The sequence below is a fragment of the Cupriavidus phytohabitans genome (assembly GCF_017815025.1).
Taxonomy (GTDB): domain Bacteria; phylum Pseudomonadota; class Gammaproteobacteria; order Burkholderiales; family Burkholderiaceae; genus Cupriavidus.
Genome location: NZ_JAGIQB010000006.1, coordinates 54,650 through 111,308 on the forward strand (window position 1 = coordinate 54,650; position 56,659 = coordinate 111,308).

The window sequence follows — 56,659 nt, forward strand, 5'->3', positions numbered from 1 at the left end:
CTGTATGCAGCCGCCGACTTCTGGCGGCGTGCACGCTGTATGTTCGAGCCTCAGTCGACGCCAATTACAGCGCCTGCAAATTGACAGCTAGGATTGATCTCAAATAATGCACCCCGAGCGTTCGAATCGTCGATCATGAATCCCACGAACAGCTCGAATGGCGCCGAGTCACAATCTGTGCTCATAATCGGCGAGTAACGTTTATCTTTATAACATTGATCGTAGTTGGTCGTGCAATTTCTACAAGTTTTCGGAATCGCCGTCCACTTCCACTGGTCGTCGTTTCCGCCAAGAGGTCTAGTGCCCGCCACCGTCAAACAATCACTACTTAGATTAATGACGGCGATTATATATGGGTTGGTCAATAAATTTACGTCAATTTCTGCATCGACAATTTCTTTTGGAATGCGAACGCTAAGATTTTGAAGTGTTTTTCTGGCAACGTTTTGCATTGCTAACTCCGGTAGAGTGACGGGTCTTCGATTTGCATGCCATTTTCTATGCGCATCCCAAATGGGGTGATATGAATGGAATGACGCGGAAAACTGTCGAATGGCAGCAATTTAGAATAGTTGGTCCTGCAGAAAAGCGACAAAGCAATGTGCGCTTCCGCACATAAGCGCGCGACCTATGTGCCAAAACCTTCCCGCGTACCGTCTTCGTTTGACGGCACTTACCTTTTTCGCTGCCCCCTCGATCGCATGGTGCTCAGGGGCACCTTTGTCTGGAGATTCTATGCCGCTCAAAAACGCGGCCGAGCGACTGGAGAAATGGCCGATTTCCCGCTTCAAACCCTTTGCGCGCAACCCTCGCACGCACTCCCCTGCGCAGATCTCGCAGCTCGCGGCGTCGATGCGCACCTGGGGCTGGACCATCCCTGTCCTGGCGAACGAAGACGGCACGGTGATCGCTGGTCATGGTCGGCTCCTCGCGGCGCCGCTGGTCGGCATCGAGGACGTGCCTGTCCTGGTGGCCGAGGGCTGGTCGCCGGAGATGATTCGCGCCTACGTCATCGCGGACAACAAGCTCACGGAAAACGGCGGCTGGAATCGCGAACTGCTCGCGGAAGAACTCGCCGAGCTGCAGGCGCTCGGCTTCGATACGCTGCTCACCGGCTTCTCTGACAAGGAGATCGGCGAGTTGCTGCTGAACGCACCAGGCGCGGATCCGGACGATGCGCCGCCGCTGCCGGCCGTGCCTCTCTCGCAGCCTGGTGAGATCTGGACGCTCGGCCAGCACCGCGTCGCTTGCGGAAGCGCGCACGACGCGGCGCTGTGGGCGCGGCTGATGGACGGCGTCTCTGCGGACGTGGTGTGGACCGATCCGCCCTACAACGTCGACTACGAGGGCACGGCTGGCAAGATCCAGAACGACGCGATGTCGGGCGAAGCCTTTGCCGAGTTCCTGGCGCAGGCGTTCGAGCGCCTGGTCACGGTGATGAAGCCTGGTGCCGCGATCTATGTCGCGCATGCCGACACGGAAGGCCTCGCGTTCCGGCGCGCGTTCACCGAGGCGGGGCTGAAGCTCGCGTCCTGCCTGATCTGGCGAAAGGATTCGCTGGTGCTCGGGCGCTCCGACTACCAGTGGATCCATGAGCCGATCTTGTACGGGTGGAAGCCTGGCGCCGCGCACCGCTTCTACGGTGGTCGCAAGCAGAGTACCGTCGAGGCCTGGGCGAAGGGGCGCGGCATCGACCAACTCGCGGACGGCCGGTGGGCGATCGCCTGGGGCGACTCGCTGCTGGTGGTCGACGGCAAGGCCGAGGTGGTCGAGCTGCCCACCACCGCGACCTTCGTTGAACGGCCGCGCCGCTCGGCCGAGCATCCGACCATGAAGCCGGTGTCCCTGGTGGAGCGGCACCTGGCGATGTCAGCGCGTCCTGGTGCGGTGGTGGTCGACGCGTTCGGCGGCTCCGGCTCGACGCTCATCGCCGCCGATCGCCAGGGCATGTGCGCGCGCCTGGTGGAGCTGGATCCGCGCTATGTCGACGTCATCGTCCGGCGCTGGCAAACCCTCACCGGCCTGGCGGCTGTCGACCAGGACGGCCAGCCGTTCGACGCTACCCAGGTCAAACCCGGGAAACCGGCAAAGGCAAAGTCGCGCACGCGGCCGGCGACGCGGCCCGTGGCTGCGTCAAAACGGGGCCGCATGGGGAACCGCCCCACCAAGGCCAGGAAAGCCGCCTGACGGCGCTCCTGGCGGGTTTGCCGCGGTGAGCCTGCCGCGTTACTTTTGCGCGAGAGCAGCGGTGTCACGCACCTGGACGAAAAAAAGCCGGCGCGCTGGCCGGCTGGTGGTCGCTGTGCCGCTCTGCGCCTCGCTCCTGGGGACTTACCACCAAGCGGCTTGATGGTAGGTCGCTTCCTGGTTTTGGGCGCCTGGTCAAACGGCGGCAAGGGTTTGCGTTCTCATGGTCGTGGTTCCTTTAAGCGAAGTCGACGGCGGCGCCGTCCTGCAGGAAATCGTTCCCGGTGTCGACGTACCAGATGTCGTCGCCGACCTGGGCGTAGGCGTAGTAGCGGGTGATCGCACCTCGTCCGGCGCCCCTGGTACAGAGGAACAGGTAGGGCTTGCCGTTCAGCGTGCCGGCGCGCTCCTGGTACCGCTTAGGCATGCTCGGCCACGTGCGCGCTTCATACCGGCCGCACTTGCCGGTGCGCGGATCCTCGATCGTGACGCTTCGGATTTTAGCCATCGCGCTCGCTCCTCAGTGCTTCTCGGTGAGGCGCGTGATCTGCCAATCGCCGCTGCTGGTTTTGCGAACTTCGCAGGTCACGCTCGCGCGGACCATCGCGCCGAGCTTGTTTGGCGCTCGGAACTCGCCTCGCACCTGGTACGTGCCATCGGCACCAGGCGTGACCTCCTGGCCGATCCACTCGACGCGGCTGGGGTCATTCGCCTGGCGCTTGACCGCCTCGCGGCATGCGGTGCCGGCGAGGTCGATCTGGGCGCCGGCCGTGTCGTACTGCTGCGGCCGGCTGTACTCCGGCGAGGTGTTCGTACTCGGGGACTTGCCTCCGAAGATGAAGAGAGAGGCCACCGCCGCGACGGCGATCAGGGTGAGAACTCGGTTGCTCGGTAGTTTCATCGTGTGCTCCTGGCTGGTGATCAAAACGGCAGGCCGCGCTGATAGCGCTCCTGCTTCTGGAGGGCATGCTCGGATTCGGCCGCTGCGAAGGTCGCCTGGCGCAGTAGCAGCGCGGCGTGGTCGACCTGGCGCAGCATGCGGTTGTAGGCATCCTCGGCCTGTGCGCAGCTGGTGGTCTTGCGCTCGACCAGGATGCGGCGGCGCATGCGGCCGAGCGCGGTGATCATCTGCTCGAACTCCCGCGTGAAGTCCTGCGCCGTCATCCCTTCGCTCCGGCTTCCAGGCCGGCCTCGAAGGCCGCGACCAGCGCGTCGCGAATGCACCAGACCGCCTGGTCGCTGAAGTCGAGCCGATCGCTGTTGCGCTCCTGGAGGGTTTCCAGGTGCAGGTGCTTGCGCGCGATCTCCTCGAGCTGGCGGAAGCGCGCGGCGCTGATGGTGGTATTGGTGTTGCTCATGGATGGTGCTCTCCTCACTCAACCAAAAAACCAGCAATCGGCCTGGCGCAGAACAGTCGACGCCAGCTCTCGCTGGTATCGCGTTTCCATCTCGGGGTTCGACTCGATCAACTCGGCAACCTGGGCGCAAAGGCGCACCACCTGTTGGCCGACCAGGCTGTCGGGTTCGATGTCGAGAATTTCCGGCGCCATGCCGACGTAGAGGTCGAGGTCGATAACGTTGCGGACTTTCATGGTGTGCTCCTGGCTCGCTGTCGCTGCTCAAGGCAGCAGCGCGTGGCCGAGGTCGATGTTGCCGTCGACGATGTCGACCAGCAGCTCGCTCGGCAGCATCGTGAGCACCTGGCGGGCGCGCTCGCGCAACAGCGCGGGCGCGAGCGCGCGGAAGTCATCGTCTGTCATCGCGAGCATTGCGGCGTCCGCATGCAAGGGCTGTAGGTAGTCGCGCAACTCGGCCTGGCGATCGGCCGGCGCTGCGGGTTTGGTGGTGTTGGTGTTGCTCATGGTTGCTTGCTCCTGGCTGGTTTTTGCTTCGCGCGTGCGCGCGAGCGGAGCACCACTATGGGCAAACGCGCAAGGGAACTCAAAAAGTTTTTTAGTACCACCACACGGTATTTCCAAGAGGTTTTTGCGCCTCTTACTTCCCGTTTTCGCTTGCCATTCGAGGTGCGTTATGCCTTCGCCCAAACCGAAGCCGACTGTGCTCAAGCTCCTGGAGGGGAACCCTGGTCGGCGTCCCTTGCCGCAGCATGAAATTCAACCTGCGCGCGGCCGGCTCCCCTCGCCGCCTGCGCACCTGGACGAACGCGCGAAGGCCGAATGGCGGCGCCTGGCTCGCGAGATGCATCGCCTGGGCACGCTGACGATGATCGATCGCGGCGCGTTCGCCGTGGTCTGCCAGGCCTACTCGCATTGGGTGGTCGCCGAGCAGGCGCTCGCGCAGATGGCCGGCCGCGATCCGCTCACGCATGGGCTGATCATCAAGACCACCAATGGCAACGTGATCCAGAACCCGCTGGTCGGTAACGCGCGCCGCGCGCAGCTCGCCTATCTGCGTGCTGCGGTGGAGTTCGGCATGACGCCATCGGCGCGTGCTGGCCTGGAAATCAAGCCGAGCGACGATGACGACGAAGAGGAAATCCGGCCAGCAGCGGCGAAGTCGAAGCGGGGCTATCTCTGATCCTGTGCTGCAGTTCGCGCTCGGCGTGAGCGAAGGCGAGATCGTCGCTGGTCCTGATGTCCGCGCCGCCTGCCAGCGGCACCTGGACGACCTGGAGAAAGGGCCAACGCGCGGCCTGGTGTGGGATCTCGATGCGGCGCTGCATGCGATCGAGTTCTATCCGACCATCCTGCGGCTGAATGGCGGCGAGTTCGAGAACCTGCCATTCCATCTCCTGCTATGGCAGAAGTTCATCGTCGGCTCGCTGTTCGGTTGGAAGCGCGCGGACACCGGGTTCCGTCGCTTTCGTGTCGCCTACATCGAGGCCGGCAAGGGTTCAGGCAAGTCGCCGCTGGTGGCCGGCATCGGCCTGTACATGATGACCTCGGATGCCGAGCCGCGCGCCGAGATCTACGCCGCCGCGACCAAGCGTGACCAGGCGATGGTCCTGTTCCGCGATGCCGTGGCGATGGTCGAGCTGTCGCCGCCGCTGCGCGCGAAGGTGAAGGTGCATGGCGTCGCCGAGCGCGCATACAACCTGTCGTTCCGCAAGTACGCATCGTTCTTTCGGCCGATCGCCTCGGATACGAAAACGCAGAGCGGGCCGCGTCCGCACTGTGGCCTCATCGATGAAGTCCATGAGCACAAGGACAACACGGTGGTCGAGATGATGCGGGCCGGTACCAAGGGCCGGCGCCAGGCGCTGATCGTGATGATCACGAACTCCGGCTTTGATCGGACCTCGGTGTGCTACGTCAACCATGAATACGCGCGCAAGGTCGCGGCCGGCGCGCTCATGGACGATTCGTTCTTTGGCTTTGTGTGCTCGCTCGACCAGGACGATGAACCGTTCGAGGACCGTGCGTGCTGGCCGAAGGCTAATCCCTCGCTCGGCATCACGATCCAGCCGCTCTACCTGGAGGAGCAGATCACCCAGGCGCGCGGCATGCCTGGCAAGGAGGCCGTGGTTCGCCGCTTGAATTTCTGCCAGTGGGTCGACGCGGCAAACCCTTGGATCGAATTCGATCTGTGGCAGGCCTGCGAGAACAAGACGCTGCGCGTCGCGGATTTCAATGGGCGCGATCTGTATGGCGGCCTGGATCTATCCGGGGTGCGCGATCTGACGGCGAATGCCTGGGCGGCGAAGGCCGACGATGGCGTGATCGAAGCCTTTGTCGAGTTCTGGACGCCGGCCGACACGATGGTCGAGCGCGGGCGCAAAGACAACGTCAACTACGACGAGTGGGCCAAGCAGGGGCACATCTACGCGAAGCCTGGCCGCGCTATCAATCTGGCCGCTGTGGCGATCCGCCTGTCGGAGATCCAGGCGCAGGCTAACGTCGTCGGCGTCGCCTATGACCCATACCGCATCAAGTACCTGGAGGATGAACTCACCAAGGAATCGATCGTGGTCGACCTGGTGCCGCATGGGCAGGGCTACTACAAGAGCCAGCAATCCGGCCTGTGGATGCCGCATTCGGTCGAGCTGCTTGAGCAGCTGGTGATGGCCGGCAAGCTGCGCGTGCTCTGGAACCCATGCCTGCGATGGAACTCGGGCAGCGCGGTGCTGGTGGCCGATGCGAAGAACAACCGCATTTTCGACAAGCGCAAAAGTACGGGCCGCATCGACGGCCTGGTCGCGCTGGCGATGGCTGTCGGCCTGGCGCTGCAGGAGAGCAATGAAAAGGACTTCAGTTCGTTCCTATCCAATCCGGTGATCGCATGAACGCTCTAATCAAACCCTTGCGCGGCGCATGGACTCGCATCAAGACCGCCGCTGTGGTCGTCGGCCGCGCGTTCTCGCTGCGTGACGCACGCCAATTGATGCTGTTCTTTGGCGGCGGCTCCTGGGCCGGAAAAAACGTCAACGTCGACACGGCCATGCAGCTGTCGACGGTGTGGGCCTGCGCGCGCCTGGTGTCGACCTCGATCGGCACCATGCCGCTGTTCCTGTACCGCGTGCAGGCCGATGGCGCACGCAAAAAGGCCAAGCGCCAGGCGCTCTATCGCATCCTGCATACCAAGCCAAACGCCTACATGAGCGCGGCCGAATACTGGACAGCGGTGGTGCTCGCGGTGCTGTTTTGGGGCAATTCGTTCTCGCGCATCTCGCGCAACAAGGACGGTGACATCGTCTCGCTCATGCCGCTGCGGCCGGACTGGATAACGCTGCGCGTGAATCCGGACTACTCGCTCACCTATGTGTTCCGTGATGAGACCGGAAAGCTCGAGGAGCTATCGCCGGCCGAGGTGTTCCATGTGAAGGGATTCTCGCTCGATGGCCTGGTCGGGATCTCCTGCCTGGCGCAAGCGCGGCATTCGATGGGCATCTCGCTGGCGCTGGAGGAGTCCGCTGGTCGGGTGTTCGTCAACGGCATGAAGCCTGGCGGCGTGCTGCAGGTGGACACGATCCTGAAGGAAGCCGACCGCGAGCGCATGCGCAGCCAGCTCACCGAGCAATTCGCTGGCGCCATCAATTCGGGCAAGACGATGATCCTGGAGGGCGGGCTGAAATTCCAGGCCGTGACCATGAACCCGGAGGACGCGCAGATGCTGCAATCGCGCTCCTACTCGGTGGAGGAACTATGCCGGTGGTTCAACGTGCCGCCATTCATGATCGGGCACACCGAGAAGTCGACCTCCTGGGGCAGCGGCATCGAGGAACAGAAGAACGGGTTTGTCACGTTCACGCTGCAGCCGACCGCGCGCCTGATCGAGCAGGCCATTGGTTGTCAGCTGATCCCTCCCGAGGACGGCGAGGACTTCGCTGCCGAATTCAATTTCGACGCGATGCTGCGCGGAAACTCGGTGCAGCGCGCGCAATACCTGTCGACCATGACGCAGAACGGCTTGATGACGCGCGACGAGGGTCGCGCGCACGAGAACCTGCCGCCGATGGGTGGCAATGCCGCGGTGCTGACTGTGCAGCGCGCACTCGTTCCGCTCAACCTGCTCGATGAAGTTTCCGGCGCGCAAGAGACGGTGCCTGGCGATCCGCAGAACCCACCGGACGCCAACGCACCACCGGATCCAGCCGCGCTGCCGCTGCAGCCAACCGCGCCACCGGCCAAGGCCGACGAGAGTTTCCGGAGCATGTTCAAGCGCCTATTTGCTGAAGATGGGGTGACGTCATGAAACAGAAAGACGCTGTCATGAAGCGACGCGATTTCGATTTCGAGGTGAAATCGATCAACTCCTCGGGCCTATTCACCGGCTATGCGTCGGTGTTCAACGTGCGCGACTCCTACGGCGAGATCGTTGTGCCTGGCGCGTTCGCGGACTCGTTGACGAAGCTCGAGGCCTCGGGGCGCAAGCTGCCGGCGCTGTGGCAGCACCGCTCGGGCGAGCCGATCGGCGTCTACGACAAGGTCTACGAGGACGGCAACGGTTTGTTTGTGGAGGGCCGGCTCCTGATCGGCAAGGTGCAGCGCGCCACCGAGGCGCATGCGCTGATGGAGGCCGGCGCCGTGACCGGCCTGTCGATCGGCTTCATGACCATCGATGAAGAGTTCGACGCGACGGCGCGCTCCTGGATGCTGCTCAAGCTCGATCTGATCGAGGTGTCGCCAGTGACGTTCCCTGCGAACGAGGAGGCGCGCATCGAGGAGATCAAGGGCAAGCTCCGAGCGCGCGTTCCCATCTCCATTCGTGAATTCGAGCGGTTCCTTCGGGATGAAGGGAATTACTCGCGTGCCGAGGCCGAGGCGATTGCCTCGCGCGGCTTCGGATCTGTGGCGTCTCGGGATGAGACGGCGGATGCAGTAACCAAAGGCATCGCGGATCTGCTCGCGCATTTCCGCAAGTAAATCCCAACCATCCGGAGGCACAACCATGCATGCCATCATCGAACGCGAGCTGTCGCGCGCTGACCGCGACCGCCGCATCAAGGAAGTCCAGGAGCGCGGCGAGAACGTTGCCAAGTTCACCGAGCTGATGGAAGCCATCAAGGCGCGCGACGAGGAAATCAAGGCCATGTGCGCAAAGGCCTTGGAGGAAATCGGCCAGGGCAAGACCGTCTCCGAGGAGGTGAAGCTCAAGCTCGAGCAGCTCTCCTCGGACGGCCTCAAACTGCAGGCTCGCTTGATCGAGGTCGAGCAGAAGCTCGCCGCTCGCACGTCCTACGCTGGCGCCGCTGGGCAGCGCAAGTCCTGGGGCGAGCAGGTCATCGAGTCTGATGGCTGGAAGCGGCTTGTGGAGGCCAAGGGTGGCCGCACCGGCAAGATCGAGCTGAAGGCCGTTACGACCATCTCGAGCGATCCGGCCTCGGCCGGCGCTGCGATCGAGCCGATGCGCGTGCCTGGCATCCAGTACCCACCGCAGCAGCAGCTCACCATCCGCGACCTGATCGCGCCTGGTCGCACGACCTCGAACGCGATCGACTACGTCCAGGAGCTGGCGTTCCAGAACATGGCCGCGCCGGTCGCCGAAGGCCAACCGAAGCCGCAGTCGGACATCTCGCTGCAAGAGAAAACGGCGAACGTCCGCACGCTGGCGCACTGGATGCTGGCAACGGTGCAGGTGCTGGACGACGCGCCGCAGCTCTCGAGCTATATCGATGCGCGCCTGCGCTACGGCCTGGCACTGGTCGAGGAGGATCAGCTGCTGAACGGCGATGGCCTCGGCCAGAACCTGCTCGGCATCATGCCGCAGGCGCAGGTCGCGACTGGCACCGCGACGTCGAACGTCGACCAGATTCGCGAGGCCATGCTGCAGATCCGGCTGGCGAACTACCGCGCAACCGGCATCGTCCTGCATCCGGCCGACTGGTGCGCGATCGAGCTGCTGAAGCTCACCGACAACTCGTACCTGTTCGCCAATCCGCAGTCGCTGTCGCCGCAGATCCTTTGGGGTTTGCCGGTGGTCGACACGGTGTCGATGGATCAGGGGGGGTTCCTGGTCGGTGCGTTCCGCATTGGCTCGCAGATCTTCGATCGGCAGGCGCCAACCGTGGAGGTGTCGACCGAGGATTCGGACAACTTCCGCAAGAACCTGGTCACGATCCGCGCCGAGGAGCGCCTGGCGCTGGCCGTCTACGCGCCTAACGCCTTTGTGAAGGGCACACTGGTGGTAGTGGGGCCGTAATCGCCGCGCTCTCTGCAGCAATTCCAAAACCATAAACATGAGGACGGCCAGGGAAACCTGGCCGTTTTGCTTATGCGCTTGATTGCTACCAAGGCCTACCAGTTCCGAGGCCAGAACCTGAAGGCAGGCGATTCGTTCGAGGCTTACGGATTCAACGCGCAGCAGCTCATCGCGCGGGGTTTGGCTCGCAAGGGCGAACCGGACCCAGCTCCTGCTCCAAAGAAGGCCGAGGCGCCTGCGCCAAAGCCAGCACCGAAGCCAGCGCCTGCGCCGGCCGAGGAATCGGAACCGCCCCCTGCGAAGCGCGGACCTGGCCGACCGCGCCGCGTGCGCATGGAGGAGGAGCCGCCAAACAAGATGCGCAAGAACAACCGGAGGAACAAGTAATGGCTACCACTCCTCCTGGACTGATTGTCGATCCGGCGCTGGTATTCGCGCTGCTCGGCATCACCAACCCGAGCCAGGCGCAGCTCGATTGGATGACGTCCAAGGAACTCGCGCTGATCGCGATCGCCGAGCGGTACTGCATGCGTTCGTTGCTGCCTGGCCGGTGGAGGGAATCGCGCGCCGATGGCCGCTGGCCGATCGTAGTGCAGAACCCTCCGATTCGCGCACTGGTGTCGCTCACGGACGTCGACGCGGCCGATCTGCCTGGTGTGCCGGTGTCGGAGTTCGACGGCGTGATCCGGCCGACCGAGCCGATCCTGGGCGAATGGTGGTTCGCCAACGTCGAGGTCGTCTATGACGGCGGCTTCGATCCGATGCCCGCCGACCTGGTCGATGCCTTTACCGACGCCTTGATCGGCCAGTGGAATGAGCAGCCGGCCAGCCAGGCCGAGGGCGCGGGTGGCGCCATGAACCTGTCGGCCGCAAAGAAGATCTCGGTGGTGGACGTAGGCGCGGTGGATTTCGGGGGTGCGTCCCTGGACGGCACATCGTTCGGTGGTGGTTCCGGTGCGATGCCGGAGCAGCTGCGGGCCTTCGGCCGTGGCGCCGCTGCAATCGATAGCTACCGCCTGCGCGATCGTCTGTTCGGCGGCGCGGTGGTGGCCGAGCGCCTGGAGGTGTCGCCATGAGCATGCTCGGTTCGTTGCCAGCGCAGCTCCTGCAGGCATTTGGCGCGCAGATGACCTGGCGGCGCGGGGCGCAGACAGTGGTCACGCGCGGCAAGTTCATCGGCCTCTCCTCCTCCGACCTGGTCAATGGCGCACAGCAGGGCGACGTCAAGATCGTCCTGCAGGCTGCGCCGTTCACGGCGGCTGGCGTCGACGGTCTGTTGCACCTGGACACGATTGAGGTCGGTGGCCGCGTCTATACGGTGCAGTGGTCGCGACCGTCATTCGACGGCGACACGGTGGTGTTCCACAAGCCGATCGTCAGGGGGTAGCGCCATGTCGTCAGAAACCGTGCGCGCGATCTTTCGCGAGATCGTGCCGGCCGCTGCTGCGCCGACGCCTTACATCGAGACGGTCGATACGCAGGTCGATCTCGGCAAGTGTCCGGATGCCTGGGTGACGCTGGAGTTCGTGCAATCGCAGCGCCAGCGCGTCTCGATCGGCTCGCCTGGGTGCTTTCGTGAAACGGGCCAGGTCGACGTGCATTGCATCACGCGCTCGGGCACCGGGGACGCCGCTGCAACGGCGCTGGCCGACCAGATCACGCAGGCGCTCCTGCAAACCCGCATTGCCCATTTCCGTTTCGTCACCATCGACTCTCCGACGCTCTCGCCTAGCGATAGCGGAAACTGGGCCGACCTGGTGGTGCCGTGTGAATACGCGTTCGATTCGATCGCTTCTACCTGATGAGGTGCTGCCATGCCGCTCTCCGCTGATCTGGTCCGCCTGGCCTTTGTTCCCGAGGACGCCTATGGCGTGACGCCTGCAAACCCTGAATTCCAGGTGATGCGCGTTACTGGCGAGTCTGTGAATTTCGCGCCGACCACCACCAACTCCAACGAGATGAACCCGAATCGGGGCGTGACCGACCTGATCCTGACCGGCGGCTCGGTGAGCGGCGATATCCCTTTCGAGCTGGCCTACGAGCACTGGCTTAACCTGTTCCTGGCGATGGCTATGTGCAACACCTGGGAGGCTGATTCGATCCAGGTCGGCAAGACGCTGCTGTCGGCCACGCTGGAGAAATATCTCCCGGTCGATCCTGGCACCACCGAGCTTTACCACCGCGTGCCTGGCACCATCGTCGACGGCTTCTCGCTCAACATCGCACCGAACGCCGTCATTACGGGGACATTCTCCGTGCTCGGCAAATCGATGGATCCCGACGAGGCGCCGCTCGTTGGTGCGACCTGCATCGATCCCGCCTACAACCCGGTGATGGCCGCGCCAACGGTGACCGATATCACGCTCGCTGGCGTAGTCGCGACCACCGAATGCTTTTCCAACATGGTCGTCAACCTGGCGAATAACAACCGGGCCGTCGAGTGCATCGGGTTCCTGGGCGCTAAGGAGATGGTGCTCGGCCGCGCCGAGGTGTCGCTGAACTTCTCGCTGTACTTCAGTGACAACGATCTCTTGCAGATGCTCCTCGACCAGGAAGCGATCGCGATCTCGTTCAAGCTGGTTGACACCGCAGAGCCGGCGAACTGGTACGAGTTCGAGTTCCCGCGCGTGAAGCTTTCGCAGGCGAACGCGGATGCCACCGGCACCGGCGCGGATGTTGTCTACGAGGCCGTGGGCCAGGCGCTGCTGGATCCGGTGACTGGCACGCAGATGATCATCACGCGCTCGCCGGAGCCGTTCGTGCCGGCTGTTACCACGATCGATGGGGCCGTCGTCACGAACAACGCGGCGGCCGATGGCGTCGCCATCAATACCGTCCGGTTCACCGCGCGCGACCAGAACGGCGATCCGATGCAGGGCGTGCCGCTGACGTTCTCCGTGGACAAGGGAACGGCGCTGCCGGCTCCGGTGAGTGCCAATACCGCAGCCGATGGCACGGCAACGGTCAACGTCACCGATACCGCCGCCGAGGTCGTCAATGTGACCGCCACCTACAACCTGGTGCAAAAGTCGCAGGCCGTGTCTTTCGTCTGATCAAACAACGATTTGTGCTCGCGCGCCGCGCCGCAAGGCCTGGCGCGCTTTTCTTTTGGGAGACTCGTATGGAACTGCGCAAGATCACTGGCAACCGCCAGAAGGAAGCCGACGGTGTCGAGGTAAATATCGCAGACGATTTCTTCGTCACGGTGCGTCGCGCCGGTCCTACCAATCGTCCCTATCTGGAGGCCGTGCGCCGCGAGGCAGCGCGCAGCCAAGAGGCGCAGCGGTTCAACGGCAAGCGGCCGGTGGAACAGGGTCAGGAGGCCGCCTACCGCGTCTACGCGGAGACCATCGTGGTCGCCTGGCGTGGCTGCGAACTGGACGGACAGACCATTGCCTTCACACCGGAGAACTTCGTCATGGTGATGAAGGAAGTTCCGGAGCTGTTCCCGGTCATCGAGGCCGAGGCGCAGGACGTGCGCAACTTCCAGGACGCCGAGACGGAGCAAGCGGGAAACGCCTGACGGCCGCGCTGATCTGGCTGGCGAAGTATGGGCCGCACCTGGAGCAGCTCCAGGCGCTGCAGGCGCGCGGCCGGCGCATCGATGCGCTGGACAACCAGCCGGAGCTGCAACCGGCCGATCTTTCACTGCTGGCCTGCTATCGCGATTGCGCCACCGATCGCAACGCGCGCGGCCGCATTCCGTTTTCCTCAGTCGCCACCTGGTGCGCCGCCTTTAGCGCGCCGCTGGACCTTTATTGGGACGTCATCGTGCGCCTCGATCGGGAGCTGGAGACATGGCAACGCTTGAACTCAAAAACGCCGGCACGGTCACCAACCTCGAAAAATGGGCCGTCGTCGCGCTCCCGGAAGATCTCCGCACCATCCTCCGCCAGGTAGCGGTACAGGAGCACCAGGAGCTGGAGTCGATCAAGCGAGCGCCTACCGTGGTGTTCGTGGACTCGCGCGAGTCGACGTTCCTGGACGCGGCCTCCGGTGCCATGCGCAACTGGAAGTTCAACCTCTACGACGCTGCGGACGTCGAGCGCGCGGTGGTGGCCGCGTACTCCGCGCTGCAGGCTGCCGTGCGCGCGCGCTCCGGTACCGCTCGCGCCAGCATCGAGGTATGGGGCCGGTATCTGGAAGGCGGCCGGCATGACGTTCGGATCTCGCCGGCCAGCATCGGTGAGTTTCTCCGCGCGCACCCTGGGCCAGGTACCTACGTCCGCCTGCTCGGTCCGATAACTCCCTATCGGCGCGCGGTTTTTTATTCGCCGGTCGGCGCCGATTGGGTGGACCTGCGGACAGTCGATCGCACTAATCAGCTGGTGAAGGAAGAGGCAAAGATGCGCAAGGCCATGCGAAAGCGCGGCGTGAAACCGCCCAGGCGCAGCCATACCCGTGCGCTGGTCAAGCAACGCCAAACCATCCACGCGACGGTTAAGAAGGCGCTCTCGCCGTTTAAGCGCAACGTCTATATGTCGTTCCGCTGGATCACGATCCCTGGGGCCATCCCTGGTCAGAAAGGCTACAGCGGTGCGGGCGCTAACGCCGTGCCGGCCGTTGCCATCGGTTTCAAAGGTAGGGGGCTGTAATGGCAGACGTGCGTCGCGTTATCAGCATCGAGGCCAAGATCGCGCAGAGTGCCATCTCGCAAATCAAGGAGATGGAGAAGTCCCTGGGCGGCCTGGAGAAGAGCGCCAGCTCCGCGCTCACCGCCATGAAGGGGTTTGTCGGCGGCCTGGCCGGGGCGATCACCGTGGGCACAGTGATCACCGCGTTTAAGTCCCTGGTCGATACCCTGGACAACCTGAACGATACGAGCGAGCGCCTGGGCGTGTCGACCGACAACCTGCAGGCCTGGGGGTTTGCTGCGCAGATGAGCGGTACCGACGCCGAGACGCTTAACAAGGCGATCGGCAAGCTCTCCGTCGCGATGGATAGCTTTGACGAAAAGTCGGCCAAGTCCACCAGGGCGCTGCAGGCCTTCGGAGTGACCGCCGAGGACGTCTCGCAAGGCACCGACGCGGTGTTTACGAAGCTCGCCGAGGGCTTTTCGAAGATGCCGGACGGCGCGCAGAAAACCGCCAAGGCGATCGAGCTGTTCGGGAAGGAAGGCGCGAAGCTGATCCCGCTTCTGAACTCCGGGGCCGATGGCCTGGAGGAGTTTAAGAAGCAGGCCGAGGCGATGGGTCTGGTTATCGACGGCCACACCATCAAGGCGGCGGCGGCTCTGAACGACCAGATCGACCTGATGGGCAAGCGCGTGCAGAGCGCGGGTTTGCACATCGTTCAGGGGCTGCTCCCGGCGCTCAATCAGCTGTTCGATTCCCTGGGCGACGCGAACTCGCAAGCAGAGGCGTTCCGCGAAACCGGCAAGCAGATCGGCGAGATCATCCTTTGGATAGCCGGCACCACCATCAAGGGGGTCGCAACGCTGAAGGCGTTCGGCCGCACGCTGACCATGATCGGCGACGCCGCGTCCGCGATCGTGCATGGCAACTTCGGAGATCTGAGCGGGATCTTCAGCACCTACGTCGCCGACGTGGACAAGCTCGGCCAAGCGGCGAACCTATCCCTTATCACCCTGGCAAACCCGGCGCGCGATGTGTCGGACATCATCGGTAAAGGCCTGGCCGACGCGAGCAAAAAAGGCGGCGGCGCCGTCGACGATTTCGGCGGCAAGGCCAGCGGCGCAGCGCAAAAGGTTTCTGATTTCGATCGGCGCTTGAAGTCCTTGAACGAGGAACTGTTTAAAGCAAGCCAGCCGGAGACCGCGGAGACGGCTGTCGGCAAGCTGACCTACGACATCGAGCAGGGAATCATCAAGGTCACGAAGGCCGAGGCCGACCAGCTCATGATGACGGCCGAGCTGATCGATGCGATCAACCGCGATGTCGAAGCCGAGAAGGCGCGCAAGCAGGCGCTGGAGGACTCGACCAAGGCCTACCAGGACCAGATCACCGCCCAGGCGCAATTCCTGGAACAGGCGAAGAGTGGGACGCAAGCCGGCCAGCTCGAGGCCGCGATCGACAACTGGTACCGCCTGGAGCAGATCATCGCGCAGACCGGCGATACGTCCCTGGCGGCGGCGCAGGCCTTGGCCGGCGCCAAACAAAAGGTTGACGAGCTGATCAACGGAAAGACCACTGACGGCTTCGAGCAGCTGCTCTCCGCGATCGATGGCTATGGCAAACAGGTAGCCGGCACGCTGATTAATGCGGTGGATAGCACGAAGTCCTTTGGCGATGCGTTCGGGGACATGGTGACCGGCGTGCTTAGGGATCTCGCGCAGATGACGCTGCAGATCCTTATCGTTCAGCCGCTGATCGATAGCATGAAGGCCTCGCTCAAGTCGATGCAGGCCGGTGGTGGTGGCGGCTTCGGTGGTTTCCTTTCCGCGCTGTTTTCGGTTGATGGCAACGCCTTTGTCGGGGGTGTCCATGCGTTCGCCGCTGGCGGGATCCTGGGGCCGCATGGTGGCCTCACGCCTGGGCCGATCCTGTTCCCGTTCGCAAAGGGCATCGGCCTGGCCGGCGAGGCCGGTACCGAGGCCATCATGCCGCTCGCGCGCGGGCCAGATGGAAAGCTCGGCGTGACAAACAACGGCGATAAAGGTCCGTCCGTGCAGGTCAATGTCATCAATAACTCGGACTCCCAGGCCTCCGTGACCGAGCGGCAATCGGCGAACGGCGATCGCGTCATCGATGTGCTCATCGACAAGCGCGTCCGCTCAGGGCTTTCCTCGGGCGCATATGACAACGCGCTGCAGCAGTCGTTTGGCCTCACGCGCAAAGGGAGGTAGCCATGTCCGTACCTGTCACGCTTTCGTGGCCGGCGACCTTGCCATCCTGCGTGCAAAACTGGCAGGAAGAGAACGAGCCGGTGGTCATTCGCACGGAGATGGATGGCGGGCCGCCCAAGGTCCGGCGCCGCTACTCCGCGCCGATCCGCAGCATCACCGCGACCATGTTCCTGAGCAACGAGCAATACGAGATCCTGCGCGATTTCTTCGACCAGGCGCTCGCTGGTGGCGTGAACTACTTTGAGTTCATCCATCCGTGGAGCGGCGAGGATCTGGTGCTCAGGTTCGGGGCGCCGCCCAAGTTCGACACGCTCGGGCCGCTGAATGTCAGCGTGGAGTTGGCCTGGCAAAGGATCCCGACATGAGGTCGCTCTCTACCGCAACGCTTGCGGAGCTGTTCGCGAGCGAGACGCCGCAGGCCTGGCTGTGGCTGCTCTCGATCTATACGCCGGAGGTCGAGGGCGGCGTCATCCGGCTCGTTAACAACATGCAGAACGTCGTTTCGCGCGGCATGACGTTCACTGCGTATCCGTTCCGCGTGCTGCTCCCCTCCGATAGCGAGGAAAATCAGCCGGGTTTGCAGGTGCAGATCGACAACGTCGAGTTGATGCTGGTTTCGATCCTGCGCCAGATGCTGGTGCCTCCAACCTGCGTCCTGGAGTTGATCGCGATGACGCGCGCGGACTCGCCCGAGTTCGCCGTGCAGGACTTGGTGCTGCGCACGGTCGAGTGGGACGCAAAGGTGGTCACGTTCAACCTTACCCATGAGGACGTGATGCACGCGAAGTTTCCCGCCCACACCTATAACCCCGAGGAATTCCCTGGGATCTTCTGATGGACTTCGCCTGGTACATGCGCCTGCCGTTCGCCGACAAAGGGCGCGATCTAAACGGCGTGGATTGTTGGGGCTTGGTGCGCCTGGTGCTGCTGCGCGAGTACGGGCTACGGGTGCCGAGCTACGCCGACGCCTATCTCGATGCCGAGGACGAAAGTGCCCAGGCCGCGATCGGTCTGTTCTCCCGCGATTGGCTACGGGTGCCGGCCGAGCGTACGCGCAACGGGGACGTCATCGTCTTTCATGTTTTCGGAGCGCCCACCCACTGCGGCGTGATCGTGTCGCCTGGCACGTTCATGCATATTTTTAACAGGCGCGGCGTCGCCTGCGAGGAGTACGTTCGCGAACCGTGGCGCAGCCGCATCGAGGGGTTCTACAGATGGCCGATCTAATCGTTCGCCCCCATGTGCTGTCATCCCGCGACCAGGTCGAAGCGCAGATCCCGGAGGGTTTGACCATCGCCGAGCTGGTCGATCGCTTCGCTTCCGAGCAGGCAGACCTGTCGACCGTCTGGATTGGCGACGCGATCGTCCCACGCGAGCACTGGCGCTACGTGCGTCCGAAGGATGGCACGCGCGTGATGATCGCCGTGGTCCCGCGCGGTGGTGGCAAGAAGGGAAAGGGAATCCTGGGCATGATTGCGATGGTGGCCGTGGCCGTCGTCGCCTGGTACGCCGCGCCGGTCATTTCGGTGGGCATGGGCTTTTCGGCCGGTGGCATCGCGGCCAGCGCGATCGCAATGGGCATCACCGCCATCGGCTCGCTTGCCATCTCCGCGATCTTTAAGCCGCCGATGCCGAGCAGCGCCGTGACCGGCGTCGCCGACAACCCGGCGTATTCGATGTCGGGCCAGTCAAACCAGGCGACGCCATACGGCAGCGTACAGCGTGTCTATGGGCGCCATCGCATCTACCCGCGCGTCGCGGCGCAGCCGCTGGTGTTCGTGCGTGGTGGTGTCTCCTGGCTGCGCGCAGTCTACGACCTGGGCTATGGTCCGCTCGATACCGAGGACTGGCGCATTGGGGATACGCCGATCGGCGCTTACCAGGGCGCGCGTCTGAACATCTATCCGAGTTTTAGGGCCGGGGATGCGCTCGCCGCGTACACCAACGATGCGTTCTATGCATCCGTGGGTGCCTCGCTGAATCGATATGAGGAACGCACGTATTTCACCGCCGAAGATACCGATGCGGTGGTGATCAACCTGCAGTTTCCGGCCGGCATCTATGCCATCGGCGGGAATGGCTCTCTGTGGCCGGATCGCGTGCCGTTCCGCGTCCGCATGCAGAACGAGGCCGGTGGCGGTTGGATTGACCTGACCGGCGATCGCCTGGTGAATGCCTCGATCATGCGCGGGTGGGGAACTTTCGACGTCGGTACTGCCTCCGTGATGTTCGGCACCAACAAGAGCGAACAGAAGCCGCTGCAGGCCTCATTCGAGTTCGTATTGCCGTCGCGGGGCCGGTGGGCGATCGCGATCTACCACGGCACGGTCTACGATCCCGCGCCGGACGATAAGCGGATCCAGGAGTGCTTTTGGGAGGGCTTGCAATCCATCACCTACCGGGCGCCGGTCGCACCCAAGGTACCGCACACGATCGCGGAGCTGGAGATCCAGGCGACCGACCAGATCAACGGCCAAATCCAGAACATGAACTGCATCGCGACCTCGCGTCTCACCGATTGGTGGGGCGGTGTTGGTCCCTATCGTTCGCCGGCCGTCATCTATTGGGACATCCTGACCGGCACGGCCAACTCGCGCGCTGTTTCTGCCGGTCGCGTCGATATCGATGGATTGCAGCGGTGGCACGACTACTGCATGCGCACCGCGCAAGATGGGCAGTCCTACTCGCTGTGCGATACCGTGATCGATGGCACTTCGACCGTGTGGGATCTGCTCTCGAATGTCGCGGCCTGCGGCCGTGCCACGCCAACCATGCGCGACGGCAAGTTCTCCGTCCTGATCGACGAAGAGCGGACTGTGCCGGTGCAGATGTTCACGTCTCGCAATACCACATCGTTCTCCGTTTCGAAGAGCTACGCCGACCTGCCGCACGCGCTGCGCGTGAAGTTCATTGATCCGGACTCGAATTGGCAGCAGCGCGACATGGTCGTCTATGACGACGGATACGACGCCAGCAACGCGACGCGCTTCGAGGATGTGTCGAGCTTTGGCGTGACGCGCGCCGGCCAGGCCTGGCGAGATGGGCGGTACTTCCTCGCGCAGGCGAAGCTGCGCCGCGAGAATCTGACCATTGGCGTCGATATCGAGAACCTGGTTTGCACGCGCGGCGACCTGGTCAGTTTCGCGCACGACGTGCTGCGCTCGGGGGGCGTTCCCGCGCGCGTGCTCGAGGTCATCGCCGCGAACCATATCCGCGTCGACGAGGCGCTCCTGGTCGAAGCCGGTGCTACGGGCTATGGCGTGCGGGTGCGCAACGAAAATTACCCAGGCGGCTCGCAGGTGGTGCCGGCGACGCCGGTCTTTACCGATGGCGACGAAGTCTTCCTGGGCGGCTCTCCTCCGGCGATCAATCCTGGCGACCTGGTGGTGTTCGGGATCGTCGATTCGGTGACCGCCTACTACCTGGTCAAGGCGATTACGCCGGGGGACGACCTGACCGCGTCGATCGAGCTGGTCGAGCAGGCCCCGGGTGTCTACCACGCCGACACCGGGCCGATTCCCGCCTACAAGCCGAGCGCGGACGGACGGCCGCCTGGGGACGTCCTGCTCTCGCCGGTGCAAGGCCTGGTGTACGCCGTTGACTATGCGTTCGCCGATCGCACGCCGATCGTGACCGTCACGCTGTCCTGGCAGCGGCCGGCGCAGACGTCGGTCCTGTGGTACTCCGTCGATCGCTTCGCCGAGGACGGTTCCTGGGTGAATGTCGGCACGCCGACCGCGACCGAGCTGGCGGTGATCCTACGCATGTCGCAGCTCGAGATTCCGAAGGATGGAGGCCTGCTGCTGAAGTACCGCGTCATCGCCATCACCACCTCGGGCCGGCAAACCCAAGCGGCCGAGATCAGTTTCACGCTCGCGCGCAATAGCACGCCGCCCTATGACGTTACCGGGTTTGTCTATGCCATCGAGGACTACTCGATTCGCCTGGAATGGAATCCGGTTTCGAACCTGGATCTCGACGGTTACCTGGTCGAGTATCTCAGCGAGGGAGAGGCACCACAGGCTGCTGCTGTTCTGGCGATTCAGGAGGGCGGCTTGCCGGTGTTCCTGAACGCCACGGCCTATCGGTGGGAGATGCGCGAAGCCGGCGTCTGGAAGGTCGGCATTCGCGCGCACAACGTCCTGGACTTCTACAGCGCGGTGCGCGCGGAGATCGATGTCATTGTGCTTGCGCCCAATGCGCCGGCCAACCTGGCCGCAGTGGTCGCTGGTCCCGATATCGTTCTCACCTGGGATGAATCGAAGGGATCGTTTGCGACCGATCGCTACGACATCTATCGCGACGGCGCGTTTGTTGGCAGCGCCTATACGACGGTGTTCTCCGAGAAGCTCATCGCCTTGGGCCAGATCACCTACAGCGTGGTAGCCGTCGACGTTGCGACGAACCGCTCGCAGGCGTCAGCGGTTTCGCTGCAGGTGCGCCCACCTGATTCCGTGTCATTACAGGCGCAGGTGCTGGGGAACAACGTTCTGCTGCGCTGGCTGAACGCGGCGACCACGCTGCCAATCGAGTACTACGAGATCCGCCTGGGCGCGACCTGGGAGTCGTCGATCGCCAAGGCCAACGTCGGCAACGGTCGCGCGATCACGTTCTTTGAAGAAGCGGCCGGCATCTACACCTATTGGGTGCGCGCACGCGACACGGCCGGCAATGTGGGCGAGCCGCGCAGCGTGACGGTTCAGATGACGCAGCCGCCTGACTACGTCCTGCGCTATGACTGGAATTCGCTGTTCGTAGATATCGAGACGACCAATGTCTACCAGGAGGGCACGAAGCTGTGGGCGCCGATCCTGCGTCCGCAGACCTGGCAGGAACACTTCGTTGCGAACGGATGGAACTCGCCGCAGGACCAGGTTGATGCAGGCCATCCGCTGTACTTCCAGCCGAGCGCGACCGGCGCGACCTTCGACCAGGTGTTCGACTATGGCGCGGTGCAGCCACCGACCACGGTCACGGCAACGCTTACTTATCAAACGGTGGTCCCTTCGGTCGAGGCCGTGCCGATGCTCTCCTATCGCGCAGACGAGGTCGATCCCTGGACTGATCTGCCAGGTGTGGGCCAGGCTTATATCACCGGCTTCCGCTACATCAAAGTCCACTACGACTTCGCGCCGGCAGACAGCAATAGCCTGCTGCTGATCACCGGCTTGAACATCAAGCTCGCCGTGCAGCGGAAAACGGATGAAGGTCGCGCGGACTGCTTCGCCGCAGATGTGAACGGCACCGAGATCTTCTTCAATACCGATTTCGTAGACGTCATGAGCATCGTGGTCACGCCGAACGGATCCGCGCCGGTGCTTTACGCCGTGGAATTTGAAGACTTGCCGTATCCCACATCGTTTTTCGTCTACCTGTTCGACCTTGATGGAAATCGGGGCGATGGCAATGTCTCCTGGACAGCGCGAGGAATCTAATCATGGCAGCCGATTTTGGAAAGCCGATCCTGACGGATGACTATGCGAGCGTGCTCGCAATGATTCGCGACAACGATGCCGCGCTCGCGACCTGGCTCGACGATGCAACGCCGGACGGCACGCCGCTCGGCGCGAAGCGATGGAGCACGGCAAACGCGCGCTTCGAGAAGTTCGACGGCTCCGCATGGCAGGAACTGGCCGCGCTGTTTGAGATCAACGTGCGCAAGCTGCAGGGGTACGAACCTGGCAACGGTGATGGGCAGATTCCGATCAGCAACGGCACGGTCTGCGTGAACCTGAATGCCGCGATGCTTGAGGGCCATCCGGCCGACTATTTCGCAACGGTGCAGGCGCTTAACGATCTAAAGACCTATGTCGACAACCTGGTCAAGGGTTCGCAGTCCGTTGGGCAGATCGCCTACTTTCCCGCGAAGAACTACAACCCGGCAAAGTTTCTACCGCTCAACGGCGCGATGCTCAGTCGCACTTCCTATCCGGAGCTGTTCCAGTACGCGCAGCTCTCGAACCTTGTCACCACTGAGGCAACGTGGGCTGATACTGCCTGGCAGGGCTGGTTCACCTGGGGATCGGACGGCACGAACTTCCGCATTCCCGATCTTCGTGGCCTGTTCCTGCGCGCGTGGACGTTCGGAGCGCAGCGCTACGATCCGGACAACTGGTCGCGTGATTCGGGCTGGACGCAAGGCTCGAACAACATCTGGCACCAGCATGGCGGGCGAACGGATGACCAAGGCTGGCACGGGCACCACGGCTGGACAGGTGCAAACGGCCAGCACTCGCACGGTGTCGGCGGCGACCAGCCGATGCAGCCAGTCGGTGCCTGGTCCTATCGCGATTCGGGCGGCTCCTGGTCGCGCGGGAGTACGGCTGACGGCAACCACCAGCACGAATTCAATACCGATGGGGCCGGCACGCACTTCCACTGGTACACGACCGATGGCGCTGGCGCCAATGAATCCAAACCCTACAACGTTGCCTATCCCCTCTACATTCGCTACGCGGCCTGATCATGAAAACCGTCTATCAACTCACCGAGTCCGGCTTCTTTGGTGGCATGACGCAGGCCATCGAGAGTCCGCGCGAACCTGGCGTCTACCTGCTCCCGGCTGGCAGCATCGAGGTCGCTCCACCGCCAGAGACGCCGGCCGAGGGGTTTGCCTGGTTTTGGACCGGCGAGGCCTGGGAGCAACGGGAATTGCCGAAGTCGCCGGCTGAACTCGCGAAGCTGAACGAGCCGATACCGCAGCTGCGGCCTATCCAGCAGGTGCGGGAGGAAGCGATCGCACGGATGAACGAGAGCGCGGCGCATCGCCGCCAGCAGGGCTTCATCTCGCATGCGCTCGGCGAGAATCACTACTACCTGGCCGCGCCAGCGGACTTCGACGTGCTGATGATGGCCGCTGCGGCTTCGTCGTTTGCGCCGGAGGGATGGATCGCGACGCTACGCGTGGTCGACGATGACGGCAAACCCCTGTTCATGCCGCATACCGCTGCCCAGGTGCAGACCGCATTCCTGGCGTTCCAGGGCAACCTGGAGCGCATCGCCGTCGCCTATTCGCTGGCGCTGGACGCGATCGCCGCCGCGCAGACGATGGAGGAGTTGGACGCCATGATCGGCCTGCCGTCGCCGCCGATTACAACGCCTGGTCAAGCCGACACGCCTCCGGCCTCGGATCCTCCGGTCGACCAGTCTCCGGAGGCCTGACATGCCGATCTCTGCTGAAGTCCTGGCCGCCGCGCTGCGCGTGCCGACGCCGCGCGCTGGCCGCTTCGTCGGGGCGCTGATCCAGGCTACCAACGAGTACGGCATCGATACGCCAGTGCGCCAGGCCGGGTTTGTCGCGCAGGTCGGCCATGAATCGCAGCGCCTGGGCACGCTCGAGGAGCCGCTGGACTTGCCGGCCGAGCGCCTGCCGTCGCTCTACCCGCATGCGTTCCGGAACCAGCGCGAGGCGCTCCCCTACGCGCGGAATCCGGAGGCGCTTGCCAACCGCATCTATGCCGGCCAGCGCGGCAACGGCGACGAATCGAGCGGTGATGGCTGGCGGTACCGGCCGCGCGGCCTGGTGCGCGTATGGGGCCGACAGGAGTACTTGCGCTATGGCGACGCGCTCGGCATGGACCTGGTCGCGCGGCCGGATCTGCTCGCCACGCCGGTCGTCGCATCCGATGCCGCGGCTTGGCTTTGGAAGCAGCGCCAATGCAATCGCTTTTGCGACGTCGATGATCTCAATGGCATGACGCGCGCCTTTGTCGACCACCTGACTGGCATGGCCGAGCGTTACGCGGCGTGGATCCTGTGCTGTCATGCGCTCGACGTGCCGGCACGCGACGCGGGGTACTGACCATGCGATACCTGCTCCTGGTGCTGCTCCTCGCTGGCTGCGCGACCGATGGCGGCCTGGCCGCGCGCATGCGGCTGACCGCGTTGCTACCATCATGCGTGCTCATCTGCGTGGTGAGCGTGACTGCGTCCGAGAAGCTCTCCGCGCCGGCCTCGGCCGGCGATCGCTGACCTGTTTCTGCAGCCGCAGTCCACTGCCTTGCTGCGGCCGGCTTTTTTCTGGTTCATCGCCGAATTCCGGGGGAAGACAAATGATCCAACGGCGGCGTTCGTCATGAAGCGCCATTCGGCCGTCGGGTCGCCAGAACGTTTGAATGTCGGCTCCGCACTCAACAAGCGGTCACTTGATTGGCGACGGTGACCCTTGCTTCGTGACTCAAGCGCACGTCTCATCGAGGTCAGGACGGGAGCATTTCCGGACGCAGTAACAATGCGTTACACTCGCGAGATACGAGGCATGTAAGAAGGCAAATTAGATGGCGATAATCAAGGCGAACTTTTTCGATGTCAAACAGGGGCGGCAGAAATTCCTGCTCACGAAACTACCGGCTCGCGTCGTAACCGCCATCAGCTACGCGGCGATCCGCAATCAAATGCATGAAGAAGGTGCGGTGCAGCGCGTATTGAATCCTCGACGCATTGCCTCCATCAAAGATTTCACATTGGCAGGTGGTGATTACCCTTCGGCATTCGTTCTGAACTGGGTTTCTAAGGAAAACAAGATCACTCGCCAGGATGGTCAGCTTGTTTTCAAAGACGTCGAGAACTCGGCACAGATCATCGACGGACAGCATCGTATCGCCGGTATCCGTGCTGCCATTGAAGTAACTCCTAGCGTTGGACGAATCGAAGTTCCCGTCGTGATTTACCTTGGTCTGACGACGCAAGAGTGCGCCAACATTTTCATTTCGATCAACACGGAACAGAAGCCTGTACCTCGTAGTCTTGTATTTGACCTCTACGGCGTAGCGAGTGATGCCGTCGTTGACCGAGCCGCCGTCCGCGCACGGGACATTGCAATGGCGTTGAACGAGGACGAAGATTCTCCATACTATTCACTCATTCGTCTGCCGAACTCCACCAAGCGGAAGGGTGGTATCGCTTTGTCGACGATTGTCAACGCGATCAAGCCGCTTGTCGAGGAAAAAGGCGATTTCGAGCAGGTCGATGTTTTTGAGTTTGAGACCCAACGGAAAATCGTTGAAAACTGGTTCTCTGCGCTAGAAGCAAAGTACGGAGAGGCGTGGGAAGACCGATCTAATGTATTTATGTATGCAGCAGGATTCACGGCTGCGGTCAACTTCTTACGGCTGCATCTAATTCCTTATTGCAATACGCAGGGTGATTATTCTCAGCAGACTTTCCAGAATATCACCGATCTCGACTCGTCCAGCTTGATTCTTCAAGATGAAGTGAGCGGGCTCAGTGGCAGCGATTCCGTAACTAGGGTGTTTGAACGACTGAAAGACGCTTTTGTGTTCAAGCCAAGCGGGAAAAAGAAGATCAAGGTATGACTCACGCTGCGCAAGTGGAGATTGATGCTCTGCTCGGGGGTGAGGTCCACAAAAATCTTCCCAACGCCACGCAGGCTGCTGCCATCGTCGCGTCCCTCGCCCTGGACGCGAAGGACTATCTGTACAACAGTATGGTCAGCGTACTGGAAAGCGCGAACGGTATGGTTTCGGGGCGATACACTTGGTCTGCGGTTAAAGGCTATTACGGGGCCTTCTATGCGATGCGCGCGCATCTAGCGTCGCACCACGTGTGTATTTGCTACGTCGCGTCAAAATCCTCATACTATTCTCTGCATCTCTCGGGGCCCGCCAAGGTAGTCAAACTAAAGTCGAGCACGCATTCATCGGTGCTGATCGCATACGAACAACACCCGTCAACGAAGTCCGTGGTGCAAGACATTATGGGCGTCGCTGCCCCGACTTGGCTGAAAGAACTACGGGAGACTGCAAATTATAGGCAGTCTAGTTTTACCGATCCGCTTCCATTGCAAAATCAACCTCCCAGAGGAACGGACATATTTCGACATATCGACGGCTATTTAGCTGCGATCGACACATATTGTTACGACCCGGCACATGCCGCAGTGGCCTATCCCTTGAAACTGATCGGCATGGCATTGAACTCCGGGGTGAATTTTTCGCCGACGGCGGATCAGTCAGCTCACTTAGCTACCTTGCTAACTGGTGCGACCGATCGCACGCGCAAGTTCTTTGGTTTGGCCTAACGTCTGTTCTACTTTAGAAAACGGCCATTTGCATCCACCCTTATTGGTATGACGGAAACGGGTCGTTCTGCGACTCTCGGTCACCCCGCAGATCGGCGATGATCCTTTTTTCTTATCGTGCTACCGCTGAAGGCTGCGCTGGCTTGCGACGCAGGCCGTGGGCGCTGCAATCGCCAGGTCGGGTGGCCCGTGGCGGCTGTCCAGAACAAAAAAACGCGCCGTTGGGCGCGTTTCTGTTCGGTGCTGGCTGGGAAAGGGGAGCCGCCCCCACCTACCAACGGCTCGCGATCGAGAGCGAGGCCTTAGTAGTCCAGCCAGGAGCACTTTCAGGAAGGGGGGACGGCCGGAGCCCATTGTAGCGGGTTCGGCATGCATCATCCTCATGATGTGTTCGAGAAATATTTCGTTTCCCTTCAAGGGTTTACAGACCGGCTGGCTGGTTGTATGAGGCGAACGCTTAAAAATGCTGGCTTAGTCATGCGGCTTCCTTCTCCTCGACGCCGATGTCCCACACCAGCGGCCGGTTGCGCGCCTGCATGCGTACGCCAACGACACGGCAGGCGATCCCCTGGTAGAGCGAGAGAACCTCTTGGACGTGCCGCTGTGCGATGTGCAGGCGCTTGGCTAGCTCCGCGCTCGTTTGGGGACCGTGATCGCGCAGGCTACCTTCGATACGCGACCAGGCAAGCGGGCACGCTCGCTTGCGATGGCTTTTCAACGGCGGAAGCTGCAGCGTCTTTCGACCGTGCTGCTCGACTGCATTTGTGGTTCGGTCGGGAAACTGCTGCGCGATGTAGCTGATCGGCATGCCGGTGCGCCAGTAATGGATCAACTTCCGATTGTCGGCCGGCGACCAGAGGAGCGACTTAGGCATGGTGCTCTCCTGGATCATCAAACCCGTACTCTTTCCGGATGTCGGCGGCGACCTGACGCAAAACCGCATCGCGCTCGGCTGGACTCAAATGCCGCACGCGCATCGCGTCGACCAAGGCGCGCAACTCGGCCACGCTTACGCCTGCGCTGCCAGCGTGATGGAGCACCAGTTGCTCGGCCACCATCGTGTCGCCGTCTCGCGCCATACCGGCCTCGCTCATCGCCCACCACAGGGCGATCGGCGCTGCGGCCTGTCGTATTCGCTCGGCATCGTCATGCAGGCGCGAGATCGTCTCGTTCGCTTCATTGAAGGCCTGTAGGGCGGCCATCTCGATTGGCCGATAGTTCCAGGCCTGCGCTGCTTCGATTGGGTCGGAAGCATACGGGCCACGCGCATGGCAACTCTCGCACTCCGCGTAGAAGAGCGATTCGGCCTGTCGCATGGCTATGGTGCCTGCTCTGCAATGGCAGCAGGACTTAAGTCCGTCTAGCGTCATGGTTCGCCTCTATCCTTCGGACTTCGAGTGAGCTCCTGGGCAAGCTGCCATCGATCCAAGGCCTCGATCGAGTACGTTATGCGACCGCTCTTTTCGTCTTTCATGTACTCCGGTCCCTTGCCTTGATGTCGCAGCGAACCCAATGCAGCGGCCGACCACCGTCCTAAGTAACGAGCGGCCTCCTCTGGAGTTAATACCTTTGTGTCGGGTTTGAGAAACGATAAACGCTCGACGCGCATCGCTTCTGCGAGAGCTACTGTGGCGAAGTGCCGCCAGTACTCTGCTTCGCACCGATAGCACTCAGCTAGGTGGGGACTTCGTTGGCGTTTCTCTCGGAAGCTTAAGAAGTCGTCTATTGCGACTTGTTTGAGGGACTGCGGCGTCAAATGACGGCTCATGACGTTGGCTCCTGGCTGGATAAAGACGTGACATGCTGAATCCCCCCTGTTAAACGCTCAAATCCGACGAAACGATGACTTACGCGGCGACGCGCTCTCATGGCGCGTTGCGCCGGTGACCTACTTCCGCGACAGGCAATCGTAGCTGTTCCGGTTTGCACCGGAAGACATGGGCTAACTTCTCTAGGGTCTTTCGTTTAAGGTTCGTTCTTTGCTCGAGCTGCGCAAAACCCGAGGGCGTGCATCCGTAGGCGTAGGCGGCTTGCTTAATCGAGAGATCTCGGTAGACGCGCCATGCTGTGATAATCGTATGGCCGCTGTCCAAGGCCGCTAGGATGCGCTGCGGGTACTGCGTTCCCTCGGGAGCGTATTGCGTTGCGGCTGGCGCTTGACCGCCTGGTTCTGGCGGCTCAGGCCTTGATGAATTGGACGCTTTTGGCGCTCCAATTGGAATGGGAGTGAGTTGCTCGATCGTGCAATCGTAGAGGACCGCGAAGAGTTCGCGTGTCCTAGCTCGCATGTTCGCGCTTTCACCGCTCTCATGCTTACTCACATTGCTCTTTGTACATCCTAACTGTTCGGCTACTTGCTGATGCGTGAGTTGCCTGTACTCACGCCAGGCCTGTAGGAAATGAACGCCGGCATCGATTCGAACTTGGACGTTTGAAGGGGGAGCTTGAAGAAAACTCTGAGGGGAGTAGCGAACGCTAGGTTTGCTTTCTCGCCTTTCAAGTTTTGGGGCAGTTGGAGTCTCAGGCATCGCCTCGATCGGTATCGGTACTCCTGCGAAGATCGCTTCCAAGGCTTCGCGTGCTTCCGTGGCCGAGCTTGGCCTCCTTAGCGAATGCTTGAGTTGTTCGACGCCTGGATCTCGAATGTCTGAGTTTCCAACTCTTGAGTCTGAGTTCTCAGCTCTCAAATGCGACTTCTCAGCTCTCGATTCTGAGTTCTCATCTGTCGGAACAGAGGCGAGCGAACTTCGAATGCTGGCGCGCTTCGGAATTGTGGATTCGAGCCTGGCAGTGTTGGCTCGCCTGGCGGCGGCGACGATCTCAAGCATGGCGGCGAGGTCGCGGTACGGTATGTCCGCTCGTATTCGGTTCCCCTGATGATCGGTTCTGAAGTACCAATCGCTCTGATCGAATCCGTACATTGCCTCGCTCCTGGTGTCAGGTGGGCGGAATGAAAAGACGCAAACCCTTGCAAATTCTACGTTAACGCGTAGGGGGCTGTGTTGCGCGGGTAAACCCGGCGCGAGGTTAAATCTATAAAAATCAATGACTTAGCCGGCGGCCGATTTTTCAATCTGAAATGGCCTGGTCGCTTGCTTCCCAGCTGAGAGGGGACGAGCCGGCGCTCCTGGCTGCTCAGTCGCAGCTCCTGGAGGAGGTGTGGGGGGTTCTGAAGGGGATGTAAGTCGGTCGCGAATCGCGACTGAGGTGGGCGCGCTGTCGGCCGGCGTCTGGGCCTGAAACCTGCGATTTTGCGACCGAAATCGCGACGAACTACCCAGAGAGCCTTGTACTGCCGTGATTGCCGATGCCCTTGTAGGGAATGTGCAGCATGTCGACGTGGGCCATCGACGTGAACAGCTCGGCCGCGAGGTGAATCGAGGTGCCGTTGCCGGCGGACGCGTAGGTATACTTTCCCGGTGCCGCCCTGGCATGGGCAATCACGTCCTTGACCGTGGCCTCCTGCCGGCGCGACTTGTTGGCGACCAGCACATTGGGCACCACGGCCAGCAGCGACACCGGCGCGAAATCCTTGACCGGGTCATACGACAGCTTGCCGTACAGCGCCGGGTTCACCGCCATGCCGTTGGCTACGATGATCAGCGTATAGCCGTCGGCCGGCGCGCGCGCCACCAGCTCGGTGCCGATATTGCCGCCCGCCCCGGGGCGGTTCTCGACTACGATCGACTGGCCGAGCGTGCGCGACATGTCTTCTCCGAGCGTGCGCGCGATATTGTCCATTGCCCCGCCCGCGGGGAACGGCACGATCCAGCGGATCGGGTGGTCGGGGTATGCTGCCTGCGCGGCGGGCGCCGCAATCGAAAGGCTTGCCGCCAGGGCAAGCGTGCCTGCGCGGCCGGTACGGGCCAGCCGCTGAAACAACTTATTCATGGTCTCCTCACTGGGTTCCCGCGCCTGGTCGGCTTGTACTTGCCGCGCGCTCCGCGGATCGGTGACGGAGCTTCGCAAGGCGCGGTCTCGGCGGTAGTCGGCCGGCTTGTCCTCCTCCGGCGACAGGCCCTGGGGCCCGGGCCTTGCGGCAGGTGCAGGCTGAAGATGGCCAGGCAAGTATGGCGCTTGACTAAGTCCGCGTCCAAGACCGATGATGTCGCAATTGATACCTTAAAGGTATTGGAATGGAACTTCGACACCTACGCTACTTCCAGGTCGTGGCCGAGGAACTCAACGTCACGCGCGCGGCTGAGCGGCTGCATATGGCGCAGCCACCGCTTTCCCGTCAGATCCGCCAGCTCGAAGACGAAGTCGGCGTGGCATTGTTCGACCGCGTAGGCCGCGGCATTCGCCTGACCGAGGCCGGGCGTTTCCTGCTGGAACAGAGCAAACAGCTGACGCTGAGACTGGAAGAGGTCATTGGGACGACGCGGCGCATCGGACAGCAGGACAAGCGCTGGTTCGGCATCGGCTTTGTACCTTCTGTGCTGTACGGCGTTCTACCCGAACTGATCCGCGAGCTGCGTGAGTCCGAGCAGCAGGTGGAAGTCGGTCTGGCCGAGATGATTACCATCGAGCAGGTCGAGGCGCTCAAGTCAGGCCGTATCGACCTGGGCTTCGGCCGCATCGCGCTCAACGATCCGGCCATCCGGCAGCAGCAGGTCATGTCGGAGCCGCTGGTGGCGGCGGTGCCCGCGTGTGACCCGATACCCGATATCGCCCAGCTGACGCCCCATGAGTTGGCCACGCGATCCTTCATCCTCTATCCGGCTCGGCCGCGGCCGAGCTACGCTGACCACCTGCTGTCGCTATTCAGTGCGCACGGGATACAGTTGCGCGTGGCCCAGGAGGCCAACGAACTGCAGACCGCGCTGGGCCTGGTGGCCGCCGGGGTGGGCATCACCCTGGTGCCCGCCTCAATCCAGCGGCTGCATCGCGATGATGTTCGCTATTGCCCGATCGATGCACCCGGTTTCGTCTCACCAGTCATCATGAGCTACCGAATCGGTGACCAGTCCCCGTTCTTGGCCTGGGCTGTGGAACAAGTGATGAGGCGCGCAGGGGAAGCGCGTGAAAGCAGGAATTCAGGTCACCCCGGGCACTCGCTGCGTCAGGAAGCGCGAAGGCGAAGCAAACGCGGTACCTGATTGAGCAAGCCGGACGGTTTGCCCCGCAAGAGGCCCCCGTGGGCGAAAGAAACCCACGCGCGCCGTGGGCACAAGGCCCCTCAGCCAGCCAACTCGGCAACCGCCCGATTGAACGCGCCTGGATTGGCAATATTCATGCCGTGAGAGGCTCCGGCAATTGTCTGACGCTCAGCGCGCCCGATCCATTCCTGAAGCTTCTCGACCGTGCTACGGAACATGCGCGGGCTCTTTTGCCCATCGATCAGCAACGTTCGACACTGGATTTCACGGGCGGCTTCGCGTGTGTAGGCGGGCAGCGGGTCACGCAACTGCTTCGGCAGTGTGAGCGCATTATCGAGCGCCATCCTGCGGAAGCCCTGGGAACTCTTGCCCCAGAAACCAGGCATGGTTACCGAGTCTACAAACAGATTCAGCCCGGCATCGAATTCGCCTTGTTCAATCAGTTCTGCGGCCTTCGCTCTCAGCGCATGGACGGCCGGCGGCAATTTGCCGGCCTCTGCTTGCGGCGTTGCCTGCAGTGGGCCGCCTGGATCAGCGAGCGTGAGCGTCTTCACCAGATGAGGGTATTCACGCGCCAGATGAAACGCAATGCAACCGCCACGCGAGTGGCCGACCAGATGGACCGGCGCCAGGGCCAGCGCCTCGATGAACTCCGCAATCTCGGCGACGTGCGCCGCCCAGCTGAAGTCGCCGCGTCCGAACGCATTGGTTGCCGGCCAATAGTGGCCCAGGCTCGGAGCGAAGCAGTGGAAATCCTTCGATAGGGAAGCGAGTTGCGCATCCCAATAGCGGTAGTCGCACAGCGACCCGTGCACGAATACCATTGGCTCGCCGCTCCCGGCTTCCACATATGGAACGGAGGTGCCGGAGGCAGTGGAAACAAAAGAGGGTTGTGGCCAGGCACCGGCAAGAGCCAGCGTAGTCAGGGGCGCTCGTGCATTCATGTTTAACTCCTTCCCCAGACTTTGCTGCACCGCACTCAAAAAGAAAATCGCATAATATTGATGGAATCGTTCAGATTTTCTGATAGCTCCACGCGTGAGAATGCGCGAGGGCACAGAGATGAAAGCCGTCGACGTCTCGCCATGATCTTTGCCGTGAGCCAGGCGGCTGTTCGGCTTGTTTCAGCGGCACGCCTGTCTGCGCCGCAACGCCGCCACGATCGAGTCCAGCCGTGTCCGGTCACATGCCATCGGCATCCCGTCGACGAAGATTGGCTGGGCCAGGCGCGTCAGCACATCGCCAGGCGGCGCTTCCACCACCAGGCTGGCGCCATGGGCGTGAGCCAGCAGCATGGTTTCGTGCCAGCGCACCGGCGTGGCCATGTTCAGCGCCAGGTCGTCGGCGATCTGGCGGGGGTCGCGCAGCTCGCGCGCCTTGCTGGCGCTGAAATAGCGCTGGGAGGGTGCGGACAGCGTCACGCTCTGCATCGCTTCTTGCAGCGCATGCGCCGCCTCATCGAGCAGCGGGCAATGCGATGGCACATGGATGGCGACCGGCTTCGCCGCCTGCGCGCCGGCGGCCATTGCCAGCGCTGACACTTCCGCCATCGCGGCTTCGCTGCCGGCGATGACGATCTGTGTGGGGGCATTGAAGTTGGCCAGATATACCGGCCGCTGCGGCGAACAGACCTGCGCCACCAGCGGTGCGAGCCGGCCCCGGCCAAGCCCCAGGACGGCGGTCATGCCGTAGCCGCTGGGATAGGCCTGCGCCATCAGTTCCCCGCGCAGGCGCACCAGGCGCAAGGCATCGGCAAAGGTGAGCACGCCGGCGCTCACCGCAGCGGCATACGCGCCGATGGAGAGCCCGGCCACGGCGTCGGCGCGGGCGTCGTGCGCGGCCAGGCACCGCGCCATTGCCACGCCTGATGTCAGCAGGCACAGCTGCGTCCATACCGTGGATTGCAGGCGCCCGGGCGTATCCATCTCTGCCACCGGCAGCTGCAGGATCGCCTCCGCCTCGGCCAGCACCGCCGCCACTGCCGGGTCGGCTGGCAGGTCCTTCAGCATGCCGGGACGCTGCGTACCCTGGCCGGGAAACGTGATCAGGACCTGCATGGCGCCGGTTGCCAGGGATCGTCGCACAGGCGCGGGCCGTGGTCGGTCTTCAGCAGCACTCTGCCCCCGCCGCGCAGCCGCTCCAGCAGCGAGAAGCCGCCGTACGGGGTCGCAACCTGGATGTCGACGCGGGCCGGCGCGGTGCGCTGCAACTCGCCAAGCAGGTACAGATGGCCGGGCGGCAGCGGCCGGCCTGCCCTCACGATCAGGTCGAGGTCGCTGCCGGCGTGCAGCACGTTGCGCGCGCAGGCCAGCGTAAAGCCAGCGCTGCCGGTCACGCCCCAGCGGATGCCGCCGGCATCGAGCGGCTCGGCGATGGCCGCAAGCGCGCGGATGGCGGGCAATGCCGCCAGCTCCGGGCGCACGCGCCAGGCGCGTTGGGCGGCCAGGTCCATCGGCGTGACGAGCCTGCGGATCGCCGCCGGCGCGATCCACGTGCCGAAGCGCTCGGCGCGCGTGAGGCCCCGCAGGCCGACCGGGATCTCCCCCTGCCGGCGGCCGTCGCGCCGCACCACGAGCGGCGTGTCGCGCAAGGCCGGCAGCGAGACCCACGCCGGCAGTGCATCCCGCTCCAGGGCACTGCCCGGGTCGTCCAGCCAGACCAGGTCGTGCGGCGCGGGCGAGCAGAGGTTCAGGCTTGCCATTGCCGCGACAGGCACGCGCGAACCGCGGCCGACGCCTTCCGGTTGGTTCCGCCGCGGCGGCCTTGCAGGCCCTGCGTCGGGTCGCGCCGGATGTCGGCCAGCGCGGACAGGATGGTGTCACGCGCCAAGTGCACATCGGCCGCCACCGGTGCGCTGGCCGAATTGACATCGATGAGCCGCCACAGGATACCCAGCGTGGCAAAGTTCCCGATGTCGTAGGCCATCGGCGGCACCGTCGACGCCAGCGCTTCCAGGTCCTCCACCGTGCGCATGGTGATGCGGGCGGCCGCTTCCTTGCCCATCGCATGCACCAGCACGCCCTGGTCATTGAGCGCGATGATGCGATTGGCCTGGTAGCCGTGCGCGAGGAAGGCGCCCGACATGGCGCGCCCGACGATCAGCGCGATCACCGGGTGCCCGGCCAGGCGTGCCTCGGCATACGCCGCCACCGCACCCGCCAGCGACTGGTGGATGCCCAATGCCTCTTCGCGCCGGCCATACGCCTGGCTGGGCGTGTCGACGATCGCCACGATGGCGCGCTTGACCGGTGCGGTGCGATCCGCCTCGATCGCCTCGCGCACCGCGCGTGCCAGCGACCAGCCCTCGAGCAGACCGGCTTCGCCATGGCGCGCCCGCGGGAAGCGGCTGCCCGCATCGGGCACGAGCGCGATCCAGCGCACCGCGGTGCCGGCCAGTTCGCCGTCGGCCACCTGCACGGAATCCGGATAGCCCGGCTGGTGCGACGCCGTCGGCGCCAGCGCCTGCAGCCAGCGCGCGCCGCGGCTGGCTTCGCGCGCGGCGGCGGGATGAAGTGGTGCGTTCATGCGTCGGTCCCCCGTTGAAACAGCGCCTGCACCTGCGCGGGCGTGGGTTGGGCGCTGGCGTCGTACGCCTGCAGCGCGGCCAGGTATTGCGCATACTGCTCGCTGCGATGGCTGGCGGCCACCGGCTCGCGCAACAGCGCGGCGACCTGCGCGCGCATCGCGTCGCAGTCGTCATCGACGTACGCATCGGCGAACCCGGTGGCGACGCGCTGCGCGCCGCCGGTGAAGCTCCAGATCAAGGGCCGGTCGCGCGAGTCGTACTCGGCGATGCCCGCTTCCTGCTCGATCACGGCCGGGCCGTTCAGTCCCAACCGTGCTTCCTGCGTCATCACCAGCGCGCTGCACAGGCCGGCTGCGATCGACATGCCGCCAAAGCAGCCGACCTGCCCCGCGATCACGCCGACCACCGGCTGATACCGGCGCAAATCGACGATCGCGGCATGGATCTCGGCAATCGCGGCCAGGCCAAGGTTGGCCTCCTGCAGGCGCACGCCGCCGGTCTCGAGCAACAGCACCGCGCGCGTCGGTTCGCCCCGGCGGTTGTCTTCGGCGGCCAGTTCCAGCGCCCCCGCGATCTTGGCGCCGCCGACCTCGCCCATGCTGCCGCCCTGGAAGGCGCCTTCGATCGCCAGCACCACCACCGGCATCTGGCCGATGCGCCCCTTGGCCACCACCACGCCATCATCGCTCTGCGGCACCACGCCTTGCGGCGGCAGCCACGGCGACTGCAGGCCATCGAACGGGCCCGCCAGCTCGCGGAAGGTGCCCGGATCCAGCAATGCACGCGCGCGCTCGCGTGCGCCGAGTTCGATGAAGCTGTTGCGCGCCAGCAGTTCCGCCGGGTTCATGCGCCGTCTCCTTGTTGCGGATCTCCCAGCGCTTCAAAGGCTTCCGCCAGGCGCATGCCGACCACGCCCGGCGTCGCGCCGAAATCGTGGATGCGGATCTGCATCGATGCGCGCGGCTCGGCGGCGAAGACGCGCGCGAGCTGCGCATCCCAGACGCGGCCGTAGCCATTGACCGAGGTGGTGACCTCCACCGTGGTCTTGCCGCCCTGGCCAGGCTCGACCACTACCTCGAGGTCGCCCGACCCCACCACGCCGACCAGTACGCGTCCGGTGGCCGGCTGCCCCGCCGGGAATTCAAATCGCAGCTGTTCCATCAAAGTCCCCTGAAGTCGTTATCCGCGGCTGTCACGTCGGCCCGTGACAACCGGTCGAGGAAAATCGTCGCGGCCAGCAGGTCCGCCGCGCCGCCCGGCGAGGCCCGCCTGGCCAGCATGCCGGCGTCGAGGCTGCGCAGGTGGCGCCGCCCGGTCACCGTGCCCGCGCCGCCGGCCGACAGCACCGCCCTGGCGCCCGCCTGCATGTAGTCCAGCCCCTGCCGTCCCGCCCTGGCCAGCACGCAGGTATCGTCCAGCCCGCTCATCAGCGCGAGCAGCGCGTTCAGGCGTGCCGTCGATTCGGGTTCACCGCGCGCGCGGCTGCGCTGCAGCGCCGGCAGCGCCAGCCGCGTCACGTGCGGGAAGCCCGCTCGTGCCTGTGCCCGCGCGCCGCCCACACCGTAGGCGAGGCAGGCGAGTTCGCCCTTGTGGCCGGTAAGAACCGGCCGATGCCGGTCCGACAGTGAAGCGATGGCCCCGGCCATGGCGCTGATCGCCCCGGCACTGGCGCCCAGTCCCGCCGCGCTGGCGTGCGCGGCGGCTCCCACCAGCAGGCCGATGCACCAGATTGCACCGCGATGCGTGTTGACGCCGCCGGTGGCGGCCAGCATCACGGCCTCGGCCTCGCGGCCGAGCGCGCCCAGCCGTTCGCGCAGGCCATAGCCGAGGCGCGGCGCGTGCAGGCCGGCATCGGCCATGGCCGCGAACGACGGCCCCAGCGCATGCGCCGAGCGCAGCATCAGCGGCAAGGTCAGGTCGGCATGTGCCCCGCTGCCGCGGCTGTCGACCAGGCCGGGCTTGGGCGAGAGCCGCGCTTCTTCGGCGATGGCGCTGACGGCCAGTCCCGCCAGCGCCCGGGCATGGGCGGAGGCCGCGGGACGTTGCGGCAGCCCATACGGGGCCCGTGCTTGCAGGATCCTTGCGGTGGCGCCTGCCATCACCAGCTCCGGAAGCGTGCCGGCGGCTCGTACAGCCCGCCGGACCAGTCGACCAGGTCGGCCATGCTCTTGGCCGCCAGCAGGCTGCGCGTGGCCTGGCTGCGTTGCACGCCCAGGTCTTCCGGCAACGCGATCAGGCCGTCGCTGCGCATCCGGCGCGTGGTGGCGGGATCGTGCTTCATGCCGATGGGCGTGACGCCAGCCACCGCGGCAATCATGCGGCGCCGCTCCTCCAGCGATTGCGCCTTGTACAGGTAGGCGATGCCCTCCTCGGTCAGCACGTGCGTGACGTCGTCGCCGTAGATCATCACCGGCGCCAGCGGCATGCCGCTTTCGCGCGCGACCTCGACCGCATCCATCGATTCGACGAAGGTCGGCTTGCCGCCGGCCTGGAAGGTCTCGACCATCTGCACCACCAGCTTGCGGCCACGCGCGAGCGGGTCGTCGGTCTCGATCAGGTCGAGCCAGGCCGGTGTCGGGTGGCGGCGCCCGCCCGGCTGGTGGCCCATATTGGGCGCGCCGCCAAACCCGGACAGCCGCCCGCGCGTCACCGTGGACGAATTGCCGTCGCCGTCGATCTGCAGCGTCGAGCCGATGAACAGGTCCACCGCGTACTGGCCGGCAAGCTGGCAGAAGGCCCGGTTGGAACGCATCGAGCCGTCCGCGCCGGTAAAGAAGACGTCCGGCCGCGCGGCGACGTAGGCTTCCATGCCCAGTTCGCTGCCGAAGCTGTGCACGCTCTCGACCCAGCCGGTCTCGATCGCCGGGATCAGCGTCGGGTGCGGGTTGAGCGTCCAGTACTTGCAGATCTTGCCCTTCAGCCCGAGCGACTCGCCGTAGGTCGGCAGGATCAGCTCGATCGCCGCGGTGTTGAAGCCGATGCCATGGTTGAGCGACTGCACCTGGTGGCGCTCGTAGATGCCGCGGATCGCCATCATCGCCATCAGCACGTGGACCGGCTTGATCAGCCGCGGGTCGCGCGTGAACAGCGGTTCGCAGAAGAAGGGCTTGTCCGCCTGCACCACGTAGTCGATCCAGGAGCCCGGCACGTCGACGCGCGGCAGGCCCGCGGGATCGTCGACGATCTCGTTGACCTGCGCGATCACCAGCCCGTCGCGGAATGCCGCGGCCTCGACCAGCGCCGGCGTATCCTCGGTGCTCGGGCCGGTGTAGAGGTTGCCCTGGCGATCGGCCTTGTAGCCGGCGATCAGCACCACATTGGGCACCAGGTCCACGTACAGCCGCGAATACAGCTCGATATAGGTATGGATCGCGCCCACTTCGAGCTGCCCGTCCTCCAGGAACTGCGAGATGCGGATGCTCTGCGCCCCCGCGTACGAGAAATCCAGCTTGCGCGCGATGCCGCGCTCGAACAGGTCGAGGTGCTCGACCCGGCTGACGCTGGGAATGATCATGTGGAGCGCATTCACGCGCGCGGGATCGACCTGCGCCAGCGAGCGCGACAGGAAGTCAGCCTGCTTCTGGTTATTGCCTTCCAGCACCACGCGGTCGCCGGAGGCCAGCACGGCCTCCAGGAAGGCGACGATGTCGCTGGTCGGCACCACCTTGCCGTCGGCAATGGCTGCGGCGTTCTGCTTGCGGCGCGCCTTGGCTTCCCTGCGGGTGTCCCATTGGCGGCCCGTGCTGGTGTTGGTCATCGCGTCTCCGGCTGGCGTCTGTCTGATGGCTCCACCTTAAACAGGCGGCGTCCGGCAAACAATCACGCCGGGAAATGAACCGTTACGCTGGCCGGAAGCGTGACCAGGATGTGGGCAAAGGGGCGCGCGTAGCCCCTTACTGGTCAGCGTCGCGCATCGCCATGCGGCACGCCGCGGCCAGCGCCAGCAAGTTGGGGTCGCGCTCGCGGCGGCGCAGGAAGTTCAGCGCGATGGTCTGCTTGATGTCATATTCGCCGGCCAGCGGCACGAACGCCACATTGCGCGAATACACGCCTTTCACCCGGCCCGGCAGCAGCGTATAGCCGATGCCGCCGCCCACCAGGTTCATCAGCGAAAAGATATCGCCGACCTTCATCACCACATTCGGCGTGAATTCGGCAATGCGGAACGCCTCGACAAAGCCGCTGTAGGTGACGAAGCCCTCGCTCAGGCTGACGAACGGCTCGTCGCGGCAGGCGCGCAGGTCCACCGCGGGCATCGACGCATAGGGCGAATCGGCCGGCGCCGCAAAGAAGATATCGTCTTCAAACAGCGGGATCGACTCGATCTCCGGATCAGGCTCGGGCACCGCCATCAACGCGGCGTCGATCGAGCCCTGCTTGAGCTTGTGCAGCAGGTCCGCGTTCGATCCCAGCACCAGTTCGGTCTGCAGCTCGGGGCGCCGCAGCTTCAGGCCGATCACGATCCTGGGCACGGTCTGGACCGTCAGCGAGTAGAGCGACCCGATCTTGAGGTGGTCGGCCGAATAGCCGGCGGCCTCGCGCGTGGCGCGGATGCCGTCGGCCATGGCCTTTAGCACTTCCCTTGCCGTATCCGCCAGCACATGGGCGGCGTCGGTCGGGATCAGGTTGCGGCCCTCGTGGCGGAACAGCGCGCAACTGGTGCCCTCTTCCAGCGAATGCAGCGCACGGTGCACGCTGACCGTGCTGGTCTCCAGGATCTCGGCCGCCTTGGCCAGGTTGCCCGATTCCATGAACGCCAGCAGGGCTTCGAGCTTGCGGAAGGTGATCTCTTCGCCGATGCGGATTCTCATGGGCCGGGGGCAATGGTTGGGGACAGGCTCCTATCTTAGCCGCGGGACGGCCTATGCGCACCGCTAACTGGACTGGCCAAGTTTTGCGGCGGCCCGCGCCGGCCGGGTGGCCTCCTGGGAGCGCATGACGGCTTCGAGCAGTTTCATGGCCAGGAGTCAGGTGACGGCAACAGGAAGCACTCAAAGCACGACGAAGACAAGCCAAACGACGACCGGTGCGATCACGGTGACCAGCGCGCCATAGATCATCAGCTTGCGGAAGAAGGCCTGCCGGTCCACGCCCTGCGCGTTCGCGAGCACCAGCGCGCCATTGGTCGAGAACGGACTGACGTCGACGATGGTCGAGGACACGGCCATCGCGGCGATAAAGCCGATTGCGCTGACATCCGGGCCTTGCTGCAGGAACGGCACGGCCAGCGGGATCAGTGAACCCAGCACGGCGGTCGACGAGGCGAACGCCGACACCACCGCGCCGACCAGGCACAGCAGCAGCGCGGCCATCAGTGGCGACGTCAGGCTGGCCACGCTGTGGCCGACAAAGTCAATGGTGCCCATCTTGTCCATCACGCCGACAAAGGTGCTGACGCCGACGATCAGCATGATTTCCGGCCACGACACCTGGCTCAGCGCACGTTTTTGCAGCTCCGGCGCCATCAGCGTGAGCAGCAGCGCGATGGTCAGCGAGACAAAGCCGATATCGAGCTTGAAATAGAGCGTCAGCACCGCCAGCGCGACCAGGCCCGCCACGGTCAGGTACTGGTAGAGGCCGGCCGGGGCCTCGCCGGCGCCCTCCGCTTCGCCGCCAAGCATCGAGGCGCGGTCGCGCGCCATCGTCTTCTGCTCCTCGATGCCGGCCTCGGCCTCCGCATCGCCATAGATCTGCGCCCCCTGTGCCGGCACCGACCGCGCACCGAACGGCGCACCGAACGGCGCACCCATGGCCAGCACCTCACCGGCCACCGGTTGCGGCGCGGCCGCCGCCGGCGCCGATTGCCGCACCAGGCGCAGCCCGCCCAGTGCAACGAAGAGGCCGGCGGCCACGGCCAGGTTCACGCCCAGGCTCGCGAATGCCGTTGCCATCTCATTGAGCGGCAGCCCGGCCTTCTGCACGATCTTGTTGGTGATGCCGCCATAGATGCTGATCGGCGAAAAGCCGCCACCCTGCGCGCCGTGGATGACCATCAGGCCCATCAGCAACGGGTTGATGCCGTAGCGTGCGGCAAAACCCAGCGCGATCGGCGCGATGATGGCCACCGCCGCCGGACTGACCGCGCCAACCGACGTCAGCAGTGCCGCGATCATGAACATGATCCACGGAATGGCGGCGATCCTGCCGCCCACGGCACGCACTGCGAGCCGCACCAGCCAGTCGATGGTGCCGTTGTTCTGCGCCACGGCGAACAGGTAGGTAATGCCGACCAGCGTGAGGAACAGGTCGGCAGGAAAGCCGGCAAGAATCGCTTTGGCCGGCATGGCCGCAGCCAGGGTGCCGACCAGGAATGCACCGACAAAGGCGAGTGCGCCCATGTTGATCGGCAGGACCGTGGCGATGACAAACATCAGCCCGAGCGCTGAGATGGAAATGACGTGTGGCGACATAACGGCTCCGTCGCGGGTTGCGCGTCTGCGCACACCGCTTGGCAAGGAAGTCAGTGGAATCCGGCAGCGTGGTGCCCGGCCGGAGATTCGAATCTGCCGCTACGGCAACGTATGGAAGGGGTAGGCCATGAGTGTCTGTCTCCTTATTGGTGAGGCCGCGTGGGAGTCGGCACGGACCGGGTCCGAGGCGGCGCCTGTATCGACTTGTTGGTTTGGCTGAACGATATGGCGCCGAGGCGCAGCCATCAATTAAGCGGCCGAGCCGATCCTTACGGAAAGCGGAAGACAGGCAATCACGAAGCCACGAAGCGGTGGCGCCGGCAGAAGGGCGGGTGATCGGCCACGAACTGGCTTTTGACCTTACGGCAGGCGCAAGGCGAAGTGGTCCCCAGGCAACTTCCGATCGCGGAAGCCTGCCAACCCGTTTCGCCACCAGGCGTCGCAGTGTACCCTTAGCGCTGGTTGCGGTCCGCGTTGCCCACCCGTGCTACAGTGCCCCATCGAACGGACAAGACCGGATGACACTCTGCACTGCCTGCCAGGCCATCGAACGCCACCGGCGCGGCGCCCCCGGGCACGCCGCATTGCGCATTACCGATACGCGCCGCATCAAGCCGCCCGGTTCGGCGGCGGTGACCATCAGCACCTTTGTGTGCCAGGACTGCGGTGCGCAATGGACCTATCGCGACCAGAAAAGCGGCCCCGAGCAGGGTTGGGAAGTGCAGCAAGGCACTTAGCCGGACGCCAAAAATAAAAAACCCCGGGGACTCCCCGGGGTCTTGACAGCACCAGCCCGCATGCGGGCCGGCCCCTGTCAGGCTGCGACCGACGCCAGCGCGGCGTTCAGCGTCTGGCTCGGGCGCATTGCTGCGCTGAGCTTGGCCGCGTCCGGCTGGTAGTAGCCGCCGATGTCGACCGGCTTGCCTTGCACCGCAGCCAGCTCGGCCACGATGTTGTGCTCGTTGTCGGTCAGCGTCTTGGCCAGCGGCGCGAACTTGACGGCCAGCTCCGCGTCGTCCGACTGCGCGGCCAGTTCCTGGGCCCAGTACATCGCCAGGTAGAACTGGCTGCCACGGTTGTCCAGCTGGCCGGTCTTGGGCGACGGGCTCTTGTTGTTGTCGAGCAGCTTGCCGGTGGCGGCGTCGAGCGTCTTGGCCAGGATCTTGGCGCGGGCGTTGCCGGTCTTGATGCCGACGTCTTCCAGCGACACCGCCAGCGCCAGGAACTCGCCCAGCGAATCCCAGCGCAGGTGGTTCTCTTCCACCAGTTGCTTGACGTGCTTCGGAGCCGAACCGCCGGCGCCGGTTTCATACATGCCGCCGCCGGCCATCAGCGGAACGATCGACAGCATCTTGGCGCTGGTGCCCAGCTCCATGATCGGGAACAGGTCGGTCAGGTAGTCGCGCAGGATGTTGCCGGTCACCGAGATGGTGTCCAGGCCGCGGATCACGCGTTCCAGCGTGTAGCGCATGGCGCGCACCTGCGACATGATCTGGATGTCCAGGCCGGTGGTGTCGTAGTCCTTCAGGTACGTTTCCACCTTCTTGATCAGCTCGGCCTCGTGCGGACGGTACGGGTCCAGCCAGAACACGGCCGGCATGCCCGAGTTGCGGGCGCGCGTGACGGCCAGCTTGACCCAGTCGCGGATCGGGGCGTCCTTGACCTGGCACATGCGCCAGATGTCGCCCTGCTCGACATTCTGCGTCAGCAGCACTTCATTGGTGGCCAGGTCGACGATGTTGGCCACGCCGTCTTCGGAGATCTCGAAGGTCTTGTCGTGCGAGCCGTATTCCTCGGCCTTCTGTGCCATCAGGCCGACGTTCGGCACCGTGCCCATGGTGGTCGGGTCGAAGTTGCCGTTGGTCTTGCAGAAGTTGATGATTTCCTGGTAGATCCGGGCAAAGGTGCTTTCCGGGATCACGGCCTTGGTGTCCTTCGGACGGCCGTCTGCGCCCCACATCTTGCCGCCGATGCGGATCATGGCCGGCATCGAGGCATCGACGATCACGTCGTTGGGAGCGTGCAGGTTCGAGATGCCCTTGGCCGAATCGACCATCGCCAGTTCCGGGCGGTGCTCGTGGCAGGCGTGCAGGTCGCGGATGATCTCTTCGCGCTTGGAGCTGGGCAGCGACTCGATCTTCTCGTACAGGTTGACCAGGCCGTTGTTGACGTTGACGCCCAGTTCGTCGAACAGTGCGCCGTGCTTGGCAAAGGCTTCCTTGTAGAAGATCTTGACGGCGTGGCCGAACACGATCGGGTGCGACACCTTCATCATGGTCGCCTTGACGTGCAGCGACAGCATCACGCCGGTCTTGCGCGCGTCCTCGAACTGCTCTTCATAGAAGTCGCACAGCGCCTTCTTGCTCATGAACATGCTGTCGATGATCTCGCCGTCCAGCAGCGAAACCTTGGGCTTGAGCACGATGGTCTTGCCGCTCTTGGTGACCAGCTCCATCTTGACGTCGCGGGCCTTGTCCAGCGTCAGCGACTTTTCACCGTGGTAGAAGTCGCCGTGCTTCATGTGGGCCACGTGCGTGCGCGAGGCCATGCTCCACTCGCCCATGCTGTGCGGGTGCTTGCGCGCGAAGTTCTTGACCGCGGCCGGGGCGCGGCGGTCGGAGTTGCCTTCGCGCAGGACCGGGTTCACGGCCGAGCCCAGGCACTTGGAATAGCGCTTCTGGATGGCCTTCTCTTCGTCGGTCTTGGGGTCTTCCGGATAGTCCGGCACCTTGTAGCCCTTGCCCTGCAGCTCGCGGATGGCGCTGACCAGCTGGTGCACCGAGGCGCTGATGTTGGGCAGCTTGATGATGTTGGTGTCCGGCAGTTGCGTCAGCTTGCCCAGCTCGGCCAGGTTGTCCGGCACGCGCTGCTCTTCGGTCAGGAATTCGGGGAACTCGCCCAGGATACGGCCGGCGACGGAGATGTCGCTGGTGGTGACGTTGATGCCGGCCGGCTTGGTGAAGGTCTGGATAATCGGGAGGAACGCACTGGTCGCCAGCAGCGGAGCTTCGTCGGTCAGCGTGTAGATGATGGTGGGTTGCTGGGTACTCATTGCTTCTCTCAGATCCTCTATCGGTGGGTGGGACTTCTGCCTGCCGGGTCACGGTCAGGGCAACAAACTAGGCGAAAGTTAGAATTTTGCCTCAGTTTGCTTTCAGTAGTCTGAAAACCAGCGCATTTTGCGCGGCAATCGGGCAGAAAATCTGGCCGGCGCCGGACCTGTGGCGCCTGGTTTCGCCCGTTGCACCCGAACGGTGCCGGACTGGCGCCTGATTTGGCATTTCGGGACAAGCCGGGACCGCCAACGGGGCCTTTTGGTGCGGCAGACGGATCACAGAGTTGTCAAACTTGGCGCCGACAATGTCGGCTTTTGTCCTCACGACGCCAAGGAACCGACCATGTCCCGACCTTTTCCTGCCCTGCCGCTGGCCCGGCTCGCCGTGGCCACAGCGCTGCTGGGCGCCCTGCCAGCGTGGGCCGATGCGCCCGAAGCCTTCCCCGCCACGCTCGCCGGCCATGCGGTGCTGCCCGCGCAAACCCTGCTGGCCGCGCCCAAGGATGCTCCGGCGGATTTGCAGGTCAGCGGCAAGTTCACCGCCGCGCAGCGCACCGAGACGCCGGGCACGATCGAAGGCAAGTCCAACGGCCGGCCGACCGGCGTCTCGCTGCCGTTCCGCGGCCAGCCGGCCCAGGGGCACTCCGGCATCAAGCGCATGGCCGACGGCAGCTTCTGGCTGCTGACCGACAACGGCGCGGGCGCCAAGGCCAACTCGCCCGATTTCATGCTGTACCTGAACCAGTACAAGGTGGATTTCAGCACCGGCCAGTTCCGTCGGCTGAAGACGATCTTCCTGCACGATCCGGACAAGAAGGTGCCATTCCGCATCGTCCATGAGGGCACCAGGCACCGCTACCTGACCGGCTCGGACTTCGACACCGAAAGCTTCCAGTTCGCGGGCGGCGCGATCTGGATCGGCGACGAGTTCGGGCCGTTCCTGATCAAGGCCGACATGAACGGCAAGGTGCTGGCGGTGTTCGAAACCATGGTCGACGGCAAGGTGGTGCGCTCGCCCGACCATCCGGGGGTGACCACCCCAGGCGCGCCGGACGCCGGCATCAAGTTCCAGGTAAAGCGCTCGAAGGGCTTCGAGGGCATGGCCGCGTCGCCCGACGGCAGCAAGCTGTATGCGCTGCTGGAAGGCGCGCTGTGGAACGAAGAGGCCAGGGCCTATGAGAGCGAAGGCGGCAAGCCCTACCTGCGCGTGCTGGAATTCGACGTGAAGCAGCAGGCCTGGACCGGCCGCCACTGGAAGTACGTGCTGGAAGGCGCGAGCCACGCCATCGGCGACTTCAACATGATCGATGCCAGCCATGGCCTGATCATCGAGCGCGACAACGGCGAGGGCACGCCGGACAAGGCCTGCCCGGCCGGGCAGAAGCGGCCGGACTGCTTCGATGATGTGGCGAAGTTCAAGCGTGTCTATAAGGTCGAACTGACCGACGCCAATGCCGGCGGGCCGGTGCGCAAGATCGGCTATGTCGACCTGCTGCGCATTGCCGACCCGCGCAAGCTGGCGCGCAAGCCGCTGACCGATGGGGCGCTGGCGTTCCCGTTCTTTACCATCGAGAACGTCGAAGTGGTCGACGCCACGCATATCGTGGTCGGCAACGACAACAACCTGCCATTCAGCAGCAGCCGCGAACCGAATCGCGCGGATGACAATGAGCTGGTGTTGCTGGAGGTGGGGGAGTTTTTGCGGGCGCGGTAAGGCCCCGAACCGAGGGCGGGGCTCCCCTCTCCGGCGGAACCCGCGCCGGGCGGGCTTTAGCGGGGAGCCTGCGGTTTTGTCTACAAGGAGATCCCCGAGTGACTAAAGACTACGCATGCGCATGGTCGCCTCACCCTCGGGGGCGAGTTGAAAAAGCGCATCGCACTTGAATACCGTCGCCTTGAGGTCCTCCAAGACCTCCTTGGCACCGCCATACGGTGCAAACAGGTCGACCAGAAATACCTTGTCACCGGATCTCCAGTCACCTGGTGCGAGGTGATATGGCGGCTTGGCAAAGCGCTCAGCCACCGAATCGGAAAGGTAGGCCCACGTCACGAAGGCGGTCGGCATGTCGCCCTTCATATACAGCTTGGCTTGCTCCAGCACCAGCGGCGGCATGATCCGCCATTCCAGGTCCGCAAAGAAGCTGTGGCGCGTGGTCGGGTTGTTCATCATCAGCCACGACACGGGGCCAAGCAGCGGGATCTTCTTGATGACGCGCTGCGCCTGTTCGGCGGCAAACTTGACGAGCTGTTCGTTATCGGTGGGTGCGGTCATGGCATCCTGGAAACGGTTGGTGTCTTGACGGAAGCCGCCGGCATGGCCGGTACGGCGGGGGTAATCTCGCTCGCGTCCTCGGTCAGCAAGGCGTTGACGGCCACCACATCGCCCTCCGACAGGCTGCCTGCTGCAGCCTTCAGGCGCAGCCCCTGCAGGATGGTGTCATAGCGTGCCTTGGCCAAGTCGCGCTGCGCCGCGAAGAGCTGCTGCTCGGCATTCAGCACGTCGATATTGACGCGCGTGCCGATCCGGTAGCCGATCTTGTTAGCGTTGACGGCATCCAGGCTGGAGGCCACCGCGGAGGTCAACGCCTCAACCTGCGACAAGCCGCTGGTGACTCCGCCGAAAGCCTGCCGCGCCTGCGTGGCGGCCTGGCGGCGTGTGGCCTCCAGCTCTGCCCGGGACTTGTACTGGTTGGCAATGGCTTCGGTTACCCGTGAGTTGACGATACCGCCCTGGTAGATAGGGATCGACAGTTGCAGGCCGATCGTGCCGGAATTCACCCTGTTCTCGATGTCGGCTGGCGAGGTCATGCTGCCGGAGGTGTAGTTCCTGCCGTAGCCAGCAGTGAAATCCAGCGTCGGCAGGTGCCCTGAGCGGTTCTTCGACACCTCCTTCTCGGCCACCTCCACGGCGGCAAGCTGGGTGCGCACGGCTGGATTGTTCTCGCGGGCATTGCCGATCCAGGCGCCGACATCCGCCGGTTCCGGCGCCGGCAGGTCGATGTCGGCATTGAGGCTAGCGAGGCCATTGGGTAGCGGCCCGATCAGCCGCTCCAGTTCCGCCCGTCTCGATTCCTGGTCATTGAGGGCCTGCACGAGTTGCGAGCGTCCCAGGTCGTGCCGGGACTGGGCCTCGTAGACGTCCGTGATGGTGGCCTCACCCACGTCATAACGGCGCTTGGCCAGCACGCGCTGCTGTTCCACGGCCTTGAGCTGGGCCTTGGCAACCGCCACGCTGTCACGCGCGTTCAGCAGGTCAAAGTAGGCCTGCGACGTGCGTAGGATCAGGTCGCTCTCGGCTTGGGCAAACTGCGCCTCGGCCTGCTCGACCTGGGCACCCGCCTGCGCCACGCCGATCCAGTTGGCGACACGCACCACCGGCAGCGACAGTTGCAGGTTCCACGCCCAACTATTGACGTTGCGATCCTGGTATGGACTGCCGGCGAAGTTGGCCTGCCCATTCTGGTGATTGCCATTGCCGTTGAGGTTGATGCTCGGCAGTACGCCCGCGCGTGCCTGCGGCAACTTCTCCCGTCCGGCTTCGAGAGCGTAGCGCGACGCCTCGAAGGTCGGGTCGCCGCCCTGTGCCAGACGGTACGCCGACAGCAAATCGATGGCGCTCGCGTGCGAGGCAGCAAGGCTCGCCCCTGCGGCGAGGATGGCGCTAATCATTCGGATGAACGTCACCATCACCGCTCCCGCAACGCCTCGTCCTTGTAGCGCATCAGCGGCGACAGGAAGTAGGAGATCATACGCCGCTCGTCCACGCGAATGTCGGCGGTCACGCTCATGCCGGGGGTCAGCGTGCCCTTGCGACCGTTGACCGAGTTCGGCGTGGCCATCTCGCTCAGGCGAATGCGTACCGGGTAAATCGGCCCCAGCTTCTGGTCGTTGATGGCATCGGTGCCCACCCATTGCACCTCGCCCTCGATGTAGCCGAAGCGCGTGAAGTCAAAGGTTTCCACCTTGGTGATGACGCGTTGCCCCGGCTTCACATACCCAACGTCCTTGTTCTGCACCTGGGCATCCACCTCCAGCGCCGTGTGCGCCGGCACGACGGTGGCCACAGGCTGCGCCTGGGTCACCACCCCGCCGACCGTGGTGACTGCCAACTGTTGCACCACGCCATCAATCGGCGCGCGCAATATCTGCAGATCGCGCCGCTGCGTGGCCTTGACCAGTTCCAGCTCGGCAGTGGCCGCCTTGCGACTGGCCTCTGCCAGCTCGGCCGAATGGCGCGCCGTGAATTCCGCCACAGCCTGTGCGCGCTGCTGTTGTGCGGCGTTCAGCCCAGCATTGGCCTCGGCCAGCCGGCTCTTCTGCAGCGCCAGTTCCTTCCTGAGGTTAAGCAGTTCCAGCCGGGTCTCGATCAGGCCGGTCTCGGCGATGTGCCCGGTCTTTACCAGCTCCTCGCGCATGTCGTTCTTTTTGGTGACCAGCGGCAGGCTCGCATCGATCTGCTCCAGGCTAGCGGCGGCGCCATTGCGGTCCGCGCGCTTGCGGGCAATCTCGGCATCTAGCGCGGCCATCCTGGCACGATGTTCAGCCAGCGCGCTCGTCAGCAGCGCCCGCTGGGTCCTGGCGATGTCGTCAGGCAAACCATCCATTGGCGGCATCGTGGCCTTGCCGTCGAGCAGCGATCTGAGTCGCCGCACTTCGGCTTCGGCTTCCCAGGATTCGCGTTGCAGGCGGTCCCGATCGGCCGCGGTCGTGGTGGGGTCAAGCTCGATCAGGACTTCACCCGCCTTGATCGCCTGGCCATCGCGCACGTAGATCTGGCGAACGACCCCAGCTTCCAGCGGCTGCACAACCTTGGACTTGCCCGACGGGATAACCTTGCCTTGGGCGGACACCACAACGTCCATCCTGGCGAACACGGCATAGATGAGGGCAAGCGCTGCCATGCCGCAGATGCTGCCAGCGACGATCCTGGCCATTCGCGCCGGGCGGTGGTTGGCAATACCCATAGCCGCCGTTGCAAAGGCGTCTGCCGCCGCTTGCTGGTGCGGTTTCATCGGTTCAGACATTGGTGCCTCCCGGCAGCGGCTGCACCGGCGCCTTGCGCTTGACGGACAGGGTTTCCAGCACGCGCGATGCCTCGAACAGGGCGCGATACTTGCCTTCCCTGGCGATCAAGTCGGTGTGGTGACCGGATTCCACCAGTTTCCCGTTGTCGAGCACCAAGATGGTGTCGGCCAGGCGCAACGTCGAGAGGCGGTGCGCCACGATGAATACGGTGCGCCCGGCACAGATTTGCTCCAGGTTGTCGTGAATCACCCGCTCGGACTCGTAGTCCAGGCTCGCGGTCGCTTCATCCAGCAACAGAAGGCGCGGGTTGGTGGCGAGCGCCCGGGCGATGGCGATGCGGGCGCGCTGGCCACCCGACAGGAGGCTGCCGCGCTCCCCGATCACGGTGTCATAGCCTTGCGGCAACACATTGATGAAGTCATGCGCACCGGCCAGTTTCGCCGCCGCCATCACGGCCTCCATCGACAGGTCAGGATTGGTAATGGCGATGTTGTCAAATACCGACATGTTCAACAGCGCCGCATCCTGCGACACCACGCCAATCTGGCGGCGCAGCCAGGTAGTGTCCACCGTCGCGAGGTCGATGCCATCGATAAAGACCCGACCGCCAGTCGGCGTGTACAGCCGCTGCAGCAACCGGATGAGGGTAGTCTTGCCCGCCCCCGAGATGCCGACGACCCCGACCACCTTGCCCGAGGGGATCGTGAACGAAACATCCGACAGCACCTGCGCGCCATTCGTCTGATAGGCAAAGCTCGCACGGTCAAAGTTCACGCTGCCCCGCAAGGCGGGGCGCCGTGCCCGTTCGGACAGTTGAGCGGGCTCGGCGGGCGCGTCCATGATGCTACCGAGGCGTTTGACGGCCACGCGCATCTGCTGGAACTCCTGCCACAGTGAGGACAGCTTGATGATTGGGGCGTTGACGCGGCCCGAGAGCATGTTGAAGGCGATCAGGCCGCCCACGGTCAGGTTGCCATCGATCACCTGCATGGCGCCCACGCCCAACAGCACCACAGTGAGCACCTTGCTTGCCAGGTTGATGATCTGGTTGGTCCAGTTGCCGGTGTGGCCCGATTCGAACGCAGTCACGGCATAACGCACCAGCCGGTCTTCCCAGCGGCGCTGCCAGCTCGCTTCGACGGCATGGCCCTTGAGGGTTTCCATCGCGCCGATGGTCTCCACCAGGAACGCCTGGTTGTCGGCATTCAGGGCAAATTTGTCCTCAAGCTTCTTGCGAAGCATGGGGCTCACCACATACGACGCGCCAAGGAAGATCGGCAGGAAGCAGATCACGATGACGGTCAACAGCGGACTGTAGTAGAACATCACAGCCAGGAACACCACTGCAAAGAACAGGTCCAGCCAAGCGGTCAGCGCCTGCCCGGTGAGGAAGGTACGTGCCGTCTCCAGTTCACGCATTGCGGCGATCACGTCGCCGGTCCGGCGCGAATTGAAGTACGACATAGGCAGACGCATGAGGTGCCGGAACAGCCGTGCACCCAGTTCGACATCGACCCGGTTGGTGGTATGCGTGAGCAGGTATTGGCGCAGGCCGGACAGCATCGCGTCAAACAGCGCGACACCGGCCAGCACTACCAGCATCACCACCAGCGTGGCCTGCGAACGATGGGTGAGCACCTTGTCGATCACCACCTGGAACGCCAGCGGCGTGACCAGCGCAAAGACCTGGACGAAGAAGGAGGCCAGCAGCACCTGGGCGAGCTCGGCCTTATACTTCTTGATGGCCTGCCAGAACCAGCCGAAGCCGAACTTCGACGCCGAGGCATCGGCGGCACCTTCAGTCAGCGAGGCCACCGTGCGCTCGGCCTCGATCCAGGCATTGGCAAATTCGCCGGCAAAGGTGTCGGCAGGTACCGCTTCAGGTTGCTGGCCCGGCTGGCGCTGCACCAGCACCACGGCACCAATCTTGCCCACCAGCACGGCGTGTCCGCTGCACGTGAGCGCGAGCACGGGCAGCCTGGCATTGGCCAGCGCCTTCAGGCTACCCTCAACGCGTCGAGCCTGAAAGCCGAGGTCATCCAGGCCCCATAGCATTCGACTGGCGTCGAAGTCCTCGCGCACGTTCCAGCGGCGGATCAGTGCTTCGGCGTCCACGGAAATCTCGTGCATGCCTGCAAACGCGACCAGCATGCGCAGATTCGGAAGTGTCCGGGCCTGGCTCATGGCCGCCCCCAATCCGGACCGGATACGACCCGCAACCATACACGCATCATCTTTCCCATCAAACAAGGTCGAACGTTCCCAACGGGTGGCCGCATGGCCCCCGCGGGATGGTTATTGCCCCGATCAGTGTGCTCGGGGATCGATCACAGATTGCCCATGCCCAGGTCCACCACGCTGGCCTGCGCCGTGCGGTCGATCATGTCGGCGAGCGTGTCCTCGTGGGGCGGCACGAAGCCACCGGAGGGTGGCGGGCCATCGGCTGTCGCCAGCAATTGGGCCCACAGATTCCTGCTCCACTGCGCTTCCTCAAGGCTGCCCGGCGGATACGGACAGCCGGGCGGCTCCGTCGCGGCACTGATCAATTGCGCCACAGCATTTGCGGCAAATGCCGCGTCATCGGTCGGCGCGGCCGGCTCGATGCCTGTATGGACTTCTTCCAGATATGCGGCGAAGCTAGGCAGCGGCACGTCCTTGCCCGCGAACATCACATCGGCGGCCTCGCTCTTCGTGCCATCGGTGTGCGTTACCTCGACGGTGCCGAACACCACGTTGCCGTGATCGAGGTGAGCCTCGCCCTGGCGCTGCAGACTGATCGAGGCGATGCCCAGTTCGTCCAGGAGCTTGTGCTCGGCCTGGGTGACGTCACCGTCGCCGTTGGCATCCTGCACCACCTGGAACCGGCTCCAGGCGGCGTCCTCCTGGCTGATCTTGCCGTCATGATTACTGTCGAAGGCTGCCAGCGCCTCCACATCGGTCTTCGCGTCTGGAGCGAAGTTCGTCAGGCGCGTTTCCTCGACCGAGATACGCCCATCGCCGTCGGCATCGAAGCCGAGCACCCCATCGGTGTTGGCCGCCCAGCCGATCTGCTCGATCTGGCCGTCGTCGTTCACGTCCGCCCTGATAGCCGATTGGTCGGCTGCCAGCAGTTCCGTGCCATTGCCGTTCAGGTCCAGTACGATCGGCGTAAAGCCGCCACTGGCGTTGGTGCCCTTGTGGCTGGTACTGATCTCCACATCGGTGACCGCGCCCTGGGCATCGGTGATGCGGATCGTGAAGCTGTCCGCGCCGTTGTACGGGTCGCCACGATGGCTGAGGTACTGCCAATAACTGGGAGTGTTGATCAGGTGCTGAGCCAGCCAGGTGTGACCTTCATATTCGGGCGTGAAGGTGTCAACATATGCATTGGCATAGGCGTGCCCATGCTGCGGCCCGTGGAGGATCGAAATGACGACAGCGGCAGAGTTTCCGTCGGGGTCATACACGACGATGCGGCCCATCTGCCGCGCAGGGTCATCGGCCGGTCCGACGTACACGTCCATGTCGACCCCGCCGAAATTCAATTGCGTGTAGCTGTCGACCGGGCTCAGTTCGAGAGGCTTGAGCATGCCGTTCTGATACAGGGCAGGCGTGTAGCGCACTCCGCCGGCGTCGTACAACTTGCCTTGCGCGGACAGGGACCTGGCCAGCCCCTCATCGTAGAGCGGCTGGAAGTAGTTGGTGGCCCGCTCATGGTTCTCATCGTAGGCTGCCCAGAGCGGACCGCCGCCGTCGACAGGCGCTGCTGTGCCAACCTGAGGCGCCGGGCCGTAGTAATAGCCAAAGACCGGACGTCCGAATTCGATGGCTTCGATAACCGGCGCCTTGTTCACATGCTCGATGTTCAGGAAGGCAGTCGACCAAGTCTGGCCGCCATAGGAGTCGGACACCAGGTACTGGAACGAAGCCTGACCGTAGAAGTCGTGGTCCGGCGTGAACCGAACCTGCCCGTCGGCCTGGATCTCGACGGTGCCGTGCTGCGCGTTGGCCACCTGCGTGACGGTCAGGGCGTCGCCATCCGGATCGCTGTCATTGGCCAGGAACTGCGCCGTGTTGATGATGAACGGCGTGTTCTCGTAGCCCGAGAACCCGTCATCGACCGCGACCGGGGTGGTATTGATCCTCTCCAGGTTGACCGTCGTGGTGGCCGTGGCGAAACCGCCTGCGCCATCGGAAATGGTGTAGATGAACTGGCCGTGTGCGCCGGGGTAACCACCATAACCGGGATCAGGCAGGAAGGTCACCGACCCATCTGCGTTCAGCCGCACGGTGCCGTGCTTGGCGCCCGACACGCCGACGATGCGCAGGTCGTTGTGCGGGTTGTCGATGTCGAAATCGTCGGCCAGCAGTGCGGCTGACGTCAGCGTGATTGCCACCCCCTTGCGGCCAGCGACAAGGTTGTCGTTGGCGATCGGCACATCGTTGACCGGTGCCACGTGAATCGTCGCCGTGGCAGTCAAGAAGCCGCCCGCGCCGTCGCTCACCTCATACTGGAAGCTCGCGTCGCCAAAGAAGTCCTGATTCGGGACGAAGCGAATCGTGCCGTCGGGGTTCAGCGAAACGGTACCGTGCGTGGCACTGCCGACACGGGTGATCGTCAACTCGTGGTGTTCATTGTCCACGTCGGCGTCGTTGGCCAACAGCACGGCCGCATCGATGGTCAACGCCGTATCCTCGGTGCCGTCGATCACGTCACCGCGCAGGCGCGGCGCGTCGTTCACGGGCGCCAGTTCGATGTCCACCCGGCCGGTCGTGGTGGCGCCGTGCGGGTCGGCCACCGTGTAATCGAAACTGGCGGCCCCGAAATAGTCGGCCTCCGGAATGAAGCTGACCGATCCGTCCGCATTCAGCCGGACCTCGCCGTGCACCGCGTTGCCGACGGCCACCAGCGTGAGCGAGGACTGCGCATCATCCACGTCCCGGTCGTTGGCCAGCAGGCTGGCCGCCGTAAAGATGCCGGTTTCATCTTCGGTGCCGCTGAAGTCCTCGCCGGTGACAATGGGCGCGTCGTTGACCGGCGCCAGATCGACCGTCGCCATGGCCTCGATATATCCGCCCGCGCCGTCGTAGACCGTGTAGAAGAAAGTGGCGGTGCCGTAGAAATCCTGCTCGGGTACGAAGCGGATCTGCCCCTCGGGGGTCAGCTCGACCGTGCCGTGCTGGCCGTTGCGAACGGAGAACACCGTCAGGTCGGAATGCGGGTTGTCCACATCCGTTTCGTTCGCCAGCAGCGTGGCCTGCTCGATCAGCAGGATCGTATCCTCGTCGGTGGTTACAGTCTCGCCCGTGGCCACGGGGGCGTCGTTGACCGGACGCACCTCAATATTGACCGTGGCAGGCGTGAGACCGCCGTTGCCGTCCGATACCCAGTAAACGAAGCTGGCCGGGCCGAAATAGTCGTGATCGGGCAGGAACCGCACATTGCCGTCCGCATCGAGCTTGACCAAGCCGTGCTGCGCATCGGAGACACGCAGGATAACCAGTACATCGCCGACGGTCGGCGTGTCCACGTCGAAATCATTGGCGAGCAATTGGGCCGACGTGAACAGAATGCCGGTGTCCTCGTCCATTGCGGCGGTTTCGCCTGCCGTGACGGGGACATCATTGACCGGGGCGATGTCAAACCGCACATTGCCGACCGCCGCCATGCCATACTCGTCGGAAACGGTGTAGCGGAAGATGGCTGGCCCCCAGTAGTCCGGGTCAGGCGTGAAGACGATGCGCTGGCTGCCGTCGGGCTGGGTCACCATCGACACCGTGCCATGCTCAGCGCCAAAGACCTCGGTCAACTGCAATGGCCGCCGGATGGCGTTCTTGGTGGTGTCGTTGGCGAGCAGCACCGCCGCATCGAAGGCATAGCGCGTGTCCTCCACCGCGGCCACGGACTCATCCTGCACATCGGGAAACGCCAGGCGCGCGTCCTCGCCATTGGGGCCGGTGATGGTGCGTTCTGACACGGGACTAGTGGTACTCATGCCGGACGTGGCACCGTCCAGGGTGCCATCGTGTGCCACGGTCTGGATCTGGCTCGGCGTGACATCCACTGTCAGGACTTTGTCGAGGTTCGCGCCACCGTGGCGCTGCACGGGCGGTAAAGCAATCACCGGGCTCGGAACGAACGGGGGCTGTGTCGTTGTGGTGGACGGGGCGTCCGTGCCCTCGGTCGGGCCTGACACGCGGCTGACGGTGTTGTTACCGGTGGTGTCGAGAATGCCGGTGTCGCTTGTCAGGGTATCGGTGCCCGTCTGGGCACTCGCAACGCCGGCCACCGCGCCAACCGCGACGCCTGTCAACGCGCCAGCGCCAGCAAACGGGCTGTCCGCACTCTTGATCCATTCATCCCGGATCGCGGCGTAGGCGTCCGCCGGGTTCGTGGGCGCAGCGCTGGTGACGCGGCCATCGTTCGGGCGCACCGTGTCGGTACGCGGCGAGCCCTTGCCGCCATTGGTGTCACCCTTGGAGGCCAGGCGGCCGTCGCCGGCCTCGACGGTGGTGACGGTCGTCGCGCCGTCCGCCATCGCTTCGCCGTCACTGACGCGGATGTCGCCAGCGGCGATCACGTCCTCGGCCAGGACCTGCTCATGCTGCCGGTCGCTGGCAGTATGGACCCGCTCATCGCCAGCGCCAAGGCGCGCCTCGCCGCTGGCGTCTGCGCCGGCCAGGCCACCATGGGTATGGCCCGCCTCGCCGGTGTAGTCATGGGTGACCACGGCATTGAGTACCGTCTCGCCGCCTTCCTTCGCGTGCAGCATGCCAGCGAAGGCATCGGGGTCGCCATTGCCATCCGTATCGGCAAAGGCTGCCTGGTAGTAATCGCCGCGGACATCCGCGGTCAGGTGCTGCTCGGTAACGTTGACAACGGTGCCATCCGCGGCGTGCAGCACAGGCGGCTGGCTGGTGAAGTCCAGGCAGGC

53 protein-coding genes and 1 pseudogene (1 of these 54 only partly in view) are annotated in these 56,659 nt (G+C 64.0%); 27 read left to right on the plus strand and 27 right to left on the minus strand.

The genetic code is table 11. From position 1 onward, the window contains the following. Positions 1–50: 50 nt before the first annotated feature. Positions 51–452 carry a hypothetical protein gene (locus J8I34_RS05855; RefSeq protein ID WP_209805569.1) on the minus strand — a complete coding sequence of 134 codons (402 nt, stop codon included), beginning with the start codon at positions 450–452 and terminating at the stop codon, positions 51–53. 283 nt (positions 453–735) lie between these two features. Between J8I34_RS05855 and J8I34_RS05860 the strand changes: the two genes are divergently transcribed. Next, on the plus strand, positions 736–2,187 hold the full coding sequence (locus tag J8I34_RS05860) for a site-specific DNA-methyltransferase (protein WP_209805570.1): 1,452 nt from the start codon (positions 736–738) through the stop codon (positions 2,185–2,187). 238 nt (positions 2,188–2,425) lie between these two features. On the opposite strand, the gene J8I34_RS05865 is transcribed toward J8I34_RS05860, so the two are convergent. Genes J8I34_RS05865 through J8I34_RS05890 form a run of 6 tightly spaced genes read right to left on the minus strand, consistent with a single transcriptional unit; the run spans position 2,426 to position 4,049 of the window. Beyond that, positions 2,426–2,695 carry a hypothetical protein gene (locus J8I34_RS05865; RefSeq protein ID WP_209805571.1) on the minus strand — a complete coding sequence of 90 codons (270 nt, stop codon included), beginning with the start codon at positions 2,693–2,695 and terminating at the stop codon, positions 2,426–2,428. Positions 2,696–2,707: 12 nt separating this feature from the next. Further along, entirely contained in the window at positions 2,708–3,088 is a 381-nt protein-coding gene (locus tag J8I34_RS05870) for a hypothetical protein (RefSeq protein WP_209805572.1), read from the minus strand. Between the two features lie 20 nt (positions 3,089–3,108). Beyond that, the gene (locus J8I34_RS05875; RefSeq protein WP_209805573.1) at positions 3,109–3,351 is read right to left on the minus strand and encodes a hypothetical protein; all 243 of its coding nucleotides are present in this window, start codon (positions 3,349–3,351) and stop codon (positions 3,109–3,111) included. After that, positions 3,348–3,545 carry a DUF6900 domain-containing protein gene (locus J8I34_RS05880; RefSeq protein WP_209805574.1) on the minus strand — a complete coding sequence of 66 codons (198 nt, stop codon included), beginning with the start codon at positions 3,543–3,545 and terminating at the stop codon, positions 3,348–3,350. Before J8I34_RS05880 ends, J8I34_RS05875 begins: the two co-directional genes overlap by 4 nt. 18 nt (positions 3,546–3,563) lie before the next feature. Next, positions 3,564–3,779, minus strand: coding sequence for a hypothetical protein (locus J8I34_RS05885; RefSeq protein ID WP_209805575.1), 216 nt, complete (start codon positions 3,777–3,779; stop codon positions 3,564–3,566). A gap of 27 nt (positions 3,780–3,806) precedes the next feature. Then, positions 3,807–4,049, minus strand: a complete 243-nt coding sequence (locus tag J8I34_RS05890; RefSeq protein WP_209805576.1) for a hypothetical protein — start codon at positions 4,047–4,049, stop codon at positions 3,807–3,809. A 196-nt stretch (positions 4,050–4,245) separates the two neighbouring features. Between J8I34_RS05890 and J8I34_RS05895 the strand changes: the two genes are divergently transcribed. The 23 genes from J8I34_RS05895 to J8I34_RS06000 all read left to right on the plus strand — a co-directional run bounded on the left by J8I34_RS05895 (position 4,246) and on the right by J8I34_RS06000 (position 26,630). Continuing rightward, positions 4,246–4,725, plus strand: coding sequence for a phage terminase small subunit P27 family (locus tag J8I34_RS05895; RefSeq protein ID WP_209805577.1), 480 nt, complete (start codon positions 4,246–4,248; stop codon positions 4,723–4,725). Beyond that, positions 4,667–6,430, plus strand: a complete 1,764-nt coding sequence (locus tag J8I34_RS05900) for a terminase large subunit (RefSeq protein WP_209805578.1) — start codon at positions 4,667–4,669, stop codon at positions 6,428–6,430. Before J8I34_RS05895 ends, J8I34_RS05900 begins: the two co-directional genes overlap by 59 nt. Then, positions 6,427–7,839: a phage portal protein gene (locus J8I34_RS05905; protein ID WP_209805579.1), complete on the plus strand. Its 1,413-nt coding sequence runs from the start codon at positions 6,427–6,429 to the stop codon at positions 7,837–7,839. Before J8I34_RS05900 ends, J8I34_RS05905 begins: the two co-directional genes overlap by 4 nt. Further along, complete coding sequence (locus tag J8I34_RS05910; protein WP_209805580.1) at positions 7,836–8,510, plus strand: HK97 family phage prohead protease; 675 nt, start codon at positions 7,836–7,838, stop codon at positions 8,508–8,510. The genes J8I34_RS05905 and J8I34_RS05910 overlap by 4 nt, the downstream gene beginning before the upstream one ends. A 25-nt stretch (positions 8,511–8,535) precedes the next feature. Beyond that, positions 8,536–9,786 (plus strand): phage major capsid protein, encoded by a 1,251-nt coding sequence (locus tag J8I34_RS05915; RefSeq protein WP_209805581.1) that lies wholly within the window; start codon positions 8,536–8,538, stop codon positions 9,784–9,786. 386 nt (positions 9,787–10,172) lie between these two features. Beyond that, positions 10,173–10,862 (plus strand): hypothetical protein, encoded by a 690-nt coding sequence (locus J8I34_RS05920; protein WP_209805582.1) that lies wholly within the window; start codon positions 10,173–10,175, stop codon positions 10,860–10,862. Continuing rightward, positions 10,859–11,173 carry a hypothetical protein gene (locus J8I34_RS05925; RefSeq protein ID WP_209805583.1) on the plus strand — a complete coding sequence of 105 codons (315 nt, stop codon included), beginning with the start codon at positions 10,859–10,861 and terminating at the stop codon, positions 11,171–11,173. The genes J8I34_RS05920 and J8I34_RS05925 overlap by 4 nt, the downstream gene beginning before the upstream one ends. A 4-nt stretch (positions 11,174–11,177) precedes the next feature. After that, a complete protein-coding gene (locus J8I34_RS05930; RefSeq protein WP_209805584.1) occupies positions 11,178–11,588 on the plus strand; it encodes a hypothetical protein in 411 nt (136 codons plus the stop codon). Positions 11,589–11,600: 12 nt separating this feature from the next. Continuing rightward, a complete protein-coding gene (locus J8I34_RS05935) occupies positions 11,601–12,839 on the plus strand; it encodes a phage tail tube protein (RefSeq protein ID WP_209805585.1) in 1,239 nt (412 codons plus the stop codon). 68 nt (positions 12,840–12,907) lie between these two features. Beyond that, positions 12,908–13,309 (plus strand): phage-derived protein YdaY family protein, encoded by a 402-nt coding sequence (locus J8I34_RS05940; protein WP_209805586.1) that lies wholly within the window; start codon positions 12,908–12,910, stop codon positions 13,307–13,309. A gap of 56 nt (positions 13,310–13,365) precedes the next feature. Further along, positions 13,366–13,686 (plus strand): phage tail assembly chaperone, encoded by a 321-nt coding sequence (locus J8I34_RS35730; RefSeq protein WP_500784422.1) that lies wholly within the window; start codon positions 13,366–13,368, stop codon positions 13,684–13,686. Then, entirely contained in the window at positions 13,584–14,381 is a 798-nt protein-coding gene (locus J8I34_RS05945) for a hypothetical protein (protein ID WP_209805587.1), read from the plus strand. The genes J8I34_RS35730 and J8I34_RS05945 overlap by 103 nt, the downstream gene beginning before the upstream one ends. After that, complete coding sequence (locus J8I34_RS05950; protein ID WP_209805588.1) at positions 14,381–16,591, plus strand: phage tail tape measure family protein; 2,211 nt, start codon at positions 14,381–14,383, stop codon at positions 16,589–16,591. The genes J8I34_RS05945 and J8I34_RS05950 overlap by 1 nt, the downstream gene beginning before the upstream one ends. Positions 16,592–16,593: 2 nt before the next feature. Beyond that, positions 16,594–16,956 (plus strand): hypothetical protein, encoded by a 363-nt coding sequence (locus J8I34_RS05955; protein WP_209805589.1) that lies wholly within the window; start codon positions 16,594–16,596, stop codon positions 16,954–16,956. Beyond that, on the plus strand, positions 16,953–17,426 hold the full coding sequence (locus J8I34_RS05960; protein WP_209805590.1) for a DUF1833 family protein: 474 nt from the start codon (positions 16,953–16,955) through the stop codon (positions 17,424–17,426). The genes J8I34_RS05955 and J8I34_RS05960 overlap by 4 nt, the downstream gene beginning before the upstream one ends. Further along, the gene (locus tag J8I34_RS05965; RefSeq protein WP_209805591.1) at positions 17,426–17,818 is read left to right on the plus strand and encodes an NlpC/P60 family protein; all 393 of its coding nucleotides are present in this window, start codon (positions 17,426–17,428) and stop codon (positions 17,816–17,818) included. The genes J8I34_RS05960 and J8I34_RS05965 overlap by 1 nt, the downstream gene beginning before the upstream one ends. Continuing rightward, entirely contained in the window at positions 17,806–22,026 is a 4,221-nt protein-coding gene (locus J8I34_RS05970; protein ID WP_209805592.1) for a host specificity factor TipJ family phage tail protein, read from the plus strand. Before J8I34_RS05965 ends, J8I34_RS05970 begins: the two co-directional genes overlap by 13 nt. Positions 22,027–22,028: 2 nt before the next feature. Beyond that, entirely contained in the window at positions 22,029–23,054 is a 1,026-nt protein-coding gene (locus tag J8I34_RS05975) for a phage tail protein (protein WP_209805593.1), read from the plus strand. A 2-nt stretch (positions 23,055–23,056) separates the two neighbouring features. Beyond that, the gene (locus J8I34_RS05980; RefSeq protein ID WP_209805594.1) at positions 23,057–23,752 is read left to right on the plus strand and encodes a hypothetical protein; all 696 of its coding nucleotides are present in this window, start codon (positions 23,057–23,059) and stop codon (positions 23,750–23,752) included. Between the two features lies 1 nt (position 23,753). Beyond that, positions 23,754–24,392, plus strand: coding sequence for a glycoside hydrolase family 19 protein (locus tag J8I34_RS05985; RefSeq protein ID WP_209805595.1), 639 nt, complete (start codon positions 23,754–23,756; stop codon positions 24,390–24,392). Positions 24,393–24,394: 2 nt separating this feature from the next. Next, positions 24,395–24,562: a hypothetical protein gene (locus J8I34_RS05990; RefSeq protein ID WP_209805596.1), complete on the plus strand. Its 168-nt coding sequence runs from the start codon at positions 24,395–24,397 to the stop codon at positions 24,560–24,562. Between the two features lie 305 nt (positions 24,563–24,867). Next, on the plus strand, positions 24,868–25,905 hold the full coding sequence (locus J8I34_RS05995; RefSeq protein ID WP_209805597.1) for a DGQHR domain-containing protein: 1,038 nt from the start codon (positions 24,868–24,870) through the stop codon (positions 25,903–25,905). Further along, the gene (locus tag J8I34_RS06000; protein WP_209805598.1) at positions 25,902–26,630 is read left to right on the plus strand and encodes a hypothetical protein; all 729 of its coding nucleotides are present in this window, start codon (positions 25,902–25,904) and stop codon (positions 26,628–26,630) included. The genes J8I34_RS05995 and J8I34_RS06000 overlap by 4 nt, the downstream gene beginning before the upstream one ends. 475 nt (positions 26,631–27,105) lie before the next feature. Here J8I34_RS06000 and J8I34_RS06005 read toward each other — a convergent pair whose 3' ends face one another. From J8I34_RS06005 to J8I34_RS06020, 4 genes and pseudogenes are all read right to left on the minus strand, one after another. Then, complete coding sequence (locus J8I34_RS06005; protein ID WP_209805599.1) at positions 27,106–27,504, minus strand: hypothetical protein; 399 nt, start codon at positions 27,502–27,504, stop codon at positions 27,106–27,108. Next, a complete protein-coding gene (locus J8I34_RS06010; RefSeq protein ID WP_209805600.1) occupies positions 27,497–27,946 on the minus strand; it encodes a hypothetical protein in 450 nt (149 codons plus the stop codon). The genes J8I34_RS06005 and J8I34_RS06010 overlap by 8 nt, the downstream gene beginning before the upstream one ends. Positions 27,947–28,495: 549 nt before the next feature. Next, the gene (locus J8I34_RS35465) at positions 28,496–29,551 is read right to left on the minus strand and encodes a helix-turn-helix domain-containing protein (RefSeq protein WP_209805601.1); all 1,056 of its coding nucleotides are present in this window, start codon (positions 29,549–29,551) and stop codon (positions 28,496–28,498) included. A 355-nt stretch (positions 29,552–29,906) separates the two neighbouring features. Beyond that, positions 29,907–30,521: pseudogene (locus J8I34_RS06020) on the minus strand (tripartite tricarboxylate transporter substrate-binding protein); the annotation flags it as partial. 245 nt (positions 30,522–30,766) lie between these two features. On the opposite strand from J8I34_RS06020, the gene J8I34_RS06025 reads away from it, so the two are divergent. Then, a complete protein-coding gene (locus J8I34_RS06025; RefSeq protein WP_209805602.1) occupies positions 30,767–31,729 on the plus strand; it encodes a LysR family transcriptional regulator in 963 nt (320 codons plus the stop codon). 80 nt (positions 31,730–31,809) lie between these two features. On the opposite strand, the gene J8I34_RS06030 is transcribed toward J8I34_RS06025, so the two are convergent. From J8I34_RS06030 to J8I34_RS06075, 10 genes are all read right to left on the minus strand, one after another. Further along, the gene (locus tag J8I34_RS06030) at positions 31,810–32,673 is read right to left on the minus strand and encodes an alpha/beta fold hydrolase (protein ID WP_209805603.1); all 864 of its coding nucleotides are present in this window, start codon (positions 32,671–32,673) and stop codon (positions 31,810–31,812) included. Positions 32,674–32,853: 180 nt separating this feature from the next. Then, positions 32,854–33,786, minus strand: a complete 933-nt coding sequence (gene mdcH / locus J8I34_RS06035) for a malonate decarboxylase subunit epsilon (protein WP_209805604.1) — start codon at positions 33,784–33,786, stop codon at positions 32,854–32,856. Then, positions 33,774–34,430 (minus strand): malonate decarboxylase holo-ACP synthase, encoded by a 657-nt coding sequence (locus J8I34_RS06040; RefSeq protein WP_209805605.1) that lies wholly within the window; start codon positions 34,428–34,430, stop codon positions 33,774–33,776. Before J8I34_RS06040 ends, mdcH begins: the two co-directional genes overlap by 13 nt. Then, positions 34,418–35,254, minus strand: coding sequence for a biotin-independent malonate decarboxylase subunit gamma (mdcE, locus tag J8I34_RS06045; RefSeq protein ID WP_209805606.1), 837 nt, complete (start codon positions 35,252–35,254; stop codon positions 34,418–34,420). Before mdcE ends, J8I34_RS06040 begins: the two co-directional genes overlap by 13 nt. Further along, the gene (locus J8I34_RS06050) at positions 35,251–36,102 is read right to left on the minus strand and encodes a biotin-independent malonate decarboxylase subunit beta (protein ID WP_209805607.1); all 852 of its coding nucleotides are present in this window, start codon (positions 36,100–36,102) and stop codon (positions 35,251–35,253) included. Before J8I34_RS06050 ends, mdcE begins: the two co-directional genes overlap by 4 nt. Next, the gene (locus tag J8I34_RS06055) at positions 36,099–36,416 is read right to left on the minus strand and encodes a malonate decarboxylase subunit delta (RefSeq protein ID WP_209805608.1); all 318 of its coding nucleotides are present in this window, start codon (positions 36,414–36,416) and stop codon (positions 36,099–36,101) included. The genes J8I34_RS06050 and J8I34_RS06055 overlap by 4 nt, the downstream gene beginning before the upstream one ends. Further along, entirely contained in the window at positions 36,416–37,354 is a 939-nt protein-coding gene (locus J8I34_RS06060; protein ID WP_209805609.1) for a triphosphoribosyl-dephospho-CoA synthase, read from the minus strand. The genes J8I34_RS06055 and J8I34_RS06060 overlap by 1 nt, the downstream gene beginning before the upstream one ends. Next, on the minus strand, positions 37,354–39,012 hold the full coding sequence (gene mdcA, locus J8I34_RS06065) for a malonate decarboxylase subunit alpha (RefSeq protein ID WP_029044870.1): 1,659 nt from the start codon (positions 39,010–39,012) through the stop codon (positions 37,354–37,356). Before mdcA ends, J8I34_RS06060 begins: the two co-directional genes overlap by 1 nt. Positions 39,013–39,148: 136 nt before the next feature. Next, positions 39,149–40,066 carry a LysR family transcriptional regulator gene (locus J8I34_RS06070; protein ID WP_029044869.1) on the minus strand — a complete coding sequence of 306 codons (918 nt, stop codon included), beginning with the start codon at positions 40,064–40,066 and terminating at the stop codon, positions 39,149–39,151. Positions 40,067–40,246: 180 nt separating this feature from the next. Next, on the minus strand, positions 40,247–41,665 hold the full coding sequence (locus J8I34_RS06075) for an SLC13 family permease (protein ID WP_209805610.1): 1,419 nt from the start codon (positions 41,663–41,665) through the stop codon (positions 40,247–40,249). Between the two features lie 518 nt (positions 41,666–42,183). On the opposite strand from J8I34_RS06075, the gene J8I34_RS06080 reads away from it, so the two are divergent. Continuing rightward, on the plus strand, positions 42,184–42,402 hold the full coding sequence (locus J8I34_RS06080; RefSeq protein WP_029044867.1) for a hypothetical protein: 219 nt from the start codon (positions 42,184–42,186) through the stop codon (positions 42,400–42,402). Positions 42,403–42,479: 77 nt separating this feature from the next. Here the strand turns inward: J8I34_RS06080 and J8I34_RS06085 are convergent, their stop codons facing one another. Then, complete coding sequence (locus J8I34_RS06085) at positions 42,480–44,717, minus strand: NADP-dependent isocitrate dehydrogenase (protein ID WP_029044866.1); 2,238 nt, start codon at positions 44,715–44,717, stop codon at positions 42,480–42,482. Positions 44,718–45,063: 346 nt separating this feature from the next. On the opposite strand from J8I34_RS06085, the gene J8I34_RS06090 reads away from it, so the two are divergent. Next, positions 45,064–46,434, plus strand: a complete 1,371-nt coding sequence (locus J8I34_RS06090; RefSeq protein ID WP_209805611.1) for an esterase-like activity of phytase family protein — start codon at positions 45,064–45,066, stop codon at positions 46,432–46,434. A 102-nt stretch (positions 46,435–46,536) separates the two neighbouring features. Here J8I34_RS06090 and J8I34_RS06095 read toward each other — a convergent pair whose 3' ends face one another. From J8I34_RS06095 to J8I34_RS06115, 5 genes are all read right to left on the minus strand, one after another. Further along, entirely contained in the window at positions 46,537–46,992 is a 456-nt protein-coding gene (locus J8I34_RS06095) for a toxin-activating lysine-acyltransferase (RefSeq protein WP_209805612.1), read from the minus strand. Further along, complete coding sequence (locus J8I34_RS06100; protein WP_209805613.1) at positions 46,989–48,407, minus strand: TolC family outer membrane protein; 1,419 nt, start codon at positions 48,405–48,407, stop codon at positions 46,989–46,991. Before J8I34_RS06100 ends, J8I34_RS06095 begins: the two co-directional genes overlap by 4 nt. Continuing rightward, on the minus strand, positions 48,407–49,744 hold the full coding sequence (locus tag J8I34_RS06105) for an HlyD family type I secretion periplasmic adaptor subunit (protein ID WP_209805614.1): 1,338 nt from the start codon (positions 49,742–49,744) through the stop codon (positions 48,407–48,409). The genes J8I34_RS06100 and J8I34_RS06105 overlap by 1 nt, the downstream gene beginning before the upstream one ends. Further along, a complete protein-coding gene (locus J8I34_RS06110) occupies positions 49,737–51,968 on the minus strand; it encodes a peptidase domain-containing ABC transporter (protein WP_371748046.1) in 2,232 nt (743 codons plus the stop codon). Before J8I34_RS06110 ends, J8I34_RS06105 begins: the two co-directional genes overlap by 8 nt. A gap of 104 nt (positions 51,969–52,072) precedes the next feature. Further along, a protein-coding gene (locus J8I34_RS06115; RefSeq protein WP_209805616.1) for a tandem-95 repeat protein crosses the window boundary here: on the minus strand, positions 52,073–56,659 show its 3' portion. 2,706 nt of this gene lie beyond the right edge of the window; only the last 4,587 of its 7,293 coding nucleotides appear in the window; its start codon lies beyond the right edge, outside the window; its stop codon occupies positions 52,073–52,075.

Bases quoted from the DNA above. Each gene is read 5' to 3' on its own strand.
- J8I34_RS06010 (WP_209805600.1), bottom strand. From the start codon at position 27,946: ATGCGACAGGCCGAATCGCTCTTCTACGCGGAGTGCGAGAGTTGCCAT.
- J8I34_RS05935 (WP_209805585.1), top strand. From the start codon at position 11,601: ATGCCGCTCTCCGCTGATCTGGTCCGCCTGGCCTTTGTTCCCGAGGAC.
- J8I34_RS05865 (WP_209805571.1), bottom strand. From the start codon at position 2,695: ATGGCTAAAATCCGAAGCGTCACGATCGAGGATCCGCGCACCGGCAAG.
- mdcH (WP_209805604.1), bottom strand. From the start codon at position 33,786: ATGCAGGTCCTGATCACGTTTCCCGGCCAGGGTACGCAGCGTCCCGGC.
- J8I34_RS05890 (WP_209805576.1), bottom strand. From the start codon at position 4,049: ATGAGCAACACCAACACCACCAAACCCGCAGCGCCGGCCGATCGCCAG.
- J8I34_RS06060 (WP_209805609.1), bottom strand. From the start codon at position 37,354: ATGGCAGGCGCCACCGCAAGGATCCTGCAAGCACGGGCCCCGTATGGG.
- J8I34_RS05965 (WP_209805591.1), top strand. From the start codon at position 17,426: ATGGACTTCGCCTGGTACATGCGCCTGCCGTTCGCCGACAAAGGGCGC.
- J8I34_RS05875 (WP_209805573.1), bottom strand. From the start codon at position 3,351: ATGACGGCGCAGGACTTCACGCGGGAGTTCGAGCAGATGATCACCGCG.
- J8I34_RS05985 (WP_209805595.1), top strand. From the start codon at position 23,754: ATGCCGATCTCTGCTGAAGTCCTGGCCGCCGCGCTGCGCGTGCCGACG.
- J8I34_RS05955 (WP_209805589.1), top strand. From the start codon at position 16,594: ATGTCCGTACCTGTCACGCTTTCGTGGCCGGCGACCTTGCCATCCTGC.
- J8I34_RS05960 (WP_209805590.1), top strand. From the start codon at position 16,953: ATGAGGTCGCTCTCTACCGCAACGCTTGCGGAGCTGTTCGCGAGCGAG.
- J8I34_RS06095 (WP_209805612.1), bottom strand. From the start codon at position 46,992: ATGACCGCACCCACCGATAACGAACAGCTCGTCAAGTTTGCCGCCGAA.
- J8I34_RS06055 (WP_209805608.1), bottom strand. From the start codon at position 36,416: ATGGAACAGCTGCGATTTGAATTCCCGGCGGGGCAGCCGGCCACCGGA.
- mdcE (WP_209805606.1), bottom strand. From the start codon at position 35,254: ATGAACGCACCACTTCATCCCGCCGCCGCGCGCGAAGCCAGCCGCGGC.
- J8I34_RS35465 (WP_209805601.1), bottom strand. From the start codon at position 29,551: ATGTACGGATTCGATCAGAGCGATTGGTACTTCAGAACCGATCATCAG.
- J8I34_RS05855 (WP_209805569.1), bottom strand. From the start codon at position 452: ATGCAAAACGTTGCCAGAAAAACACTTCAAAATCTTAGCGTTCGCATT.
- J8I34_RS05915 (WP_209805581.1), top strand. From the start codon at position 8,536: ATGCATGCCATCATCGAACGCGAGCTGTCGCGCGCTGACCGCGACCGC.
- J8I34_RS05930 (WP_209805584.1), top strand. From the start codon at position 11,178: ATGTCGTCAGAAACCGTGCGCGCGATCTTTCGCGAGATCGTGCCGGCC.
- J8I34_RS05900 (WP_209805578.1), top strand. From the start codon at position 4,667: ATGACGACGAAGAGGAAATCCGGCCAGCAGCGGCGAAGTCGAAGCGGG.
- J8I34_RS05980 (WP_209805594.1), top strand. From the start codon at position 23,057: ATGAAAACCGTCTATCAACTCACCGAGTCCGGCTTCTTTGGTGGCATG.
- J8I34_RS05905 (WP_209805579.1), top strand. From the start codon at position 6,427: ATGAACGCTCTAATCAAACCCTTGCGCGGCGCATGGACTCGCATCAAG.
- J8I34_RS05990 (WP_209805596.1), top strand. From the start codon at position 24,395: ATGCGATACCTGCTCCTGGTGCTGCTCCTCGCTGGCTGCGCGACCGAT.
- J8I34_RS05860 (WP_209805570.1), top strand. From the start codon at position 736: ATGCCGCTCAAAAACGCGGCCGAGCGACTGGAGAAATGGCCGATTTCC.
- J8I34_RS05995 (WP_209805597.1), top strand. From the start codon at position 24,868: ATGGCGATAATCAAGGCGAACTTTTTCGATGTCAAACAGGGGCGGCAG.
- J8I34_RS05910 (WP_209805580.1), top strand. From the start codon at position 7,836: ATGAAACAGAAAGACGCTGTCATGAAGCGACGCGATTTCGATTTCGAG.
- J8I34_RS05880 (WP_209805574.1), bottom strand. From the start codon at position 3,545: ATGAGCAACACCAATACCACCATCAGCGCCGCGCGCTTCCGCCAGCTC.
- J8I34_RS06075 (WP_209805610.1), bottom strand. From the start codon at position 41,665: ATGTCGCCACACGTCATTTCCATCTCAGCGCTCGGGCTGATGTTTGTC.
- J8I34_RS05920 (WP_209805582.1), top strand. From the start codon at position 10,173: ATGGCTACCACTCCTCCTGGACTGATTGTCGATCCGGCGCTGGTATTC.
- J8I34_RS06090 (WP_209805611.1), top strand. From the start codon at position 45,064: ATGTCCCGACCTTTTCCTGCCCTGCCGCTGGCCCGGCTCGCCGTGGCC.
- J8I34_RS06000 (WP_209805598.1), top strand. From the start codon at position 25,902: ATGACTCACGCTGCGCAAGTGGAGATTGATGCTCTGCTCGGGGGTGAG.
- J8I34_RS05925 (WP_209805583.1), top strand. From the start codon at position 10,859: ATGAGCATGCTCGGTTCGTTGCCAGCGCAGCTCCTGCAGGCATTTGGC.
- J8I34_RS05940 (WP_209805586.1), top strand. From the start codon at position 12,908: ATGGAACTGCGCAAGATCACTGGCAACCGCCAGAAGGAAGCCGACGGT.
- J8I34_RS06105 (WP_209805614.1), bottom strand. From the start codon at position 49,744: ATGTCTGAACCGATGAAACCGCACCAGCAAGCGGCGGCAGACGCCTTT.
- J8I34_RS06030 (WP_209805603.1), bottom strand. From the start codon at position 32,673: ATGAATGCACGAGCGCCCCTGACTACGCTGGCTCTTGCCGGTGCCTGG.
- J8I34_RS06070 (WP_029044869.1), bottom strand. From the start codon at position 40,066: ATGAGAATCCGCATCGGCGAAGAGATCACCTTCCGCAAGCTCGAAGCC.
- J8I34_RS05885 (WP_209805575.1), bottom strand. From the start codon at position 3,779: ATGAAAGTCCGCAACGTTATCGACCTCGACCTCTACGTCGGCATGGCG.
- J8I34_RS06040 (WP_209805605.1), bottom strand. From the start codon at position 34,430: ATGGCAAGCCTGAACCTCTGCTCGCCCGCGCCGCACGACCTGGTCTGG.
- J8I34_RS06050 (WP_209805607.1), bottom strand. From the start codon at position 36,102: ATGAACCCGGCGGAACTGCTGGCGCGCAACAGCTTCATCGAACTCGGC.
- J8I34_RS06080 (WP_029044867.1), top strand. From the start codon at position 42,184: ATGACACTCTGCACTGCCTGCCAGGCCATCGAACGCCACCGGCGCGGC.
- J8I34_RS06110 (WP_371748046.1), bottom strand. From the start codon at position 51,968: ATGGTTGCGGGTCGTATCCGGTCCGGATTGGGGGCGGCCATGAGCCAG.
- J8I34_RS05870 (WP_209805572.1), bottom strand. From the start codon at position 3,088: ATGAAACTACCGAGCAACCGAGTTCTCACCCTGATCGCCGTCGCGGCG.
- J8I34_RS05950 (WP_209805588.1), top strand. From the start codon at position 14,381: ATGGCAGACGTGCGTCGCGTTATCAGCATCGAGGCCAAGATCGCGCAG.
- J8I34_RS06025 (WP_209805602.1), top strand. From the start codon at position 30,767: ATGGAACTTCGACACCTACGCTACTTCCAGGTCGTGGCCGAGGAACTC.
- J8I34_RS06005 (WP_209805599.1), bottom strand. From the start codon at position 27,504: ATGCCTAAGTCGCTCCTCTGGTCGCCGGCCGACAATCGGAAGTTGATC.
- J8I34_RS05975 (WP_209805593.1), top strand. From the start codon at position 22,029: ATGGCAGCCGATTTTGGAAAGCCGATCCTGACGGATGACTATGCGAGC.
- mdcA (WP_029044870.1), bottom strand. From the start codon at position 39,012: ATGACCAACACCAGCACGGGCCGCCAATGGGACACCCGCAGGGAAGCC.
- J8I34_RS06100 (WP_209805613.1), bottom strand. From the start codon at position 48,407: ATGGTGACGTTCATCCGAATGATTAGCGCCATCCTCGCCGCAGGGGCG.
- J8I34_RS06085 (WP_029044866.1), bottom strand. From the start codon at position 44,717: ATGAGTACCCAGCAACCCACCATCATCTACACGCTGACCGACGAAGCT.
- J8I34_RS05945 (WP_209805587.1), top strand. From the start codon at position 13,584: ATGGCAACGCTTGAACTCAAAAACGCCGGCACGGTCACCAACCTCGAA.
- J8I34_RS05970 (WP_209805592.1), top strand. From the start codon at position 17,806: ATGGCCGATCTAATCGTTCGCCCCCATGTGCTGTCATCCCGCGACCAG.